Below are 56,629 nucleotides of genomic sequence, written 5' to 3' on the forward strand. Positions count from 1 at the left end.
TCCGGCGGCGGTCGAGGCGAAGATTAGGGCGCGTTTTGCCGACTGGCAGGGACGCGGCGCCGCGGGCGCCGACCCCGATATCGGCAATGTCGATTATGGGCGCGCCGCCGCAGCGGACGATTTCGTCGATCCGGCGATCCAGGATTCGGTGACGATTGCGGCCTTCAAGCCATGGGTGGACGAGCCCGACAGCAGGGCGAAGCGCGCGCGCAAGCTCGCTGAGGACGTCGGCGAGGCGATCGTCAGCCGCCGGCTCGCGAAGATCGCGCTCAAGGAAGATTCGCCGATCCTTACCGGCTATTTCAGCGATGCCGAGGGGTGGAAGAAATTCGACCAGGTGACGGTCGGCGCGGTCGCCAAGGAAGGTGCTTGGAAAGAGGCACTTGCGCTCGTCGAACAGGAGCAGCGCCGCGCGATCGAACATGGCTTTACCCAGGCCGAGGTCGACGAGCAGCTTGCGATCCGCCGCACCGCATTCCGAAACGCCGTCGCGGGCGTGACGACGCGGCGCAGCGATGCGCTTGCCGATGCGCTGGTCGCGGCGGCCGAGGGCGATTTCGTCTTCACGCGCCCCGAAACGTCGCAGGCGCTGTTCGAGGCCGCAGCGCCGTCGCTCGATGCCGCCGCGGTGACCGCTGCTTTTCGGGCGCGCATGGAGGGGCTGAGCCCGCCGCTCGCGCGCGTGACGACGAAGGCGCCGGTCGAGGGCGGCACCGCTGCGATCCTCGCGGACCTGCAGGCCTCGACCAAGGTCGCGGTCGCGGCGCCGAGTGAGGCCGCGAATGCCGCCTTCGCCTATGATAATTTCGGCACGCCGGGAAAAATCGTCAGCGACGAGCGTATCGAGGATCTCAATATCCGCCGCATCCGGTTCGCGAACAATGTGATGCTCAACATCAAGACGACCGATTTCCAGAAGGACAAGGTCATGCTGTCGCTGCGCGTCGACGGCGGCAATTTGCTCGCGACAAAGGAGGATCCGACGAGGGTGTCGCTCGCGGGATCGCTGATGCTTGGCGGGCTCGAAGCGCACAGCTATGACGAGCTGCGCTCGATTCTCGCCGGCAAGACGATCAGCCCGGTCTTCGGCAACGCCACCGACAGCTTCGGCGGCAGCGCGGTGACCTCGCCCGAGGATTTCGCGTTGCAGGCAAAGCTGATGGCGGCCTATCTAACCCACCCCGGCTATCGCGCCGACGGGCTCGCGCTGATCCGCCGCGTGCTGCCGCAGCAATATGCCGCGAACGATGCGACGCCGGCGGCCGTGATGGGGCGCGATGCGGGCGGCATTCTCGCAAACGACGATCCGCGATCGCAGACCCCGCCGCTGGGCAAGGTGATGGCGCTCGACTGGGCGCAGCTAAAATCAGCGGTCGCCGACAGCTTCGCGCATGGCGCGGTCGAGATTGGCGTCGTCGGCGACATCGGCGAACAGGCGGCGATCGACGCGATCGCGGCGACCTTCGGCGCCTTGCCCGAGCGGCGTGCCGCCTTCGACCCGCGCGCCGACGCGCGCGTGCGGCATTATGCTACCGACCGCAGCGAACGCACCTTGATTCACAAGGGCCCTGCGGAACAGGCAGAGCTGCGCGTCTATTGGCCCGCGCGCGACGATAGCGATCTGGGCGAAGCGATGCGGCTCAACCTGCTCGCGCGTGTGATGCAGCTGATGCTGACCGAGGAACTGCGCGAAAAGCTCGGCGAAAGCTATAGCCCCGCTGCGGCTGCGAGCCTTTCGGACGAGTTCCCAGGGTATGGCCATCTCCTCGCGGCGAGCAATGTCGATTACAAGGATCTCGCGACGACGCGCGCGGCGATCTTTGCGATTGCTAAGGAGTTGCGCGCCAAGCCGGTCGATGCCGACCTGCTCGATCGCGCGCGGCGTCCGCTGGTCGAGGCGATGGTCAAGTCGCGACGCGAAAACGCCTATTGGCTGAACTATGTCGGCCAAGCGGCGAGCCACCCCGACCGGCTCGACCGCAGCCGCAAGGGCATTGGCGAAGTCGAAGCGGCGACACCGGCCGAACTGCAGGCGCCCGCGAGACGCTATCTGATCGACGACAAGGCGCTGGTGATCAAGGCGGTTAGCGACAAGGCGGGAAAATAGGGTCGTCAGCCATTCACCGAAAGGAGCATTAGATCCTCCCTGTGGCGCAGTCATGGGGAGGTGGCAGCGCGAAGCGCTGACCGAGGGGCTGATCGCGCAAGATCGCGGCCCCTCCCTCACCGCTGCGCGGCGGTCCCCCTCTCCGTCGCTTCGCGACAGGGAAGACGTTTTATCCTCGTCATCCCGGACTTGATCCGGGGTCCATGACCGCCAGCCTTGTTGTGGATCCCGGATCAAGTCCGGGATGAGGAATGTCTGGAATCCCTCCCAAAGCGGACCCCATCTAAACCCGCCCCGGCGCCCGTGCCCGGATGAAATTTTCCAGCGCGGCGAACAACATCTGGCGCGCATCGCTGCCCAGCATTTCGGCGGTCAACCAATCGAAATGGACGCGGTCGCCACGCGACGACGCGCCGACCATCGCCGCCAGCAACGCTTCGTCGAAGCTCACGCGCGGGCAGCAGGGCGGGGCGACGGCAAAGGGTTCAGGCCAAATATGGGCGATTGCCTCGACGACAAGGCGATAGCGGCGCGCGGCGAGGATATTGCCCCAGCGCCGTTCGAGTTCGGGCATCGGGTCGCGCGCGGCGCGGCGGCAGAGGATGCAATAGCGCAGCGCCAGCACAGCCTGCGCGGCTTCGGCCGAGAGATCGCGCACCAGCGGCTGCTGCGTCAATTGGCGGATCAGCGTGCTGCTTTGCATGAGGTTTCTGTCTCCCGGCCCATTCAGTCCGTCGGTCCGTTTCGCCCCGGTAGGGAAAAAGATGCCGGCCGCTTGTCATGCAGCTTGAAGATGCAGCGGCCGGCAGGAGGGGACTGCCTCACCTTGCTATTGAGAATTATTCGCAAATACAAGCAAAAAAAGAGGCGCTCGAAAGCGCCTCCGAAAACTGCGGTTTTATGGCGTCTTCGTCCCCGCGAAGGCAGGACCCGCTATCGGTCTCTCCGGGAGCGGCCCCGCCCTTGTGGGGAACGACGATTCGGCTCAATCGTCGCCGGCGGGCTTCGACTGGAGTTGAATGTAATTTTCGATGCCCATACGTTCGATCATCTCGAACTGCTTCTCGAGCTCGTCGACATGATGCTCCTCGCTTTCTAGGATATCGGCGAACAGGTCGCGGCTGACATAGTCGCGCACGCTTTCACAGTGCGCAATCGCGTCCTTGAGCAGCGGGATCGCTTCTTCCTCGACCGCGAGGTCGGCCTTGAGGATTTCCTCGACCGTCTCGCCGACGCGCAGGCGCCCGAGCAACTGAAAATTGGGGAGGCCGCCCAAAAAGAGGATGCGGTCGGCGAGCTTGTCGGCATGCTTCATCTCGTCGATCGACTCTTCGCGTTCGAACGCGGCGAGGCGCGCGACGCCCCAATTGTCGAGCATGCGATAGTGCAGCCAATATTGGTTGATCGCGGTCAGCTCGTTCTTGAGCGCCTCGTTCAGGAAATCGATGACTTTTTCGTCGCCCTTCATGGTGTCTATCCTGTCATTTCTGTCTTGGAATGGAGTGGGCGCATTATAGGCGCCCCGACCCCATCAGGCCAAGGTCAAAAATGGCGGAAAACCATGAAAAATCAGGCGGTCGCGGCAGCGTCGCTGATGATATTGCGAGCGAATGACAGGCATTGTCCGCACTTGGGTTTGCGACCCAATTGCGCATAGGCCGCCTTCGCACACCGCAATTGGCCACTCCGCGCAACATCGCGCAGCTGGCTTTCCCTTATTGCGTTGCAGACACAGACGACCATGTGCGAATCCTTCTCAACAACTCCGATTTAGGGATAGTGCGAGAGATTCGCAACAGGAAAGATGCGACTGGTTCGCAATGTGAACAGCGCGTTTTTTCGCCTTTCCGGCCCTTGCCCGGAGCGTGATTCGCGGGCATAGGCGCGCCCATCTTCCCCGCCCGCACAGCAAAAGGTCCGCCCCCATGAAAGTGAATGTCTATGTGACGCTCAAGCCGGGCGTGCTCGACCCGCAGGGCAAGGCGATCCATCATGCGCTCGAGGGCCTTGGTTTCGGTGGCGTTTCCGACGTGCGCGCCGGGCGTTTCATCGAACTCGACGTCGCCGACGGCACGAGCGATGCCGATCTCGACGCAATGTGCGCGAAGCTGCTCGCGAACACGGTGATCGAAAACTACCGCATCGAACGCGCGTAAGAAGGAACGCCATCATGAAGACCGCCGTCATCGTCTTTCCCGGCTCCAACTGCGACCGCGACATGGCGGTCGCGCTCGAGCAGGTCACGGGCAAGGCCCCCGCGATGGTGTGGCACCGCGAAACCGCGCTGCCCGATGGCATCGACTTCATCGCGCTCCCTGGCGGTTTTTCCTATGGCGACTATCTCCGCTCGGGCGCGATGGCGGCGCGGTCGCCGATCCTGCGCGCGGTGTCGGATGCCGCTGGGCGCGGCGTGCCGTTGCTCGGCGTCTGCAACGGCTTCCAGGTGCTGACCGAGGCGCAGTTGCTGCCGGGCGCGCTGATGCGCAACGCCGGATTGAACTTCGTGTGCCGCACTGTGCCGCTGACGGTCGAGAACAGTCAGTCATTGTTCACCGCATGCTATCAGGCGGGCGAGGAAATCGATATTCCCGTCGCGCATCACGACGGCAATTATTTCGCCGACGCGGCGACGCTCGACCGGATCGAGGGCGAGGGGCGCGTCGCTTTTCGTTACGCCGCCGACGTCAACGGATCGGCCCGCAATATCGCGGGCGTACTCAACGATGCGGGCAATGTGCTCGGCATGATGCCGCACCCCGAACGCGCGATCGATCCCGCACACGGCGGCACCGACGGGCTACGCCTCTTCGAGGCCGCGCTCGGCGTCCTCGCCTGACGGCGGATTCTTCGCTTTCGCCGTTGGCTGCAACCATCGGCCGACGACCAGCAGAACGGTCGGCCAGAACATCGTGTTCCAGATGTCGTGCCAATGTGCGGCGTCGGGCTGGATCGTCGAGTGGCTATATTCGGCGGTCATATCGAGCCACTCGCCGCCGCACGCCATCGCCAACACCGCCAGCCATGCCGCCAGCCACCCACCGCGCCGGCGCCAGACTAGCCGCACGATCAGGAACAGGGTCAGCCCGAAATAGACGTGCAGCGTATCCTTGCTGAGATGCGCCGTGGTAACGAACCACAGCTTCTGTTCCTGGAACAGCGCGGCGAGATGGACAAGATTCATGTGAGTCGTGGGATCCTGATCAAACCTTGGCGGCGAACGGGTTAAAATCGGTGCCTTCGTCGAACACGTCGACACCTTCGCGCCGCTTCAACGCGCCAACCACGACATAGGTTACCGGCGTCAGCGCGGCTTCCCACGCGGTCTTGATCAACCATTGCGAGAGCACGACCTCGTAAAGCTGTTCGGGCGGCCAGCCGGCAAGGCCGTAAAAGGCGAGCGGGTAGAAAATCAGGCTGTCGAGACCCTGGCCGACGACTGTCGATCCGATTGTGCGCGCCCATAGTTTCTTGCCGCCGGTCCAAAGCTTCATGCGCGCCAGGACATAGCTGTTGGCGAATTCGCCCACGCAAAAGGCGGTCATCGACGCAATGACGATGCGCCAGCTGTTGCCGAAGACGAATTCGTAGCTTGTCTGCCCCGGCCATCCGTCGGCTGGCGGCAGCGCGACGACGATCCACGCCATGAACGCCATGAAGGCGAGCGCGGCAAAGCCCGTCCAGATGACGCGCCGGGCGCGGGCATAGCCATAGACCTCGGTCAGCACGTCGCCGATGATATAGCTGAGCGGGAAAAAGAGGACGCCGGCGCCGAACGCCCATTGGGTGCCGTCCGGCAGCACGACATAGCTCGGTTTGGAGGCGCCGATGATGTTCGACAGCAGCAGGATCGCGACGAAGGCCGCCATCAGCAGGTCGTAATAACGAAAATGCTGCACGCTGGCGGCGGCGACCTGAACCGGCCGGTTCGTCGGGGAAGGGGCGTCTGTCATCGAGGCGCTGCTTAACGCGCTTTGCAGCCCGCGCAAACCGCGCTATTCGCGGCGCCCGCAGCGTTGCGCACGCGCCCGTAGCTCAGCTGGATAGAGCACCCGCCTTCTAAGCGGGTGGCCGCAGGTTCGAATCCTGCCGGGCGCGCCAACATCTTCTCCCGGCGCAGAAATGCGTCAAGCTCGCAGAAGCATTGGGGTTTTGTTGAGATTTTGGTCCTAAATCTGGTCCTAATGGGGTACCGGAAATGAACCAAAATCCAGCCCGTTTAGAGGGTCATGATTATCTGTATCAACGTGGGCGGCGCTATGTCGTGCGCGTCCAAGTGCCCCACGGGTTACGACCTGTGATCGGTCAGAGTGAGTTTAAGAGATCGCTCGGCGGTGGCCCTCTGTTTTGCCGCGAGAATGGACTTGGGGCTGTCGTCCTTGGGGAGGTTTACCGCTCGATGACATCGTGCGACATCGGCGCCAGCTTGCTCAGAAAGCGGTTCTGCGTGGCAAAGCCGATGTTTTCCTCGCGCATCGCTGCTTGCAAATTTTCGACGAGCGCGTTCATGTCGCGCATCCGGACGCCCATATCCTTGTGCGCAGTAGCCATGTCGCGGCCGCTGTAGTCACACCCGGCGTTCAGGATATAACAGAATTGCTCGAACAAGGTGCGCTTCAGCCGGACCATGTCGTGCGACACAAAGATCGCCGCAATGCGCGGATCGGCCTCCGACAGTTCGACGGTGCGGTTGGCGATGCGGCGGATTCCGTCCTGTCCGCCAAAGGCTTCGGCCATCGCGGTGCCCGAAAAGGGCGAGGCACCCGCGTTGCGATTGTCCTGAACATAGGGATCGACGGGAAGCTCGCCCGTCACGGGATCGCGAGCCTTTTCCTCGACTCCGAATTCCTTGTCCCAATCGATCGGCGGTTCGGCGGCGGGTTGCAGGAGCAGGGCGGCGGCGATCAGGAACATGGCGGACCCCTTAAAAGGCGAGCTGCGCGGACACGAATCCGCCGCGCTGCTTGTCGAAGGTGGCGATCGAGCCGAGATCGACATAGGCGGCCGTCAGCGTCAGATTATCGGTCAGCGCATAGGCGGCAAACAGATCCAGCCAATCATCCTCGCGCGCGATCGCCAGATTGTCGGGCTTGGTGCGATATTCGGCGCCGATTACCGCGCGGCGCGACAGTTGATACGCGACCGACCCTTCGAACTGCAGCGAATGATCGTCGTTGCCCGCGGTTCCAAAGCCGAGCAGCCCGGCCTGGTTCGCCTTCGTCAGGCGTGCGGTCGCGTTGACCAGCACGCTGTGCGAAAGGAAAAGCTTGGTCGCGCTGAGCGTGACGTCGGTGCCCTTGCCATGCGCCGCGCCGACGGCGCGCGCCACCGGCGTGTCGCGATTGCGCTTATGCTCGACCCCGATGCTGATCTGCGGGAGCAGCGGGTCGCCATAGACCGTATCGCCGAGCAGGCGGACCTTGGCGCCGAAAACATCCTGGTTGAGCGTATAGCCCTGTCCAAGCCCGAGCGCTGTGCCGACGTCGCGGGTGTCGAAATTCTGCCGCGCGTAGCTCAACTCGATACGGTTCGCGATGCCCACGGCAACGCCGTGGCTCTGCCAGCCATAGTCGGGAAGCTCGATCAGCGTGACATGCCCCGAAAGGCCGATGCCGCGATCGGTTTCGCGCCCGGCGATCGTCGCCCAGGTCGCAACACCGCCGCCGCTGGTACCCTCGATGGTCGACACGCCATTTGTGAGCAGCAGCTTGCCGCCGTCGATCACCGGCGCGTCTTCGGCCCATGCGGGCGATGCCACGCAAGCAAGCGCAAGCGAAAGCGCGGCCAAAAGGCGAGGGAAGTGCTGGTCCATAACGGCTCAATCGCAGCAAAAAATGAGGATTGCGTTAACCATGCAATTGAAAATTTGAGAGAATATTAAGTTCTGTCCCGTAGCCGGACAGGATGAGGGGACCAATTCTCGTTATGACGGCGTTCGCGCTGGCCGTGCTGCTGCCCGCCTCCTGGGCGGCTGCACCCGCGGCCATGCAAGTGCAAATTGTCGACGATCGGGGCATGCCGGTGCGCGACGCAGTCGTCGAACTGACCCCCAATGCGGGCTGGCGCGGCGGTCCCATCCGCTTTGGCTGGAAACCCGCAATGGCGCAGAAAAATGTTGCGTTCGTTCCCGGGACGCTGGTGGTCGCTAGGGGCGCCGCGGTTGCCTTTCCCAATCTCGATAGCGTCCGGCACAGCGTCTACAGCTTTTCGAAAGCGGCGCGTTTCGAGATCGATCTCTATGGCCGGGACCAGACGCGATCGCAGAGCTTCCCCGTCGCGGGCACGGTGGCGCTTGGCTGCAACATTCACGACCAGATGCGCGGATATGTTCGCGTCGTCGACACGCCGTTCGCGGGCAAGACCGACCAGAATGGCATCGTTCGCCTGACGGGCATGGCGGCGGGCGGTTACCGGCTGACCGTCTGGCATCCGCGTGCACGGATGCCCGGTGGCGAGTTCAAGCGGCCCCTCGCCGTCGGCGCGGGTCAGGGCAGCCATAAGATCGCGTTGAAACTGCGATGACCCCGATCGCCGCGTTGCCCGCGAAAATCCGCTTCCGGTCGCTGAAGCTGCGGATCGCGGCGGTCTATGCGGCGCTGTTTGCCGCGATCCTTGCAGCGGTGCTTTTGCTGGCCGGGAACGGCATTGCGCGCTTCGGCGAGGACAGCGCCTCGCGCGACCTGGCTGCCAATGCGCGCGTGTTTGACGAGATCATCGAATTGCGCGCGCGTCAGATGCGCGGCTCGGCCGATGTGCTGTCGCGCGACTTCGGATTTCGCGAGGCCGTGGCGACCGACGACGAGCCGACGATCGAAAGCGCGCTGGTCAGCTTGCGCGAACGCTCGCGCAGCGAAGCGGCGTTTGTCGTTGGCTTCGATGGCGATGTGGTCGGCTCATCGGCGGCAGCGCTGCCGCCGGCCGTGGAATTGTGGGACGCGCTCGATGGCGGGCAGGATCATGGCATCATCCAGATCGGTGACAAGCTGGCGCTCGCGGCGGCGTCGCCGATCGAGGTGCCCGATACGATCGGCTGGCTCGTCCTCGCGCAGCCGCTGGATGCGGCCGAGATGCAGCGGCTAAGCAAGCTCGCGGCGGTCGATATCGATGCGCGCGTGCTGCGTGCATCGGGGCTTCCCGCCAAACTGACGCGTGCACCGTTGGGACAGGTTCTGGAAAGCGACGATGGCGAGCGCATCCTCCACCATGTCACCGCGCTGCCCGCGCTTCAGCAAGGCGTTCGTCCGCGGCTCGTCCTCGATCACTCGCTCAGCAAGGCGCTCGACGAATATTCGGGGCTGCAATTGCTGCTCGCGGCGCTTGCAGCGGCGGGCCTGTCGCTGGTTGTCATCCTCAGCTGGCGCGTCGCGCGGACGATCACCCGGCCGTTGAGCGCCCTCGACAACGCGACGCGCTTGCTAGGTGCAGGCAAGGACGCGAAGGTCGACGTGACGTCTGACGACGAGATCGGCCGCCTCGGCGCCAGCTTCAACGCGATGGTCGCCGCGATCGAAGAGCGCGAACGCCAGATTACGCATGTGGCGCTTCACGACGGCCTCACCAATCTGCCTAATCGCAAGCTGTTCGTCGAACAGCTCGACCAGGCGCTGGCGCGGCGGCGCGACGAAGCGCAGTTGATGATCGTCTACGTCGACCTCGACGATTTCAAGGTCGTCAACGACACGCTCGGCCATCCGGCGGGCGACGCGCTGCTCCGCAATGTCGCAGCCCATCTGCAAGACGTGCTGGGCGGGGCGATCGTCGCGCGGCTCGGCGGTGACGAATTTGCGATCCTGCTCGGCGATTTGCCCGCCAACGAAAATCTCGCCGCGCTCGCCGACAAGCTTCAAAGCTGTTTCGGCCGCACGATCATGATCGACGGGCAACAGGCGGACGCATCGGCCAGTATGGGCATCGCGGTTGCGCCGGGCGACGGCATCGATGGCACGACCTTGATGAAGAATGCAGACCTGGCGCTCTATCGCGCGAAACGCGACGGCAAGGCGACCTATCATTTCTTCGAACCATCGCTCGACGAGCAGGCGCGGCACCGGCGCCAGATGGAACTCGATTTGAGGCTCGCCATTCGCGATGGCGGGTTCGAGCTTTATTTCCAGCCGCTCTACAGCATGCACGAGGAGCGGCTGAAAGCTTTTGAGGCGCTCATCCGATGGCCGCATGCCGAGGGCATGATCAGTCCGGTCGACTTCATCCCGCTCGCCGAAGAGACCGGGCTGATCGTCCAGATCGGCGAATGGGTGATCCGCGAGGCGTGCCGCCAGGCCGCGTCGTGGCCCGACGACCTGTCGGTCGCGGTCAATATCTCGCCCAAACAATTCCAGAGCCCAAACCTCGCGACCATCGTGCTATCGGCGCTCGCTTCGTCGGGACTGCCCGCCAACCGGCTCGAGCTCGAAATTACGGAGAGCATCTTCATCGCGAACGTCGAAAAGACGCTCGAGGCGTTGCACAGCCTGCGCGCGCTCGGCGTCCGCATCGCCCTCGACGATTTCGGGACCGGCTATTCGTCGCTCAGCTATCTGCGTTCTTTCCCTTTCGACAAGCTCAAGATCGACCAGAGCTTCGTCCGCGACCTGACGCAGGGCGGCAATGCTAACGCGATGATCCGCGCCATTACGACGCTGGCCGATGCGCTAGGCATGGAAACACTGGCCGAAGGCGTCGAGGACGAAGCCCAAGCTGAAATCCTCCGACAGGAAGGATGCCACCAGATCCAGGGCTATCTGCTGAGCAAACCGATCGACGCCCATGCGGTGCATGCCTTTATCGCAACGATGGCGGCCGAGGGGGATGACCAGCGGCTAAGGGCATGAAGCAGCTCTGCGACGCCAAAGCGTCCCATCGTTTTGGAGCGTCAGTTATCGTGAATGGCGAGTTGAAAGCCGATCTTTCAACGGTCAAATCTAGTGGTTTATTGCCCGAACGAGTGGCGAAACGCCTTGATTGCGCGGTGCTATGTCGGTGACTTGACCGACGGACGGCGCGGATCAGCATGACAGGCGGATTGACCGTTGCTCGGAATTGCCTGTCGTCGGGCAGGTGAAGCGCTCGGTCACAGGATAGAACACGATCCAGCTCATCAATTCGTAGAGCAGTTCGTCGAGCGAGTTCAAAAGTTTAGAAAATGCAATTTCGATGTCTCTCAGACAGCTGGGGAGGCCCGGCGTTCATGGCGCAGGACAGCAACGATCGCGATGATGGCAAGGCCGTAGGTTCCGAACTGAAAGACCGGCGACAGGGGAGGATGCTGTCCGGATGCCTGGGCGCTGAACGATGTGAAGTCCCAAGCGCCGTGCAGAAGCATCGGCAGCCAGATGCCGCCGCTGATCCGACGGAGAACGTAAAAGGCACCGCCCATCAGCGAAGCGAACAGGCATTGAAGCAGGCTCGCGAATAGCGGTATTCCGAACAGGGCGTTGGGAATATGCATCGCGCCGAACAACAGCGAAGACCATAAGCAGACCCAAAGCTCGTTCGAGGTCGAGCCCCGAACGCCGGTGACAAGGATGCCGCGTGCTAGCATTTCCTCGTTGAACCCGACGAGGACGCCGGCGGCGACGAGCATAATGAGATGGCTCGCCGAAAAGGCCGACCAATTGGCCGCAGCGCCGTTGACGACGATCATGCCGACCATCCCGATCAGCACCAACCCCAGCGCCCATTGGGGCCCACCGCGTTTGTTTTCTACCAGCGCCGGGCGCCACCAGCCCAGCCACGTTACCGCGGCGGCGGCGAACAAGGCTCCGAGACCCAAGGGGATGATAAGGCTTTTGAAGGCAACGCCTTCGGACACCATGTCGGTGTAACGGGCGCCGCCGAGCCCCCACGTCGTGAAGATGATGGCGTTGTAGACGAGATAGATGCAAAGAGCTGCGCGCCAGTTCGGTCGCACCCTCATGGGACTATTTCGCCCAGATCAGATTCGCCGCCTTTCCGCTGGCGCGCTCCTGCGTTGCGGCCTCGCAAAAGGCCGAATGATCGTTCGCCGAAATGGCGACCTGTGCTCCGAACGCCATGCCGAGAGCGAGCGTGGCCTTGCGCTCGACCTCGGCCCGCTGGCCTGCGTCAAGCGCGCGCGGTTTGCCGCTCTGATCGTCATAGATCAGATCGAATTCCTTCGCGAACGCCTTGGGGTCGATCTCGAAACCCGAGCAGGTCGCGGCGACCGCTTGTTGATGGCCGAGTGCCTGGAGCATCGCGACATGGCCTTCGTCGAACGCGCCGTCGAGCATCGAGCGGATCGCATCGGTGGCCGCCAAGTCCATTTTGACGATGTTGGGCGCCGACGGGGCCTTGGGTTGAGCGACGGCTGAAGGCGCGACTATGAGCGCGGCGAGAAGCAATAAAGGACGAATGGTCATGGTCAATATCCCCGCCGATGAGGGTCATAGGCGAATTGGCTATCGGTCCAGCCGTGCGAGAATTGCCCGCGCACAAAGCAGCGCCGCTCGCCGCGATAACAACTCACGTCCGGCGCGGGCGAGAAATAGTCGCCGCCATAGCTATCGCCATATCCGTACCGATAGGCATCGCGTCGCTCTTCTTCTTTCCGCTTCTTCTTGGCGGAGATCGCAGCCGCAATCCCCACCAGACCTATGGCGAGTGCTGCGCCGGCGGCCGCGTCGCCGTCATGATCGCGGTGGTGGTGGTGATCGTCGTGCCAATCATCGTGCCGCCTCGCAAAAGCGGGTGCGGGAAGGAGGAGGGCGGCAACGACCGCCATACCAATAAGCCGGGTACGAAGCATGATCTCAACCCCTGCTGTTGAGGGTCGAATAGACCATAAATCGCGATTCTCTCAAAGGAGAGATTGATCCTTGGCGAAACAAGCGACGCCCGGGATGCCTGACTAACAATCGCTATGGTCGCCCTTCTTGTCTTTCGTCACGAACCCAAGCTGTTACCATTAATCGTTCGGGCTATCCGGCAAATCTCGCTGCGATCTCCAGCGCGGCGCGAATGGCCGGGTGCCGCCGCCGCTCGGTGCGGCAGGCGATATAGCCGGCGATGCGCGTCGCCGGATCGTCGGAATCGATCGGCAGGACCTTGAGCCGCGCATCGGGCGGGCATTCGCGTTCGAACATGAAGCTCATGCCAAGATCGCGCGCGACCGCCTCGCGGATCATCTCGCGCGTATGGAATTCCATGATGCGGGCGGGGGCGATGCCGCAGGCGTCGAACAATCGCTCGGTCGCGGCGCGCGTCCGCGACGTGGGTTCGCGAAGCAGGAAACGCTGGTCGGCGAGCGCGGCGAGATCGAAGATTTCGGCGCTTGCGAGCGTCGACGTCTCCGGCAGGACCGCGACGAGTCGGTCCTCGTAGAATGGTCGGTAGGTATAGTCGTTATGCCCGATCGGCTCGCAGACGATCGCCAGGTCGACGCTGGCGTTCATCAGCATCTGGTTGGTCTCGCGCGCATTGGCGGTCGTGACCTTGAAGTCGAGTTTGGGCGCGGCCTTGGCAAAGGCGGCGATCAGGTCGGCGGCATAGGGCGGCGAATCGGTACCGATGCGCAGCAGGCCGCCTTCCTCGGGCGGCGTTTGCCCCAGCAGTCCCTCGATCTCCTCCGAGATGTCGAACAGCGCGCGCGTCTTCACGAACAGCGCCTCGCCCTCCGGCGTCAGCGTCAGCGGCGGCCGGTTTCCAGTGAAGAGCTGCACCTGATAGCGGTCCTGCAACTCCTTCAATTGCTTCGACAGCGTCGGCTGCGAAATCGCGAGCCGGTTTGCGGCGCGCGTGATGGAGCGGTCGCTTGCGACCGCATGGAAGGTACGGAGTTGCTGATAATTGACGGCCATGGGACACCTGCGCGTCGGCTATACCTCAATTGCGACACTTCGCTGACACGTCATGTGTCTATGGTGGGCATTCCTGAAATGAAGTCGTGTTGTCACACGCGTCGGGCCAATGGGCATCCTCTACCAAGAGGATCGTCATGCCTGAAACCTATGATGTAGCTATCGTCGGACGCGGAATCGTCGGTCTGGCGCATGCGCTCGCCGCGGCGCGGACCGGCGCGCGCGTCGTTGTTATCGACCGCGAACCCGCCGCACGCGGTGCCTCCATCCGCAACTTCGGTTTTGTCACCGTGTCGGGGCAGGCGCGCGGCGAGATGTGGAATTTCGCGCGCCGCTCGCGCGACATCTGGGCCGAAATCGCCCCGGCCGCCGGAATTGCGGTCGACCAGCGCGGGCTGCTCCAGCTCGCGCAGCGGGGGGAAGGCACCGCGATCCTCGAAGCCTTCCTCGCGACCGAAATGGGCGAGGGGTGTGAATTGCTCGATCCGGCGTCGGCGCGGACGCGCTTCGGGCTGAGCGGCTTTGCGGATTTTTCGGCGGCAATGTTCAGCCCGCACGAGTTGCGCGTCGAACCGCGGCTTGCCTTGCCCGCGCTCGCCGAATGGCTGGCGACACGATACGGCGTCGAGTTTCAGCGCGCGGCGGCGATCGAATGCGCGCCGGGCGTCGTCTGCACCGCGGTCGGCGATGTGCGCGCGCGGCGCATCTTCATCTGCCCGGGCGACGATGTCACCGGCCTGTTCCCCGAGGTGATGGCGCGCCGCCGCGTCACCCGCTGCAAGCTTCAGATGCTGCGCATCGCGCCGTCGGGGCGCACGCTGCCGACGCCGATCATGTCCGATCTCAGCCTGATCCGCTACGAAGGCTTCGCCGCGCTCGACGCCGCTGCGCCGCTGCGCGAGCGGCTGCTGGCCGAGCATGGCGCACTCATTGATGCCGGTGTCCATTTAATCGCGGTGCAGTCCGCTGACGGCTCGCTCGTCGTCGGCGACAGCCACGAATATGACGCGGCGCCCGATCCGTATCAGCGAAAAGCGATCGACGACCTGATCCTGACCGCTTTCCGCGAAACGCTGCCCGGTTTCGATGGTCCGGTCGTCGAGCATTGGACCGGCACCTACGCCTGGTCGCCCGATCACAACTGGTTTTCCGAAGAGGTCGCGCCCGGCGTGCACCTGACGCTCGTGACCTCGGGCGCGGGCATGTCGACCGGGTTCGCGATCGGCGAGCAGGTGGTCGCCGCGGCAATGGCGAGCAAAACGAAGGAGATGGCGCAATGACGATCGCGGCGGTGCTGTTCGACTGGGCGGGAACGATGGTCGATTTCGGATCGCGCGCGCCGGTCGCGGCGATGCAGCGCGTGTTCACGGCGGCGGGCGTGCCGGTGAGCGACGCAGTGGTGCGGCGCTATATGGGGCAGGCGAAGCGCGAGCATGTCGAGGCAATGCTCGCCGAAGAGGATGTCGCGGCGCGCTGGCAACAGGCGCATGGCTCCGAATGGACCAGTGCTGACGTCGACCGGCTGATGGACGAACTCGAACCCGCGATGGCGGCCGAGGCGGTCGCGACCGCGGCGCTGATCCCCGGCGCCCTCGACACCCTTGCGGCGTTGCGTGCGCGCGGCATCCGCGTCGGGTCGACGACCGGCTACACGCGCACGATGATGGCGGGCATCGTCCCGCGCGCGGCCGAGCAGGGCTATGCGCCCGAGGTCATCGTCTGCGCGGGAGAGACCGCGGCGGGGCGCCCCGCGCCGCTGATGCTGTGGAAGGCGCTGGTCGAGATGGGTGTGTGGCCGGCTTGCCGCGCGGTGGCCATCGATGACGCCAATGTCGGTATCGAAGCGGGACGTCACGCCGGCTGCTGGACCGTCGGCGTTGCGGCCTCGGGCAATGGCATGGGACTGTCGCTCGCCGATTACGCCGCGCTCAGCGATGACGAGCGGATGGCGCGCCTGCGCGGCGTGGCGGAGGGCTTCGCCGCCGCGGGCGCCGATGTTGTCGTACCGAGTGTCGCCGACTTGTCACAGGCGCTTGACATAATCGAGGCGCGCATCGCCACCGGGCTGCGCCCCGGTGACGAAGAATGCGCTTTCCTGCTCGACTGACGATGGCCGCCGGCTCCCCGATCGCCGACAGCATGGCGCCTCCGCCTGCGCGCCCGCGCATCGATCCGGCGCTGCTGCTCGGCGCCGCCGCCGCTTTTGCGGTGTATCTGTCGATGTACGCCTTTCGCCGGCCCTTCGCCGCGGCATCCTATGACGATGTCACCGGCTGGAGCGCACTGCTCGATTTCAAGGTCGTGCTCGTGATCGCGCAGGTCGCGGGCTATGCGCTGTCCAAATTCGCCGGGATCAAGCTGATCGCCGAACTCGACGGACGGCGGCGAACCGCGGCGATCCTCGGGCTCATCGCCGTGTCGTGGGCCGCGCTCTTCCTGTTCGCGGTCGCGCCTTTGTGGCTCAAGATCGTCGCGCTCTTTTTGAATGGCCTGCCGCTCGGGCTGATCTGGGGGCTGGTGTTCAGTTACATCGAGGGGCGCCGCGCCTCCGAACTGCTCGGCGCGATCCTCTGCGCAAGCTTCATCGTCTCGTCGGGGCTGGTGAAGTCGGTCGCGGCGTGGCTGATGACCGGCTGGGGCGTCAGCGAATGGTGGATGCCCGCCGCAACCGGCGCGCTGTTTGCGCCGCTGCTGCTCGCCGCAACGCTTGGACTCGCGCGCATGCCGCCGCCCGACGCGCGCGACATCGCCGAACGGACCGAGCGCGCGCCGATGTTCCGCGACGAGCGGCGCGCCTTCCTGTCGCATTACGGGCTCGGAATCCTGCTTCTCGTCGGGTCTTATGTGTTGCTGACCGCGCTCCGCGACTTCCGCGACAATTTCGCCGCCGAACTCTGGGTCGAACTCGGCTATGCTGGGGTGTCGTCGGTCTTCACCCAAAGCGAGCTGCCGATCGCGGTGATCACGCTCGCCGCGCTCGCCAGCCTGATGCGCATCCGCGACAACCGCCGGGCCCTGGCCGCGATGCACGCGATCACCGCGCTCGGTTTCGTGCTGATCGGGGTTGCGACCTTGCTGTTCCTCGCCGGGCTGATGACGCCGCTCGGCTGGATGATCGCCTCGGGGGCGGGGCTCTATCTAGCCTATACGCCTTTTAACGCGATGCTGTTCGACCGGCTCATCGCCGCCGCGCGCCAGCCGGGCCGCGCGGGCTTCCTCATCTATGTTGCCGACGCCGCGGGCTATGCCGGAAGCGTCATCCTGTTGCTGTTCCGCAACCTGTTCAGCGGCGATTTGCCTTGGCTCGACTTTTTCACGCGCGGCGCGCTTGTGACCTCGCTGGCCGGAACGGCGATGGTCACGGTCAGCGCACTATATTTCGCAAGAAAAATAAGGATCTGATCGCCCGGAATATTATGTCATTTTTATTACTATATTGCAGATAAGCCGTTCTTCAATTCATTATATTGCGTTGTGTCTATCGATGACATGCAGTCAATGAAGTAGAGGTTGAGCGCGGTCCATGGTCAAGGATGCGCGCTGCCAATGGGGCGGCGACCGATTCACGAGGCTCTCATGCACCGCTCCTTCCTCGCCGCACTCGCTTGCGGTACCATGCTCACCACTCCCGCCTTCGCCGAAGAGGCCGCGCTCGACGCGGCAGCGCCCGCCGATGAGATCGTCGTTACCGGCACGATCGTGGGCGCCGAGGCGCGCAGCCTCGATGCGCAGCGCCGCGCCGACAGCATCGTCAATGTCGTGTCGTCGGACGGCATCGGCCGCTTGCCCGATCGTAACGCCGCCGAAGCGGTGCAGCGTGTTCCCGGCGTCGCGATCGAGCGCGACCAGGGCGAGGGGCGCTTCGTCGCGGTGCGTGGGCTGCCGTCGCAGTGGAATTCGACGCTGATCAACGGCAACCGTCTGCCGACCGCCGAGGAGGAAACGACGAGCCGTGCGACCGCATTCGACTTCTTCCCGTCCGAACTGATCGAGCAGGTCGTCGTCGCCAAGGCGATCACCCCCGACATGGAGGGCGACGCGATCGGCGGCGCGGTCAATTTCATCACCCGCACCGCGCCCGAGGACCGGACGATCCAGCTCAACGCCGCGGGCGTCTACAGCGAAAAGGCTGGCAAGTTCGGCGGGATGTTCAGCGCGATGGTTGGCGACCGTTTCGGCGCCGACGACAAGTTCGGTTTCATGCTCGCGGGCACTTATTATGCGCGCCACTGGGCGACCGACAATTTCGAACCGCGCCGCGGCGGCGACGCGATCGGCATCACCCGCCTCGAACTGCGCGACTATACGGGCCTGCGCGAAACGATCGGGCTCAACGGCGCGGCCGAATATCGTTTCGACGACGGCGGCAAAATCTATGCGCGCGGCATCTACGGCAGCCTGACCGACGACGAGACGCACTACAAGCATCGCATGAACTTCGCCTCGAACCGCGTCGAGGTGCAGCATATCTTCAACACGCTGATCACCCAGCTGAAGGGGGGCGAGATCGGCGGCGTGCATATGCTCGGCGGCGGCGAGGGTGGCGGCCAGTTCGACTGGAAGGTCGCGCACTACGACAATCTCTTCCGCTATGGCGATACGCCCGACGGCCGCGACAACAGCTATTTCGTCGTGCGGTTCGACCAGCGCAACGTCGGTTACACCGGGCTCGAGAACCGCGGTTCGGGCAATTATGCCTATAATGAGGTCGACGGCGGCAGCGATCCGGCAAATGCCATCAGCGACCATCTGCCGGACGGCTTCCGCATGGACCCGGCGCTGACGCGGCTATCGAACGTTGAACTCTACAAGATCCGTGTGAAAGAGAATGACCGCATCGTCGCCGAGGCGAACCTTAAGCTCCCCGCGAGCGACACGCTCGAACTCAAATTCGGCGCCAAATATCGCGACAAGGTCCGCGACGCCTTTTTCGAGGATCTTTTCTACACGTGGAACCCGGCCGCCGGCCCCGTCCCGACGCTCGCCGACTTCGCGCTGATGAATCAGCCCGGACGGAACCAGTTCCTCGACGAACTCAAGATCGGGTCGACCTACACGCCGCACTTTTCGCAGGTCGTGTCCGAACGCGACATCGTCGATTGGTATCTCGCCAACCGTGACAATTTGATCCTCGATACCGCGGGCTCGGCGACCGCCGAGAACGGCGGCGCACTCGGCCGCACCTTCCAGCTCAAGGAACGCACCGCCGCGGGCTATGCGATGGCGACGTGGAAGCCGACCGACCAGTGGACGCTGCTCGGCGGCCTGCGGCTCGAAAATACCGATACCAAGGTTCGGGGGCGCGTCCTCGTCGACGGCGTTCTCGAACCCGAAGTGCAGTCGAACACTTATCTCGCGTGGCTGCCGTCGCTGCACCTCACCTTCCGCCCCGACCGCGACACTGCGGTGCGCTTCGCCGCGACGCGCAGCTTCGCGCGCCCCGACTTCGGCGATCTCGCGCCGGGCGGCGCTTTCGTCGAAGCCGATCTTGAATTCAGCGGCGGCAATCCGCAGCTCAAGCCCACCTACTCGGCCAATTTCGACCTGTCGTTCGAACATTATTTCGGCAAGGCCGGGCTGATTTCGGCGGGCGCCTTCTATAAGCGGATCACCGATCCCATCTTCGATTCGCGCCGGATCGGCACGTTCCGCGGTATCGACGGCGTCGCCTTCCTGACCCCCGCGAACGGTCCTTCCGGGTCGCTCTACGGGTTCGAGATCACCGCGCAGGGCCAGTTCGACTTCCTGCCGGGCGCGCTCGCCAACTTCGGGGTCAATGCCAACTACACGCTGATGCGGTCGGACTTCACGCTGCCCGACGGACGCGATGTGCGACTGCCGCGCCAGGCGAACAATCTCGCTAATGTCGCGCTCTATTATGACGACGGTCGCTTCTCGTCGCGCATCGCGTGGAACTACAAGGGCGCGTTTATTGAGGAGTTCGGCGCGACCGCCGATCTCGACAGCTATTACGGCGACTATGCGAGCCTCGACCTGACGGTGAATTACGATGTGACGCCGAATTTCACCCTGTTCGGCGAGGCGAGCAATCTCACCAATTCGAAGCTGCACTATTATCTTGGCAAGAAGGATCGCCCGCTGCAGGTCGAATATTATGGCCCGCGCTTCATGCTCGGTGTGAAGGCGAAGCTCTGATCCCCGATTGGCGCTGCGCCAGCAGCGTGGCACGCAGGCCCGCCGATCATTTGGCGGGCCTGCGAAGACCTGTAACATCCATGCTAGGGCTGCCGAGCGGTGGCTTTGAGCGTCTTTGTCCGACGGGGCCGCGGTGCGCCGACGGGCGCTGCGAGGCCCCGCCAGATGATCATGCGGGAAGCAGAACGCCATCGATGACGTGTATCACCCCGTTCGACTGGAGAACATCGGCGGGACCGATCTTGGCCATGCCGCCCTTGGCGTCGCCGACATACCAGCTGCCGTCCTTCTCCCAGACAGTGAGCTTGGCGCCTTGCACCGTCGTGAGCATCGCCTTGCCGCCATTGGCCTTGGCCTGTGCGGCGATATCGGTCGCGGTCAGGCGGCCCGGCACGACATGATAGGTCAGGATACCCGTCAGCATCGCCTTGTTCTCGGGCTTGAGCAGAGTGTCGACGGTGCCGTCCGGAAGCTTGTTAAAGGCGGCGTTGGTCGGCGCAAAGACCGTGAACGGGCCAGCTCCCGAAAGCGTTTCGGCAAGGCCGGCGGCCTTGACCGCCGCGACGAGCGTCGTGTGATCCTTCGAATTGGCGGCATTTTCGACGATGGTCTTGGTCTCGTACATCGCGGCACCGCCGACCATCGGGTTCTTTGCAGTCGCAACCCCGCCGGCAAGCGCGAGCGCTGCGGCGGCGAGCGAAAGGGAGATACGGGAAACAGCCATTGCTCATTCCTTTTCGAATATTCGTCCCGGGGGGATGGGACAGGGTGAAATTAGGCGTTCGGGCCCGGCGGGGCGACCTGTCCTTTGGGGCGGGTGATACGCACCGGATCGGGCGGCCCTGCATAGCCAGGCGGGACCCGCCGCCTCGCTCTTGTTGACCGTCTTTCGGGAAGCCGGAGGGCGGCGGACCGGCCACTGACACTTCCCAACGAAAAGATTGGGCGGTGCGATTTGTCGTCACATCGCCCGGCGACGAGATATCACCGCCCCCGCCACGGCCAGACGTGGGTCGCAAGGCGCTGGCCGCCTGCAGAACCAGAGTGTGCGGATGCTTCGATCATCAGGTCATGGATCCCCCGCATCGTCCTGCGGCCCTGAAAATGTTTCGCGGGCGCATCGGCGTCTCAGGGTGTGCCGGTGCGGACGCCCAAATCGTCCAATATGAGGCTTGCCGTCGCTTTTGCGCTCGCCACGACGCCCGGAATACCCGCGCCAGGATGCGTGCCCGCTCCGGTGAAGTAGAGATTTGCGATGCGTGCGTCGCGGTTGTGGCCGCGAAAATAGGCGCTCTGCAGCAGCGACGGCGTCAAGCTGAAGGCACTTCCAAGATGCGCGGCGAGGTCCTGTTCGAAATCGGGGGGCGCATAATGGAATTGCGTCACAATCCTTTCGCCCAAATCGGGAATCAGGCGTCGCTCGATCTCAGCGACAATGCGCTTTGCCAGTTTCGGCCCTTCGACCTCCCAGTCGAGCGGCGCGTGACCGAGATGGGGAACGGGCGCAAGCGCATAGAAGCTGCTGTGGCCTGCGGGCGCGACGCCCGGATCGGTTGCACTTGGATGATGGAGGTAGAGCGAGAAATCGTCTGCGAGGGTGCCGTGAGTGTAGATATCGTCGAGGAGCCCGCGATAGCGCGGGCCGAACAGGATCATATGGTGGGGTATGTCGGGAAAGCGGCCGCGCACACCGAAATGGAGGACGAAGAGACTTGGCGACCAACTCTTGCGTGCGAGGCGCTTTGCTTCGCTTTCCCCGCGCGGGTGCGCGAGAAGATCGCGGTAGCTGTGCATGAGATCGGCGTTCGAGGCGAGAAGATCGGCGCGCGCCGTAAAGCCGCTCTGCGTCGATATCCCCGCCACCCGGTCGCCTTCGGTTTCGATGCGGGCGACCGGATCGCCAAGCCTCAGCGTGCCGCCGAGACGCTCGAACAACGCGGCCATGCCGGCGACGAGCTGGTTGGTGCCGCCGCGTGCGTACCACACGCCGCCATCCTGCTCGAGCTTGTGGATGAGCGCATAGATGCTGCTCGTTGCCATCGGATTGCCGCCGACGAACAGGGTGTGGAAGGAGAGCGCCTCGCGCAGCTTCTCGCTCCGCACATGGCTGGCGACGGTTTTATAGACCGAGCGCCAGGCACGATGGCGCAGGAGCGCGGGCGTCGCCTTCAGCATCGAGCGAAAGTCGAGAAAGGGCACCGCCCCGAGCTTCACATAGCCTTCCTCGTAGACCGAGGCGGAATAGCCGAGAAAGCGCTCATATCCCGCCACATCGGCGGGATCGAGCGCGGCGATCTGACGGGCGAGCGCCGCCTTGTCGTTGCTATAATCGAAGGTCGATCCATCGGGCCAGCTCAACCGGTAAAAGGGGGAGATCGGAACGAGGTCGACATCGCGGTCGAGCCGCTGGCCGCTCAATTCCCAGAGCTGGGAAAGACAGGCCGGGTCGGTAATCACCGTGGGCCCGGCATCGAAGGTGAAGCCGTCCTTCTCGAAGACATAGGCGCGGCCGCCTGGTCTGTCGCGTGCTTCGACGAGGAGCGTGTCAAGGCCCGCCGACCGGAGACGGATGGCGAGGGCAAGGCCGCCGATACCGGCCCCGATAACGATCGCGCGCGTCATTGCGCTGCCCCGGCAGCTATCGCCGCGCCGAGGACGTGGCCGGACAGCCACGCATATTCGGCAAAGCCATGGTGGAGCCAGTCACCGCATGCTCCGAGACTGAGGGCAGGGTTCCAGAGCAGCTTCTGATCCTGTCCCGAGGGCTGCGCGAAGAGCCAGCGATGCGCTGAAATATGGCTTGGAGCGGGCATTTCGCGGCCAGCTGCCTTGCCGAGCTCGGCGAGGAGCGATGGCGCCACGCTCGCGCTGTCGCAGGAAAGATGCGCTTCGGACCAGGCCCAGTCGGCTTGCACGACCCACCGCTCGCCCGGCGCCCGCCCGGGCTTCGCGCTGTCTCGCGCGGCGGTCGCGAGGAAACCGGCGCCGCGGAGGAAATCGGGGAGCTCGTCGATTTGCTGGTCGAAAGCGAGCATCCCGGTCCAGCAGGGATTATAGCGAACCGACATGGCCGCGCGCGCCATTTCGAAATCATGGAGTGAAAGAAGCGGCGCTGCCTGCTCGGCGGGAATAGCGATCACCGCCGCATCATATGTCCCGAGACGTTTGGCCTCGCTCTGGAGCGTCCAGCCAGCGCGAGATTTGGTCAGGGCGGTGACAGGGCGCGACAGACGGACGTCGAGATCGTCGGCGAGTGCCTTCAGCGGTGCGGTCATAGTCGGTGTGCCGACCCAGCTGTCTGCGCCCGCCGCCGGCCAACGCGCGGCAAGCCCCGCCGTTTCCCAGGCGGCAACGAGCCTCGTAAAGCCTTCGGAGCGCGCGGTGAAATGCGTTGCGCCATGATCGAAGGTGACCTCGGGGCGGGCCGGATCCGCGCGGCGGGTCGCGAGGCGGCCGCCGACGCCGCGGGATTTGTCAAAGAGGGTCGCTTCCAGTCCGGCATCGCGCAGTCGTCTGGCGCAGGCGAGCCCGGCGATGCCGGCTCCGATGATCGCAACTCGCATCAGGCTGCCGGCCCGCGGCCACGAGCGTCGCGCCGGCGATGGCCGGACTCGGCCCCAACGACGACAAGCCCGTTCCATGCGCGAGGCGCCAGGGGTATTATTTTCCGGTTCGTCGCAATTGTCATCGACGCAGGCTTGCATGAGCGAGGGGAAGTGTCGCAACATGTCCCTTGGGGCACCCGGGAGAGCAGGCGGTACATTATGTCATTGAAGACAATGATCGCGGCTAGCCCGATCGCCGCGGTGATCAGCGATCCCCGCCTGCCTGATAATCCGATCGTCGAATGCAATTCTGCCTTCTCGGCGCTCACCGGCTATGCCGCTGACGAAATCCTTGGACGAAACTGCCGCTTTCTTGCCGGTCCTGGCACCGAACCGGAACTGACCGAGACCTTGCGTGCCTCCATCCGCGAGGAAAGGCCGGCGCTGGTCGAAATCCTCAACTACCGCAAGGACGGAACGCCCTTTCGCAATGCCGTGTTGGTGGCGCCAATCTTTGGCCCCGGCGGGACCCTTGAATATTTTCTCGGCTCGCAAATCGAGGTCGACGAAGCCGGCGAAGCGGTCGGGGGGCGGAGCGCGCGGGCGCGCGCCCAGATCGAGGCGCTCTCGCCGCGGCAGCGCGAGGTGCTGAAGCTGATGGCGAACGGACAGCTCAACAAACAGATCGCGTTCACGCTTTCCCTGTCGGAACGGACCATCAAGATGCACCGCGCTGCGCTGCTGCGCGCGCTTGGCGTCGAAACGACAGCCGATGCGATCCGGCTTGCGGTCGAGGCGGGCTTCTAGGCACGCTCCACTTCCCTTTGAGGCATATGGGATATCGAGCCGCCGCAGATTAGGCGTTGGGAGGCCGAAGCGACTTCTTGGCCGGGAGAGGCAGCATTTGAGCGGCAGGCGTGCATTGGTGATCGGAAGCGGCGGCGGTATCGGCGCCGCGCTTGTCGAGCGACTTGTCGCATCGGGTCGATTTGACCGTATCTATGCCGGGAACAGGCGCCCCCATTCGTCGCGCCACCCCAGTGTGACAAGGCTGACGATAGATATATTGGACGACGACACGCTTGCCGAGGCAGGTCGTCAAATTGCCCCGGACGGCGCTCTCGACCTGTTGATCGTGGCAACGGGGCTCCTGCATCGCGGACCGGACATTCGTCCCGAAAAAAGCCTTAAGCAGCTCGACGCATCGACGATGTCCGAGGTCTTTGCGGTCAACAGCATCGGGCCAGCGCTCGCCGCAAAACATTTTCTTCCTCTGCTTGCCCGGAGGCAGCGGGCGGTCGCCATATTTCTATCCGCGCGCGTTGGTTCGATAGCAGACAACCGGCTTGGCGGTTGGCATAGCTATCGTGCCTCGAAGGCGGCGCTCAATGCCCTGGTGCGATGCTTCGCGATAGAGTTTGGCCGCAGCAATCCGGACGCGATCGTTGCGGCATTGCACCCCGGAACTGTAGATACGCCGCTCTCTGAGCCCTTTCAGGCGCGACTAGCTGGATCATCGCTTTCTAGCGCGGATCTCAGTGCGTCACGCATCCTCACTGTCGCTGACCAACTATCGCCGACGGATAGCGGCGGGTTCTTTGGCTGGGATGGAAGGCCTATCCCGTATTGATGGCTACGGACTGTCCATAGTTTGCCGACGGAATTGCGGCCTGTCGCCGCGATGGCTGCTTTCTCTGCTGATTGTTTCACGACCGACATTGCCGTTGTGGCCGGGGCGCGCCTAAGCGGCCTATGGGAAATTGCCGATCCATTCCTATCTGATCGGCGGTATGAAAAGCTGCGCGGCGGGGAAATGCTCGGTCGCCGGCATCGGGAAAGATTGGCTCCTTGTCGAAAATCGTTAATGGCGCGAGCCTGCAGCCGCGCTCAGGCTCCGCGCCGGAAAAGATCGTGCTGCTGCTGCACGGGTTCGGCTCGAGCGGTTCGGACATGATCTCGCTAGCGCCGCAATGGCAGGATGCGCTTCCGAACGCGCTGTTCCTTGCGCCGCACGCCCCGCAACGCTGCGCGATGATGGGGGCCGGCTACCAATGGTGGGGATTATCTGGTTTCGCGCCCTCGGCCCTTGCTGCCGGATCGGCGTCGGCAGCGCCCGCAATCGATGCCTTCATCGACCGGAAGCTTGCACAATATGGCCTGACAGAGTCCGATCTCGCGCTCGTAGGCTTCAGCCAGGGCACGATGATGGCGCTCCAGGTCGGGCTCCGCCGACCGCGGCGCGTCGCGGCGATCGTCGGCTATTCCGGTATGGTCACGGGGACGGCCGATTTGGGGCATGAGGTCGCGGTAAAGCCGCCGGTGCTGCTCGTTCATGGCACCGCCGATCCCGTGGTGCCGGTCGCAGCGCTTCACATGACCGCGGCTCAGCTCAAGCGGATCGGGCTCGATGTGACGACCCATGTCTCCTACGGCGTGGCGCACAGCGTCGATCCCGTCGGCCTTAAGCTGGGACGCGATTTCATCGCGGGCGCATTCGCCGGCAAGGAATGAGGCGCTTCCTGACGGGAGCGCCGTCAGTCAGCTATTGGCTTCGACCGGCTCCAGGGCGGCGATGATGGCGTCGCAAAACGCCGGCAAATCGTCGGGACAGCGGCTCGTGATGACGTTGCCGTCGATCACCACCTTTTCGTCGACCACCTCGGCTCCGGCATTGGCGACATCGGTGCGAATCGACTTGTAGCTGGTCAGCCGCTTGCCCTTCGCCAGTCCGGCCTCGACGAGCAGCCAGGGAGCGTGACAGATTGCCGCAATAGGCTTTCCGGCGTCGGCGAAGTCGCGGATGAGTGCAACCGCCTGGTGCTCGACCCGCAGTAGGTCCGGGTTGATCTGGCCGCCGGGGAGCACGAGCGCATCATAGTCGCCGGCGCGCACGTCGCCGACGAGGATGTCGACTTCGACCTCGTCGCCCCAATCGTTTTCGTCCCAGCCCTTGATCTTCCCGGTTTCGATCGATGCGATATCGACATCGGCGCCGGCCTCCCGGAGCGTGTCGCGGGGAACTTCGAGCTCCGACTGCTCAAAACCGTTCGTCGCCATGATCAGGATGCGGCGTTTGGTCAGGGGGGTGCTCATAGATTGTCTCCTTCTGTCCTTGGACAATGCACGGGACGGGGAGATGTTGCGGCCCCGTCCTTGTATTTGGCGGTCGCTGCAAACTGAGCGCCGCGCGAAGGCGAAAAACGCAAATGCCGCGGCGCTTGTGTTAAGCTGATACAGCAAATTTCATCGCTATTCTAAACGGATCAGCGCTCGTGACGCTTCCGTCCAGTCAGACTCGCTGCCGCCTTGCCATTGGTGAAGTAGGACGGGCGAGGCCCATATGAAGAGCATCTTCGCGAAGCTCGGTGCGGCCGATCGAACGCATGCCGTGGCGATCGCCGCGAAGCGCGGCATAATCACAATCTAGCAACCGTTTTTGCGCTAATCTCTCTGAAAGCGACCGCCCGCAACCGGCTAGTGCAGTGCGTTTAGCGGCACAGTGCGGTGCCAATATCCCGGGACGGTCGTGCTGTGGCATGGCGATGCGCGTCGTGTGTGCTGGCGCATTGCCATTGCGCTGTCACATGCGCCGAATAGCCCCACCTCATTTGCGACCGATTCCATTCGCCTGAATGAGAGTCGAGGCCGCTTTTGCAAGGGGAACAGCCGTGGCGACCGCCGTTTTTATCAATGAAGTCCACTACGATAATGCCGGTGCGGACACCGGCGAAGCGATCGAGATCGCGGCGCCCGCCGGAACCGACCTGACCGGCTGGCGGGTCATTCTCTATAACGGCGCCAACGGGCAGGCCTATGCGGCGACGGGAGGCTCGGTCAACGGCATCGCTCTTTCGGGGATCGTTCCCGACCTCCAGAATGGCTTCGGGACCTTGTCCTTCGCGGCGCTCGGGCTCCAAAATGGCGCGCCCGACGGTTTCGCGCTGGTCGATCCGATGGGCAACGTCGTGCAATTCCTGTCGTATGAAGGAAGCTTCACCGCGACCAACGGCCCCGCCGCCGGGCTCACCAGCACCGACATCGACGTGTCGCAGTCGGGCAACGACGCGGCGGGTCTGACGCTGCAGCTGACGGGCACCGGCACGACCTATGAGGATTTCACCTGGTCGGCGCCGTCGGCAGGCACGGTCGGTGCCGTCAACGGCGGGCAGAGCTTCGGCGGCACGCCCGGGCCGCAGCCTGGCAGCCTGTCGATTGCCAATGCGTCGACCGGCGAAGGGAACAGCGGGACGCAGGACCTCGTCTTCACTGTCACCCGCAGCGGCGGCAGCGATGGCGCGGTTTCGGCAGACTGGACGATCAGCCTGGGCAGCGCCGATGGTGCCGACCTTGGCGCGGGTCAGCCGCTGAGCGGAACGGTCAGTTTCGCCGACGGCGCGACCACCGCGGAAATCCGCATCGCGGTGAGCGGTGACACGGATTTCGAACCCGACGAGACCTTCGCCATCGCGCTCACGAATCCGCAGGGCGGAGCGACGATCGGCACCGGCACCGCGACGGGTACCATCCTCAACGACGACGCCGCGCCGCCGACGCCGGCCGCCAATGTGTACATCAACGAAATCCATTATGACAACGCCGGCACCGACACGGGCGAGGCGATCGAGATCGCCGGTGTCGCGGGAACCGATCTCAGCGGCTATACGCTCGTCCTCTACAATGGGTCGAACACGCCGGGCGCGGCGCCGACCTACAGCACGGTAAACCTCAGCGGCGTGATCGACGACGAGGGGCAGGGCTATGGCGCCGTCGCGTTCAACTTTCCGGCAAATGGGTTACAGAATGGCGCATCCGACGGCGTCGCGCTGATCGCACCCGACGGCACCGTCATCCAGCTGCTTTCCTACGAAGGCACCTTCACCGCCGCAGCGGGCACGCCGGCGGCGGGCATGACCAGCACCGACATCGGGGTGCTCGAAGGCGGCAGCGATCCGATCGGTCAATCACTGCAACTGATCGGCAACGGCGCGTCGGCCGCCGATTTCGACTGGCAGGCGCCCGCGACGAGCAGCTTCGGCTCGCTCAACGCCGGGCAGGCGATCATCCCCGACGACGGTACCGGGCTGATCAGCGTCGGCGACGCCAGCGTCGTCGAGGGCAATGCGGGGACGAGCAACCTCATCTTCACCGTCACGCGCGCCGGCGGCCTCGGACAGGCCGCGAGCGTCGATTTCAGCATCAACCTTGACGGCAGTGCCGATGCCGCCGACTTCGGTCCCGACGCGGTCTTTTCGGGCACCCTGACGTTCGCGGTCGGCCAGAATTCGGCGACGGTGACGCTGCCGGTCCAGGGCGATATCGTCGGAGAGGTCAACGAGACGTTGTCGCTCGCGCTGAGCAACCCGGTGGGCAATATCGCCATTGCCGATGGCAGTGCCACGGGAACGATCTTGAACGACGATCCGATCACCTTGTCGATCGGGCAGATCCAGGGCGCCGGTCATCGGTCGGATTATGTCGGCCAGCCTGTCGCCACCACTGGCATCGTCACCGCCGTCGATACGAGCGGCTTCTACGTCCAGGATCCCACCGGCGACGGCGACAGCCGCACCTCGGACGCCATTTTCGTCTTCACCGGCGGCGCCCCCGCCGTCGCCGTCGGCGATGCGATCAATGTGTCGGGCACGGTGACGGAATATGTCGGCGGCGCCGGGGCGCTGTCGCTGACCGAAATCGTCAACCCGACCGTGACCGTGACGAGCAGCGGCAATGCACTGCCCGCCGCGCTGCTGATCGGCGCCGGCGGCATCCTGCCGCCGAGCCAAGCGATCGACGACGACGGCTTCGCGGTCTTCGACCCCGAAAACGACGGCATCGATTTCTGGGAATCGCTCGAAGGCATGCGCGTGACGATCGACAACCCGCTCGTGGTGTCGAATACCAGCGAATTCGGCGAGACCGACGTCGTCGCGTCGCTGGGACAAGGCGCGACCGGGGTCAACGACCGCGGCGGCATCACTATCTCGGCGGGCGACTTCAATCCCGAAAAGATCCAGATCGACGATGACAGCGGGGTCTTTGCGGGCTTCAATCCGGCTTACAGCATCGGCGACCAGCTGAGCAGTGTGACCGGCGTGGTCAACTATGCCTTCAACAACTACGAAGTCATCGTCACCGAAGCGGTTTCGGTGACGCAGGACGTGACGCTCGAGCGCGAGGTGACGGAACTCGCCGGCGATGCCAATTATCTGTCGATCGCGACCTATAACCTCGAAAATCTCGACGCGTCGGACATGAAGTTCGACATCCTCGCAAGTGACATCGTCTATAATCTCCGCGCGCCGGACATTATCGCGGTCCAGGAAATCCAGGATGCGGATGGGGCGGGGTCGGGCGGAGACCTGTCGGGCGCGGCGACCGCGCAGGGGCTGATCGACGCGATCTTCGCGGCGTCGGGCAAACAATATGTTTACGTCGAGGTCGCGCCCGATACGGCGGGTTCGACCGGCGGCGAGCCCGGCGGAAACATCCGCAACGGCTATCTCTACAATGTCGACCGCGTCTCCTATGTCGAGGGCAGCGCCGAGCTCATCACCGGCGCGGCCTTCAACGGCAGTCGCAAGCCGCTCGTCGCGCAATTCGCCTTTGCGGGCGAGATCGTCACCGCGATCAATGTCCACTTTACCTCGCGCGGCGGCAGCGACCCGCTGTGGGGTGATACGCAGCCGCCGGCCAACGCCGGCGAAGGCGCGCGCGAGGCGCAGGCGGCCGCGGTCAAGGCATGGGCCAATGACCATCTCGCCGACGACCCCGATCTCAATATCGCGGTGCTCGGCGACTGGAACGGCTTCTATTTCGAGGACGAGCAGACCCAGCTCACCGATCCGCTGCAGGGCGGGGTGTTCACCAACTTGAATTCGCTGCTGAACCCCGAGGAACGCTATTCCTATATGTTCGACGGCAATGCCCAGCAGCTCGACAATATCCTCGTCACCGGCGGACTGACGCTCGGCGCGAAATATGACGCCGTGCATATCAACGCGCAGTTCGGTGAAGCCGGCCGCGCGACCGATCATGACCCGCAGGTCGCGCTTCTGCTGCTCGGCCAGGCGCCGAGCGAACTCGTGCTCGACGATGCGACGATCGATGAAAATCTGGCGGCGGGCACAATCGTCGGCACGCTGAGCGCCGATGACAGTCCGAACGACACGCTGACCTTTTCGCTGGTCGACGATGCTGGCGGGCTGTTCGTGGTCGATCCCGCGACGGGGGCGATCCGCACGACCCAGCCGCTCGATTTCGAAGCGGCGGCGAGCTACGCGATCATCGCGCGCGCGACCGACACCGCCGGCCAGACGGTCGAGCGGAGCTTCGTCATCGGCGTGAACGACATTTTCGAGAATGGCGCCCCCACCGCGGCCAACGATGCCGTTGCCGTCAACGAAGACGCGACCAGCCCCAATTTGTGGACGCAGCTTCTCGCCAATGACAGCGATCCCGACGCCGGCCAGATCTTGTCGATCCAGTCGGTCGACACGACCGGCACGCTCGGCAGCCTGATCTTCGACGCGGACACGCAGACGTTGAAATATGTCGCCGACAATGATGCGTTCGATGCCCTCGCGCCCGGCGCGACCGCGACCGACAGCTTTACCTACACGGTGACCGACGGCAATGGCGCGACGAGCACCGCGACCGTCACGGTGACGGTGACCGGGACCGCCGATGGCGTCACGCGCTATGGCGGCCTGTTCGGCGACACGCTGAACGGTACGGGCGGCGAGGACAAGCTTTACGGGCTGACCGGAAACGACAAATTGTTCGGCCTGGGCGGTCACGACGTGCTCGGCGGCGGGTTCGGTCACGACCTGCTCGACGGCGGCGAAGGCAAGGATGCGCTGTTCGGCGGGCTCGGCAACGACAAGCTCTACGGCGGCGCCGGCGACGACGAACTGTTCGGCGGCCTTGGTAACGACGATCTCTATGGGGGCGCCGGGCGCGACCTGTTCCACTTCGGCCGCGCCGAGGGCCGCGACACGATCCACGACTTCGACCGCAACGAAGATTATATCGTGCTCGACGATGGCGTTCGCATCACCAAGAGCCAGACGAAGGACGTCAATCGCGACGGCGTTCAGGACCTCGTTCTCTCGCTTTCGCTCGGCACATCGGTCACCTTGCTCGGCGTACAGAGCGTCAACCAGGTCAATTTCGCGGCGCCGACCCATTATTCGGATCATCAGCCCGGCCTCGATGGCGTGCTCGACGGGTTTGGCGATTTCCTGTTCGGACTGGGCCTGTCCCGTTCGGAATCATCGTTCCTGCTTTGATGCCATTCGCTGATCCATTCCTGACCAGCCATCCGCGCCGTCCGGTCATCATGACCGGGCGGCAAGGCCGTTTCGGGGCAGCGGCATGAGCGCGGGCGCCGCGATACCGCAGAACGCGCTCGGCACCGCACTCGCCGCTTGCCGGCGCCATGTGGTCGCGGCCGCCGGGTTCAGCGCGCTCGTCAACATCCTCTACATCGTGCCGACGCTCTACATGCTCCAGGTCTATGACCGGGTGGTGCCGACGCGCGGTTTGCAGACGCTGTTTTTTCTGACGATCGTTTTACTACTCGCGCTTGCGACGCTGTCTTTGCTCGACCGGCTGCGCGCGCGGTTGCTGGTCCGCATGGGGGTACAGCTCGACCTGTCGCTTGCACCCGCAATCCTCGATGCCGCCATCGGCCGACCCGATCTGCCTGCCGCCCATCAGGCGCCGCGTGATTTCGACAGCCTGCGCGGTGCGTTGACCGGCGCGGCGATCCTCGCGTTGTTCGACGCTCCCTGGGTGCCGATCTACATCATCGTCTGCGCGCTCGTCCATCCGTACATCGGGCTGGTCGCTCTGCTCGGTTGCCTCGCGCTCCCGGCCATCGCCTGGGCGAACGAGCGCGCGACCCGTGACCGGCTGGACGAGGCGCACATCATTGCGAGCCAGTCATACGCGCATCAGGATGCGACGCTACACGCCGCGGAGGCGGTCCGCGCGCTCGGCATGCGCCGGGCGCTCGTCGCACGCCAACTTCGCCAGCGCCGCGCGATGCTCTCCGCGCAGACCGAAGCAAGCTTCGCCGCCGGCGGCTATCTGACCGCGACGAAGTTCGTCCGCCTCGCGCTGCAGTCGCTTGCCCTCGGGCTCGGCGCCTTGCTTGCGGCGGACAACATGATCTCGGTCGGGGCAATTTTTGCCGCTTCCTTTCTCATCGCGCGGGCGCTCGCGCCGATCGAGCAGCTGATCGGCAGCTGGAAGACCATCGGTCAGGCCCGGCAAAGCTACAGGAATCTAAATACGCTGCTGGCCGCACAGCCCATCGCGCACGACACGACCGAACTGCCCGCACCGAAAGGTGCACTGGCCATCGAAAACGCCACCATCCTCAACGAGGCGCGCGACGGGGCGATCGTCCAGGCGGTGAGCTTCGAGGCAGCAGCGGGCGAGGCGCTCGCGATTATCGGCCCGAGCGGTGCGGGCAAGTCGACGCTGGTTCGGCTGATCGCCGGCGCGATCCTCGCCGACCGTGGCACGGTGCGCATCGATCGCGCCGACATGGCCGACTGGAACCCCGAACGCCTCGCGCGCCATATCGGCTATCTGCCGCAGGAGGCGTCGCTTTTCGCAGGCACGATTGCGGAGAATATCGCGCGTTTCGAGCTCGAACTCGGGGTCGAACGCAGCGCCGTCGATGCCGCGGTGGTTGCGGCGGCGCAAAAGGTCGGGGCGCATGACCTGATCCTGTCGCTACCCGGCGGCTATGATCATGTCCTCAAGCTCGGTGGACGCGGGCTGTCGGCGGGCCAGGCGCAGCGGATCGCGCTGGCGCGTGCGGTCTATGGCGATCCTGCCGTGCTGATCCTCGACGAACCCAATGCGCATCTCGACGCCGAGGGCGATGCGTTTCTCGCCGTGGCGCTCGGACGGCTCAAGGCGGAAGGCAAGACAATCCTGATCGTTTCGCACAAGACCAGCATAATGCCTATCGTCGACCGCGTTCTGCTGATGCGCGCGGGCCGCCTTGAAATGATCGGGCCGCGCGACGCAGTGCTGGCGAAGCTCGCGCCGCCGCCGCAACCCCGGCGCGGGCAGGGCGGAAAAGTGGTGAGCCTGTCATGACCACGGCCGCCGTTCTCACCCACCCCCCCGTTTCGGCATCGACCGATTTGGCCCAAATTGCCGATCCCGGCCGGGAAATCCGGCGCGGCGGCATCATTGCCGGCATATTCTTCATTCTCTTCCTCGGCTGGGCCGCCTTCTTCCGGCTCGACGCCGCGGCCTATGCGCAGGGAGCGCTCGCCGTTTACGGACAGCGCCAGTCGGTTCAGCACCGCGACGGCGGCATCGTGTCGGCAATCCATGTTCGCGAAGGGGACCGTGTCCGCGCCGGGCAGATCCTCGTCGAGCTCGCGTCGCCCGAGGTGAAGGCGCAGGAGCGCGCGATGCAGGCGCAGGCCATTCGCCTGCTCGCCCAGCATGCGCGCCTTCAGGCCGAGCAGGATGGGCTGCGCCGCGTCGCGCCACCGCCCGAATTCGCCGACCTGGAGGATGAGGCAGATCGCGAGGCCGCCGGGCAGGCGCTGCGCCAGCAGCAGCGCGAGCTGACCGAACGGCTTGCCGTGCTCGCGGCCCAGCGCGGTTCGCTGGGCGAACGCGCGGTCCAGTCGGGAGCGCAGGGGCGGGGTTATGGCGAGCAGACGCGATCGGCCCGCGAGCAGATTCGGCTGGTCGACGAACAGATCGCCGCACTTGCACCGCTTGCCGAAAAGGGTTTCGTCTCGAAGACCCGGCTGCGCGATCTCGAACGCCAGCGCGCTGCGCTCGAGGGGGATCGTGGCCGCTCGGACGCGGGCATCGCGCAATCGGCGAGCGCGGCGAGCGAAAGCCGCATCCAGATACTGGAGGCCGAACGCAGCTTCCATGAACGCACCGCGGCCGATCTGCGCGACGTCGAGACGCGGCTCGGCGAGTTGATGCCGCAACTGCGCGCGGCGCGTGAGCAACTGGCGCGAACCCAGATCCGCTCGCCGGCTACCGGTACCGTGGTGGGGCTCACCGTCTTTACGCCGGGCGGAGTGATTGCGCCGGGTCAGAAATTGCTCGACATCGTGCCGCAGCGCGAGCCGCTGATCATCCAGGCGCGCATCGCGCCCGAGGACGCCGATGACCTCGTGACCGGCCAGCGCGCGATGATCAAATTCCCCGGTCTTCACGAACGGTCACTTCCCAATCTGGAAGGCGAGTTGACCCGCCTATCGGCCGACAGTTTTACCGACGAGAAATCGGGCCTGACCTATTTCACTGGCGACATTCGCGTCCCGCGCGACCAGATCGACAAAATCGCCAAGGTGCGTGGTCGAAACTTCGAGCTGCGTGCGGGAATGCCGGTCGAGATACTGATCCCGCTGCGAAAACGGACCGCGCTCGACTATGCGCTTGAACCCCTCGTCGGCAGCTTCTGGTCGTCGTTCCGAGAACACTGAGGGGATGGTATTCACATTTGCAACTCTCGCCGTGACGGCGGGGTCTGACCGTGCGGCGCGAGGGGCAAAGGTTGCCTCACGCGTGTTGCGCCGATAACCGCCTCGTCGTTGCATTCTTTGCCGAAAGCGTAGCGAACCTCGGCAGCCCGTAGTGCATCTCGACTACACCGAGAGGGTCGACAGTCGAACGGCGGCTTTGCCAGGCGCGCGCCGAAAAAGCTGCCAGTCCGCAATCGGCCACTAGGGTTTCGCGCGAAAGAGTTCGGCGGGTCGAAAAGCGCCGCCTTCCTCGCGCACGCCGGTACCTTCTATCCAGCCCCTGTCGAGCATCCGGCGACGAAATGCGGGCTTGTTGAGCTTTGTCCCGAGGATCGCTTCATGGACATCCTGCAAGGCTCGCAATGTGAACAAGGGCGAGAGGAGTGCAAGTGCGACCGGCGCGTAATCAAGCTTGCCGCGGAGGCGCGTCGCTGCGTGGTTGACGATCGCGGGGTGGTCGAATGCGAGATCGGGAAGCGCGTCGAACGGTGCCAGCATGAGGTCGTCGTGCCCCGCCAATGCCGGCGCCAGACTTTCGACCGGGACAAGCGCAAAATAGGCGATAGTTACGACGCGCATCCGGGGGTCTCGGTTCGGGTCCCCAAAGCTGTATAATTGTTCGAGCCAGCCGCCCGTCATCCTCGCCTTGTCGGCGAGGATGCGGTGCGCAGCCTCGTCAAGGCTTTCGGTCACGCCGACGAAACCGCCAGGTAGCGCCCATTTTCCCTTGTGCGGCTCCTCACTGCGGCGCTGCAGCAGGACCGACAGACGGCCACCCTGCACAGTCATCAACACAAGATCGACCGTCACCGCGAGGGGCGGGAAGGCCGCGGGGTCATAGGGTTCGGACATGTCATCAACTTATATATTGACTAGATATATGTCAAGTGCATATAAATATCTCAACGTCGCCGAATCGGCAGGCGGATCGCGCCGGGGAGCCCGGAGCGAAAGAGGATCGAGGGAGTCTCGAGCGATGAACAAGGCAGATTTCGGCGTCTTTATCGGACGCTTCCAGCCGCTGCATATTGGGCACGAGCATGTCATCCGGCAGGCCCTGGACCAGGTTGGACGGCTGATCGTCCTCGTGGGGTCGGCAAATGTCGCGCGCGATCCGCGCAACCCCTTCACCTTTGACGAACGTGCCGCGATGTTGCGCGCCGCGTTTCGCCACGAGATCGCCGAGGAGCGGCTGATCGTCGAACCGCTCGACGATCATCTCTATTCGGACACCGCCTGGGTGACCGAGGTGCAGCGGCGCGTGAATCGCATCATCCTCGACGTCGGCAACGGGCACGGCTTTGGCAGCCATGGGCTTGCCGACTTCCGGGTCGCGCTGACGGGTTATGGCAAGGATGCCTCTTCCTATTATCTCCGCCTGTTTCCCGAATGGGACAATATCCAGATCGACAGCCAGTACGGGACCTTCAGCTCGACTGACGTCCGGCGACGCTATTTTCAGCGCATCCCGGAAGTGCCCGCATCGATCCTGACGGCCGATGTCGCAGCGTGGCTTGAGTCTTTCAAGCTGGGTGAGAGGTTCCGCACGCTGCTAGAGGAAAGCGAATATCTCGCCGACTATCCGAAACAGTGGGGCAAGGGGCCGTTCGTCACCGCCGACGCAGTGGTGGTGCAGTCCGGCCACATCCTGCTCGTCGAGCGCGGGCGCCTTCCCGGCAAGGGGCTGCTGGCGCTGCCCGGCGGTTTCGTCGATTCGGGCGAGCGGATCCGCGACGCCGCAATCCGCGAACTCCGCGAGGAGACGGGGATCAGCGACGGCAAAGGACAGATACCGCCCGCAATGCTCGGCAGCTTTATAGAGGACCATCGCACGCGCGTGTTCGATGCGCCGAACCGCAGCTTGCGGGGACGGGTGATTACCCACGCCTATCTGTTCAGGCTGCCTGAACGGCGCAAGCTGTTCGTCGTCAAGGGCGGTGACGATGCCGCGCATGCGCGCTGGTATCGCCTTGGCGATCTGAGCCCCGAGATGTTCTTCGAAGACCATTGGTCGATCATCGAAGAGATGGCCGACCTGTAATCCCTAGGCGGGGGAGTCCCGCCGAAACGACCGAATGTGAGGAGTTCACATCATGAAAAACCTGATCCTGGCGACCGACAGCTACAAGCAGAGCCACTTTCTGCAATATCCGCCCGAGGCGCGCATAATCAGCGCCTATGTCGAGGCGCGGCCAAATCCCTTTTCTGACGACATCGTCTTCCTCGGACTGCAGCCGTTGCTGGTCGACTATTTCAGCCAGCCGATTACAGCGGCGGATATCGACGAGGCCGAGGCGATCTGCCTTGCGCATGGCGTGCCGTTCAACCGCACGGGGTGGGAGGCGATCGTCGCCGACCATGGCGGCTATCTGCCGCTCGAGATCAAGGCGCTGCCCGAAGGAACGATCGTTCCTGCCGGGGTGCCGATGGTCCAGCTCGAAAACACCGATCCGCGCATGCCGTGGCTCACGACCTTCATCGAAACCGCGATGCTGCGCGCGATTTGGTATCCGACGACGGTCGCGACGCTGAGCTGGAAGTGCAAGCAGGTGATCCGTGCCGGTCTGGAAAAGACGTCCGACGATGTGGCGGGGCAATTGCCCTTCAAGCTGCACGACTTCGGCGCGCGTGGTGTGTCTTCCGCCGAGAGCGCAGGGCTGGGCGGGCTCGCGCACCTGGTCAATTTCCAGGGCACCGATACGATGGAGGCGCTGGTCGCAGCGCGGCGTTATTATGGCGCTGACATGGCGGGCTTTTCCATCCCCGCCGCCGAACATAGCACGATGACGAGCTGGGGCCGCGAGCGCGAGGAAGACGCCTATCGCAACATGCTCGACCGTTTCGAGGGCGAAGGGCGGGTCGTCGCGGTCGTCTCTGACAGCTACGACCTCGACGCCGCGGTCGCCGACATCTGGGGCGGCAGCCTGCGTGAAAAAGTGCTGGGGCGGCAGGGCACGCTCGTCGTGCGCCCCGACAGCGGCGATCCGATCGAAACCCCGTTACGCACGGTGAAGACGCTATGGGAGAAGTTGGGCGGAGCCGTGAATAGCAAGGGCTACCGCGTGCTCGACCCGCATATCCGCGTCATACAGGGCGACGGGATGACGGTCGACAGCATCGGCCGGCTGGTGGCGCGGATGATCGAAGAGGGCTTCGCGATCGACAATATCGCCTTCGGCATGGGCGGCGGAATGCTGCAGCACGTCAATCGCGACACGCTTCGCTTCGCTATGAAGGCAAATGCGATGCTGGGTAGCGAGGGCGTATGGCATGATGTGTTCAAAATGCCGAGCACCGATCCGGGCAAGGCGAGCAAGGCCGGACGGCAGGCGGTCGTGATGAAGGGCGGCCGGATGGCGGCGGCAAGGCTCGACAGTATCGCGCCGGGCGCGGACCTGCTGGTGCCGGTGTGGCGCAACGGCGAACTGCTCGTACGTCACGACTTCGACACGGTGCGGGCGCGGTCCGAGGGTCGATAACGGCGCGGCGAACGTTTATTGAATGTCGGCTTTCAGAATCTTGGTCCTGGAAGCTGACTATCCGCAATCAGCCAGCGGCCGTCGGTGTACAGAAGGACCTAAGGTGAAGAAACCAAATCTGTTCTTCGACCGTGCTGTCCGAACGGTCGCCCAATCGTTCGTCTGTTGGGTCATAACACGAGCGGCACCGCGACAGACTGTGACGATATAGGGCCGTTCACAATCTGCGGCTTCGAAGCGCGCACGGGGCATTGAGGTCCGTGCCCTGATCCGCAACCCGCGCTGATTGGATGCATAAAGGGCCCCCCGAAGCGGGCCCTCGTTCACCGCTAGTCGCGGCCCGCCCTTACCGGGCTCAGTTTTCGGTGCCGGGCTTGCTCGTCTTCGGCGCCTTGCCGTCTTCGATGCGCCCTTCGTTGCGAAGGTCGCGGCCTTCCTGCGCCTTGCGCTGGCTTTCTGCCGACTTGCCATTCTCGAAGGCTTCTTCCTTCACATAACCGGCGGCTTCCTTGATCTTGCCTTCGACGCTCATCATGACCTCCATCTTTGACATTGGTACCGAATCTACGTCCGAACCTCGAAGAAGTTGCGACAATTTAAACAATAATAGCTATTTTTCAATGGCTTAAATAAGGATAATGCAGACGGGCCGCGCCTCTGGCGCAGCCCGTCCAGCGAAACCCGCTGGGGACGCAAGTCCTTAGTTCTGCTGGTTCACGTCGCCCTGGTCGGCGCGATCTTGGCGGTCTTGGCCGAGCTCACGGTCCTTGTCGCTCTGCTGCTGCTGCTGGCCTTGGTTGTCCTGATTGTTCTGAGCCATGGGAAATATCCTTTCGAATATATGCCCCGGGGGGCATGGAAAAGACGGCCGGCCACGTCGCTTGTTCCGGTTCGATGCGACGGACGGAGGGCGTGGGCGAAGAAATGCGACGAGCAGAAGATGTTTCTAAACATAGGTTTAGATGGCGCGCCGGTCTTCAGAATTTGCGATGGAAACTGACGAGGGCGGCATCGGCGTCGCCGGTGCCCATGATCGCCCCGCGCAGCATTTGCGCCGCCATCATCGCGAAGGTAATGCCATTGCCGCCATAGCCCATCGCGGCGTAACAGTTCGGCATTCGCGGGATGCGGCCTACCGTCGGGCTGCCGACCTGGCTCGTGCCGAAGCTCCCCGCCCAGGCAAAGGCGGGCTCGGCGTCGATATCGGGAAGAAGCGCGGCGAGCTTGCGCGAGAGGGCTTCGGTTTTCGCGGCAAGCTTTGCATCGCGCTTCGCGGCATCGGCGATCGCCTCATCCTCGCCGCCGCAGATGATCTCGCCCTTTGGAGTCGTGCGAATATAAAGGTAGGGATCGGCCGCTTCCCAGATCATGGCCGCGGTCGGCCAGATCGCGCGCGGTTGCGGACGTGTCGCGATCGACCAGCTGGAAGTAATCCTGTTGCCTTTCCGCGGGATGCCTTTCAATATCTCGTAGCCGGTCGCGAAAACGATATGACGGGCGCGCAGGATGGGGCCGGTTTCCGATCGCAGCGTCACGCCGCGTTCGTGCGGTTCGACGCCGACGATTTCGACTGGGGTGAACAGCTTCGCCCCGCGGGCGATGGCAGCGTTTAGATAGCCTGCCGCCATTCGGCGCGGGTCGGCGCTGTAATTGCCGAAGCCGATGATCGCATGGCGCCGCCTGATCCCATAGCGCGCCTCGACCTCCGCCGGTCCGATCAGTTCGACCTCGAACCCGGCACGGCGCCGCGCATCGGCCTCGCGCGCAAGGCCTTCGGCATCGAGAATATTGCCGTCGAGATAGATCGAGCCGCGCGTGGCGGCATCCGCATCAATGTCGAGCCGCTCGGTCCGCTCGCGCAGCGCGTCGACGGCTTGGCGCGAGCGCCGCCAGATGCGCTCGGCCTTTTCGCGCCCGATGCGTTTCGCCATCAGGTGCAGCGGCGTGTCGAGCTCATATTGCAGCATCGCCGTTGACGCCGCAGTCGAGCCTTCGATAGCGCCCCGGCGATCGACGATCGCGACGTCGAGACCAGCGTCCGTCAGCGTTTCGGCGATCAGCGCGCCGCTGATCCCGGCGCCGATCACGACGACATCGGTTTTGACGTCGCGCACGAGCGCGTGGGTCGCGATCGGCGGGCGCCGGTGCGCCGACCAGATCGGCTTGCCCGTCCGGAGGTCGCGTTTCCGGGTGAGCGAGCTCATGGCTGATTGGCGGTCATGCGCGAGCGATCATGCGAGGTCGCGAACCTTCGGCTCGCGGTCCCAATGGCGCTGCGTACCGACTTTCGCGAAATCGGCGAGCGTGACGACACCATCGTCGGGCTCGACGCCGGCCTTGTCGAGCAGCGGCTGGCTTCCCGCGTCATGCGCGATCGTCTTGCAATGACCGAAAGCGTCCATGAACCATTGCACCGCGGCGCCCTCGCGGCAGAGCTTGGTGGCTGCGGCTTCGGTGAGTATTGAGGCGATCGCGTCGAACAGCACCGACGGCGATCCGGCGAGCTGTCCGTCCGCCTTCAGCGTGCCGTCGCTGACCGGGATGCCGCCGACCTTCGGCGCGACGAGGAAGGCGCTGCCGCCGGCCTTCTCGATCTGCTTCTTGAGCTTGTCGATCGCGGCCTTGTCGGATCCTTCGGCGAAGAGGATCGCGACGGTGCGGCCCTTGATGTCGGGGCGCGCGCCTTTCTGGATCGAGAGCGCATCGGATGGCGCCATATCGACGGGCACCTTCGCCGGCTTGATTTTGGCGGGTAGGTCGATCGCAAGGCCCTTGGCGACGCGCTTCGCGAGATCCTCGTCGACATTGCGAAGCTGGCCGACGACGCGGGCGCGGACATGGTCAAGGGTGACCTTCGACAGCTCGAACACCAGCGCCGAGGCGATATGCGCCTGCTCGTTCGCGGTCTGCGATCGGAAGAAAAGCCGGGCCTGGCTGAAATGATCGGCGAAGAGCTCGGCGCGGATGCGGAGTTTCTGGCCGCCATCATTGCGCTCGTCGTTGGCCGGAAAGCTGGTGAAGCCGGTGTCGGGGCAGGAGCGCGGACCCGCATCCTCGCCGACCTCGGCAAGGCTGTTCGGTTCGTAATTGGCGCGGCCCTTCGGAACGAGTGTCTGCATCAGCCCGTCGCGCTGGAAATTGTGGAACGGGCATTTGGGCGCGTTGATCGGAATCTGGTGGAAGTTGGTCGTACCGAGCCGCGACTTCTGGGTGTCGAGATAGGAAAAGAGCCGCCCCTGCAGCAGCGGGTCGTTGCTGAAGTCGATGCCCGGGATGACGTTCGAGGGCAGGAAGGCGACCTGCTCGGTTTCGGCGAAGAAATTGTCGGGATTGCGGTTGAGCGTCATCCGGCCAACGATCTCGACCGGCACATCCTCCTCGGGAATCAGCTTGGTCGCGTCGAGCACATCATAGGGCTGCTTCGCGGCGAAGGCCTCGTCGAAGACCTGCACCCCGAGATCCCATTGCGGGAAGTCGCCGGCGTCGATCGCCTCGAAGAGGTCGCGGCGCTGATAATCGGGATCGGCGCCTGCGATCTTGACCGCTTCGTCCCACACCGTCGATTGCAGTCCGAGCACCGGCTTCCAGTGGAACTTCACGAACTTCGATTTGCCCTTCGCATTGACGAAGCGGAAGGTGTGAACTCCGAAGCCCTCGATCGTGCGGAAGCTGCGCGGGATCGCGCGGTCGGACATGGCCCACATGATCATGTGGAAGCTCTCGGGCATCAGTCCGATGAAATCCCAGAAAGTGTCGTGCGCGCTCGCCGCCTGCGGATAGCCGCGGTCGGCCTCCATCTTCACGCTATGGACGAGGTCGGGGAATTTCATCGCGTCCTGAATGAAGAACACCGGGATATTGTTGCCGACAAGATCCCAGTTTCCCGCCTCGGTATAGAGCTTGACCGCGAAGCCGCGAACATCGCGCGGTGTGTCGACCGAACCCGCGCCCCCGGCGACGGTCGAGAAGCGGACGAACACCGGGCAGGTCTTGCCGACCTCTTGAAAAATGTCGGCCTTGGTGAGGTCTGGAATGGCGCGGGTGCATTCGAAGACACCGTGCGCGCCAGAGCCGCGGGCGTGGACGATGCGCTCGGGGATGCGCTCATGGTCGAAATGGAAGATTTTTTCGCGGAGGACGAAATCCTCAAGCAAGGTCGGGCCGCGCTCGCCCGCTTTGAGGCTATTCTGGTTGTCGGCGATGCGGTGACCGAAATTGTCGGTAAGATGCGCGCGGCCGTTTCGTTCGTCGTCGTCGGCGATGTGCTGATGAAGCTCGCCGGCATTGCCCTTGTCGGCGGCAAGGGGAGTCTGGCCGCTTCCGGGCTGGTGGGCTTCGAGGCTGTTATCGGTTGCGGGCGAAGGCAGCGGCTTTTTCGGCATGGGGTCGGCTCCTTGGCTGATTGCTTGCCAAGCCAACGCGGGCCGTGCCGTCGAGTTTCATCCCGCAACAAATACGCAATTTCCTCGCTAACTTAAATTAAGTCCGGCCGTTGTTCTTCGTCCATTCGGGCCATTTCCGAACCTTAGCTATCTCAAATTGACCTTTAGGAGCGGCCGACCTGCAATCGGCCATTTCGGCGAATGATTTCCATAAGCCATTCGCGCGCCCGCGCGAGGCAAGGCACGGTACGAACCGCAGCGGGCGCACGCCCTGGAAAAGGACCGATCATGCTTTGACGGGCCGAGGGTCGAGGGCGTCGTCGATCCCCGGAAAACATGATCTCTGCGTTGGGACCTTGGTCGGCGACGGTCGAGAGGAGGCGGCTCACCGCATAATGTTCTGACACGCCCCGACGGCCGCTTTCGGGCAGCTCTTCCGCTAAGGGCAATGACGTAAAGGAGACGCAATTCGGACATTAGCGATCCAGAGAGACCGAATTTTCCGAATGATTTGAGTGCCCGTCATATTATACCGCGCGCGCCAACTCCAAAGAGCGATGGATATGCCGGGGCGGCTATGCTTTATTCAGCCCGCGATGGCTGAGCAGACTCCCCGGTACAAGACCTATGACAGCCCGGCCGGTGGTTGGGGCGCGGCGGCTGCGACCGCAAAGGTGCTGATCGAGCAGAGCGTCGTCGGTAAGGGCTCGCGCGCGCTCCTGTCGATGAACCAGCCCGGCGGCTTCAAATGCCCGAGCTGCGCCTTTCCAGACGCGGCCTGCACCAAAAAGCTCGAATTCTGCGAAAATGGCGCGAAGGCGCTCGCGCACGAAGCGACAAAATTCCGCGTGACGCGCGATTTTTTTGCGGCGCATAGCGTCACCGAGTTGATGGAGCAGTCGGATTACTGGCTCGAAATGCAGGGCCGGCTGACCGAGCCAATGCGCTACGACGCCGCGACCGATCATTATGTGTCGGTGAGTTGGGACGACGCGTTCGCGCTGATCGGCCGGCACCTTCGCGCGCTCGAAAGCCCGGACCAGGCCGAATTCTACACCTCGGGACGCACCGCCAACGAGACGGCGTTCCTCTATTCGATCTTCGTCCGCGAGTTCGGCACCAACAATTTCCCCGACTGTTCGAACATGTGCCACGAACCGACGAGCCGTGGACTGCCGCACTCGATCGGCGTCGGCAAGGGCACGGTGATCCTCGAGGATTTCGACCATGCCGAGGCAATCTTCCTGATCGGCCATAACGCCGGAACCAACGCGCCGCGCATGATGACCCCGCTCGTCGAGGCGCGGAAGCGCGGCATCCCGATCGTCGCGGTCAACCCGATGCCCGAACGCGCGCTGATCAAATTCACCGAGCCGCAGGACATCGTCCAGATGGCGACCTTCGGGTCGAGCGCGATCACGAGCGAGTTTGTGCACATCCGGATCGGCGGTGACCTCGCGCTTTTGAAGGGCATGATGAAGGTGCTGTTCGAGCGCGAGGCCGCGGGCGAGACCGTGCTCGACCATGGCTTCATCGCCGAACATACGTCGGGTTTCGACGCTTTGCGCGCCGATATCGAGGCACAGGCGTGGCCCGACCTCGTCGAGGCGGCGGGAATCGACGAGGCGCAGATCCGACGCTGCGCCGAAATCTACATCCGCTCGAACGCGACGCTCATCTGTTACGGCATGGGCGTGACGCAGCATCAGCGGGGGTCAGAGCTCGTCCAGCAGATCGCGAACCTGCTGCTGCTCAAGGGCAATTTCGGCAAGCCCGGCGCGGGCATTTCGCCGATCCGCGGCCATTCGAACGTGCAGGGCGACCGCACCGTCGGCATCGATGAAAAGCCCAGCCAGGCCTATCTCGACCGGGTGCGCGACGTCTTCGGTTTCGAACCGCCGCGCGCACACGGCCATCATGCCGTCGAGTCGGTCGAGGCGATGCTGGCGGGCACGGCCAAGGTCTTCATCGGGCTAGGCGGCAATTTCGTCCGCGCGGTGCCCGACACCGAGCGTTCGTATGACGCGATGCGCAAGCTCGACCTGACCGTCGGCATTGCGACCAAGCTCAACCGCGGGCACCTCGTCCACGGCAGGGACGCGCTGATCCTGCCCGTTGTTGCGCGCTCCGAACGCATCGAAACCGCGAAGGGCGAGCAATTCGTGACGATCGAGGATTCGATGTCGAACGTCACCGCCTCGCGCGGCGTGCTCGACCCCGCGAGCGAGCATCTGCTGACCGAGACCGAGATCGTCTGCCGCATCGCGATGGCGACACTGCCGGAGAGCAAGGTCGATTGGGCGAGCTATATCGACGATTATGACTTGATCCGCGACAAGATCGCGCAAGTTTATCCGGCGCTCTACGAAGGCTTTGCTGCGCGCATCCAGGCGCCGATGGGTTTCCATCTCGACATCCCGCCGCGCCGCCGCGTCTGGGCGACGCCGAACGGCAAGGCCAATTTCCTCGTCCTGCCGGGGCTCGCGGTCAATGCGCCGGTCTACGATCCCGCGATGCTGCGCCTCGCCACGGTGCGATCGCACGACCAGTTCAACACGACGATCTACAGCTATAACGACCGCTATCGCGGCGTGTATAACGACCGGATGATCCTGTTCATGAACGCCGACGATATCGCGGCGCGCGGGCTGGAGGCGGGCGCGAAGGTCGCGCTCGAAACGATCGGCACCGATGGCGTCGCGCGCCGCGTCGACGGGCTCACGATCATCGACTATCCGATGTCGCGCGGCTCGGTTGCGGGCTATTATCCCGAACTCAATCCGCTGATGCCCTTGGGTTTTTACGACAAGACCAGCGGCTGCCCGGCGGCGAAGTCGATCCCGGTGCGCATCGTCGGGGCGGCGGACTGACGCCGCCGATGGCCGTCGGCAGGCATATCGCGCCCGTCCGTTTCCTGATCTTTCCCGTCGTGCACGTCGTCGCGCTGTCGGCGGCGCTCGCGGCGGGGATCGATACACGCGCGGCCTTCCTGCTCGGATTCGATGCCGCCGCGCTTGTCTTCCTCTGCACAGCGATGCCGTTGTTCCGGGCCGATGCCGATCAAATGCGCCGCCGCGCTGCGGATAATGACGCGAACCGCATCGGCCTGCTCGCGATCACCGTGCTGCTCTCGCTCGTCATCCTGTTCGCGGTGGGGACGCTGATCGCGAGCCCCGGCGATCTCAATCGCGCCGACCTGGTCTTGATCGTCGCGACGCTCGCGTTCGCGTGGCTGTTCGCGAACATGGTGTTCACGCTCCATTACGCGCATCTCTATTACTTGCAGAAGGACGGCCGCGACCAGCGCGGCATCGAGGTGCCAGGGGTGCACGAGCCCGGATATTGGGATTTCCTCTATTTCGCCTTTACGCTCGGCATGACCTTCCAGACCTCCGACGTCACAATATCGGGCGCGCATATGCGCCGCGTCGTGCTCGGCCACTGTATGGCGGCGTTCGTCTTCAACATGGGCATATTGGCGTTCACCGTGAACGCCATCGGCGGATCATGACGCCGCAAGGCGCGCGAGGTCGTCTGGGCTGTTGATGTTCGGCGGCACGAAGTCGCTCGCCACGCCGCGCGCCCCGATCCGCCGCGCAAAGGCGTTTACGGCCAGGTCGCGTTCTTCTTCCACCAACGCCTTCAGCGCGTACAAGACCGTGGCCGGCCACAGCCCGATCACGGGCTGCGTTTCGAGAAAGGCGGGGGCGGGTTCCAGAAGCGTGCGCAGATCAGGAGGCAGACGCACGCAATCGACCGGCGCGGTCAGCAGCTGATCGAAGCCTCCGGACGCCGCATGGATCAATGCCCCGGTGATGCCGCCGAGCGGCCCCATGTCGCCGCGCGGCCAGTCGGCGACCTCGTCGCGGCCGACGACAACCAGCGCATCGCAGTGCGGCGCAAGCGCGGCCCGTGCGTGGTCGAGCAGTGTCCGCCCGCCCAGCGTCGCAAGCGCCTTGTCCGACCCGAAGCGGCGCGATCGCCCGCCCGCAAGCACAGCACCGAGCGTCCTCATGCGATCATACCGTGCAGGTCGCTCACGACCAGCGCCGAATCGGTCCGCGCCAGCGCGACGAGAGTCAGCCCCGCCGCTGCGGCGCGCTCCGCCGCAAGGCTCGTCGGCGCCGAGATGGTGACGAGCATCGGGCAGCCCGCGTGCACCGTCTTTTCGACGAGTTCGTAACTGCAGCGCGCCGACAGCAGAATGAAGCCCGTCCCCGGATCGACGCCCGCGCGCGCCAGCGCGCCGACCAGTTTGTCGAGCGCATTGTGCCGCCCGACATCCTCGCGCACGAGCCGGATGTCGCCGTCGGGAGTACAGAAGGCCGCGGCATGGACCGCGCCCGTCGCGCGCCCGAGCGGCTGATGGGCGTCAAGCGCCGCAAGCGCCGCCGCAATGGCGCGGCGGTCGGTGCTGATCCGCGCGGCGACCGGGGGCAGCGGGCGCAGCACCTCCTCGATATTCTCGATCCCGCAGAGGCCGCAGCTGCTTTCGCTCACCCGTTTGCGGGCGCGCTCGAGCGCGATCGCGTTGCGTTCGGGCGGCAACCATATACGCAGCGCCCAGCCGCCCTCGATCGGATGGACATCGACGCGGCCGATCTGGCCCGGCGCCTCGATCAGGCCCTCCCCTAGAGCAAAGCCGACCGCATAATCCTCGAGGTCGGCGGGAGTCGCCATCATTACGGCATAGGCGATGCCGCCGACCTCGACCGACAGCGGCGCCTCGACGGCAATGCTGCGCGTCAGGTCCGCATCGCCGGGCTCGCCAAGGCCGAGGCGGCGGACGGGGAGGTCGATCTTCTCGCTGGTCATGCTCGCACGATAGCCCATCGGTATGGGCTTGTCTCAATCAGAGGTAGGCGTGGGCGCCTATCGGTGCCTTGTCAGCAACGGATTGCGTCGGCGGCGACGACTATGGCGAAATGGCGATTACCACGTCCGGCCGAAAGCTCAGGGCCGCCCTATTCCTCGGTTCGGATCAGGATCATTTCGCCGATCAGCGCGAACAAAATGAACGGTCCCCATGCCGCGAGGAAGGGCGAGTAGGCGCCGAGGTCGCCCATCGCGAGCGCGAAATTGTCGGCGACGAAATAGGCAAAGCCCAGGGCCATGCCGATGATCGCGCGAACGAACAGCTTGCCCGATCGCGCAAGTCCGAACGCCGCGACCGCGCCCAACAGCGGCATCAAAATCGCCGACAATGGCCCCGAAATCTTGTGCCACAACACGCCCTTTAACGCGTCGACCGGCCGGCCCGCGGCCTCAAGATCGTCGATCGCGGCCTTGAGTTTCAGGAAGGGCAGTTCGTCGCCGTCGACCTGCGCCAGCGTGAATTGGTCGGGCCGCACATTTTTCATCGCGACGACATTGCCGAGCGGTTCGAGCGTGCCCGAACGGCGCATGAAGCGCCGCGCATTGGTCAGTTCCCAGCCGCCGCCCGCGACCGCGCGCGCGCTGTCGGCCGACAGCATCGACGACAATACGCCCTGCGTGCGTTCATAGATGGTCACATAGCCAAGGGTGATCGCCGGGCCGCTGGTATCGACCGTCGTCGCATTGATCAGGTCGTCGCCGTCGCGGACCCAGATGTTGGTGCGTATGCCGCTGTCCTTCGGCACCTTTTTATACTCGACCTTTTGCCATGCGCTGAGCGCCGCGGTCGATCGCGTGACGATGCGTTCGTTGAATGCAAAGCTGATCCCGGCGACGAGCAGCGCGGCGAGGAACAGCGGCGCCAGCACCTGATGCGCCGACATGCCTGACGCCTTCATCGCGATGACCTCGCTGTTCTGGTTGAGCGTCACCATCGTCAATATAGTGCCGAGCAGCACCGAAAAGGGCAGGAAGGTCTCGATGATCTGCGGCAGCCGCATGCCGACATAACGCCAGACGTCGGCATCGCTGTTGCCGGCAACGCCCAGGATCTTTCCGCTTTCCCCCAGCAGGTCGAGCGTCTGGAGGATCAGCACCAGCGCGAAGAGGATCGAGAAGGAGCGGACGAGGAAAAGGCGCCCGACATAGAGCGCCATCGTGCGCGACGGGAAAAAGTGAAGCTGGTGCATTTAGGTCACATGCTCCGCCGCCGGAGGTTTGCGCTGAAACATCGTGAGCACCCCGCGGATTTTTTGCGCCGCCTTGGCCGCGACCCGTTCGAGCGCGCCGATCGGCTGGCCGCCAGGGACATGCGCGACGGTATAATACATCCAGATCGCCAGCGCGGCGAAAAGTAGGAAGGGAACCCAGAGCGCGATTAACGGGTCGATGGTGCCGCGTGCGCCCAAATCCTCGGCATATTGGTTGATCTTGTGCTGCGTTACCAGAAGCACGATCGACAGGAAAACGCCGAGCGACGACGTCGATCTTTTGGGCGGGATGGCGAGCGCGATCGCCATCAGCGGGATCAGGAACATCGACATCACTTCGACGATGCGGAAATGGAAATTGGCGCGCGATTCGAGCCGCGTCTGTTCGGGCTGGCTCTGGTCCTTGCCCGCGACGAACAGCTCAGGAATCGTCATTTCGCGATCGGCGCCGCCGCGGGTACGAAACGCCTCGATCTTGGGGAGCGGGATCGGCAGGTCGTGATTGTCGAAGGTCAGGACGCGCGGCACCGCGAATTTCGGCGATTCATGGATCAGAACGCCCTGCGATAAGCGCAGGATGATCGTGTTCGGATCGTCGGTCGCGAGGAACTGGCCGCGCGCTGCCGTCGCCGACACGCGCTGGCCGTCCCTCTGTTCGCCGCGCACGAAAATGCCGCGCAAGCTGCGCCCGTCGTTGTAGCTTTCCTCGATTCTCAGCGTCATGCGGTCACCCAATTTGGTGAACTCGCCGACCTTGATCGAAGCGCCGAGCGCGCCCGACCGCAGCTCGAACTGCAAGCCTTCATAGGCATAGCGCGCGACCGGCTGGATGAAGCCGACAATCGCCAAGTTAAGCGCCGCGAGCGCGATGGCATAGGCATAGGGCACGCGCATCAGCCGCCCGAAACTCATCCCCACGCCCTTGAGCACGTCGAGCTCGCTCGATGTCGCAAGCCTGCGGAAAGCAAGGAGAATTCCCAGCATCAGGCCGATCGGGATTCCCAGCGAGAGATATTCGGGGATGAGGTTGGCGAGCATGCGCCAGACGACGCTGACCGGGCCGCCTTCGGTGGCGACGAAGTCGAACAGGCGGAGCATCTTTTCCAGCACCAGCAGCATCGCCGACAGGACCAGCGTACCGAGCATGGGAAAAAAAATGAGCCGCGCGATATAGCGGTCGATGGCAGGCAGCTTATTCAATCTTTCGTCGCCCCATCACCATGTTTTGGCCGCAGTTGTTTCCGATATGCCGATTCAAGGGCGACAGGGACCCGTGTCGGCACGCGCTTCAGCGAATGCTGGCACGGCTATAGCCTCTGGAGGTTTTTAGGTCATGTCGAAATTTGTATCCGCGCTGCTTGGCGTTTCCGTGCTGGCTTTTGCCGCATCGGCGCAGGCGGAAGGCCGGGTCATCTCGAACGATCTGTCGAAGTGCAGAAGCGGTCCGTCGACGCTGGTCGAAATCAGCGGCGTCAAGGCGTCGTCCGGCAAGATTCGCGTGCAAAGCTATCGCGGCACGTCGGCCGACTGGCTTGAAAAGGGCCGCTGGCTCGCTCGTGTCGAAGTGCCGGCGCGCGCCGGAAGGATGACGGTCTGCGTGCCGCTGCCCGAAGCGGGCGTCTATGGCATCGCCGTGCGTCACGACGTCAACGGCAATGGCAAGACCGACCTTTCGCGCGACGGCGGCGGGATGTCGAACAATCCGAGCATCAACATCTTCAACCTCGGCAAGCCGAGTTACAAGAAGACGGCCTTTTCGGTCGGGGATGCGCCCAAGACGATCTCCATCACGATGAAATATATGTAAAGATATGGCCAGCGTTGCGCTCCTCTCGAATCCTCGATCGACGGGCAACCGTGCCCTGTTGCCGCAGGTTCGCGAATATTGCGCGGCGCACCCCGATATTTTTCATTACGAGGTCGAGGATGTCGACCAGATCGAAAAGGCCATTCGCACCATGGCGATGGTCGCGCCGCGCGTCGTCGTCATCAATGGCGGCGACGGGACAGTGCAGGCCGCGCTGACCGAAATTTACTCGGGCGGCCATTTTGGCGGTTCGCCGCCGCCGGTCGCGGTGCTTCCCAATGGCAAGACCAATTTGATCGCGCTCGACCTCGGTGCCGAAGGCGATCCGATCAAGGCGTTGCAGCGCGTCGTCGATCTGGTCGAAAGCGGTCACTTGGAAGATCATGTGATCGAACGGCAGCTAATCTCGCTCGACAGCGGCGGCGAGGAACGTCCGGTGTTGGGCATGTTCCTCGGCGGCGCCTATCTCGCGGACGTGATGCTCTATTGCCGCAATCGTATCTATCCGCTGGGCCTGCCCAATGGGCTGTCGCACTTCCTCGCCGCGATCCTCGGCCTGTTCGCGATCATTTTCGGCATCGGCGGCGGACGCCTGCCGCCCAAGCCCGAGCCGATGACGGTGTCGCTGATCCGCCAAGGCGAGTTCAAGGGCAAATTTTCCCTGTTGATCGTCACGACGCTCGAGAAATTGCTGCTGAGCATCCGCACCAGCGAAGCCTATGGAACGAACGGCAATATGAAGCTGCTTGCGACCGACAGCAGCGTCGGCGCTCTCTTCCGAATGCTGGGCGCGACTTGGCGCGGGACGCTGGGGCAGAAGCAGCTCAACGGCGTCCATTTCCAGCAAGGCGACGAAATCCGTATCGAAGGCGAACGGTCGAACGTGATCCTCGACGGCGAAATCTTCCAGGCGAAGAATGGTGCGCCGATCATCCTCACCTCGACGCAGCCGGTTCCCTTCCTGCGCCTCGCCGCCTGAACCGGCCGTGACGCCATTGATCGACCTCGTCCGCGACGAACTCGGGGTTCCCGTCGATCCGCGGGTCAACGCGATGGCGCAGGCCGTCGCGGCACAATATCCGGGTAGCGCGCGCGCGGTGCTCTTCTATGGAAGCTGCCTCCGCGAACGTGAACTCGACGGGTTGATGCTCGATTTCTACCTGATCGTGTCCGATTATGGCGATGCCTATCCCAAACGCTGGATGGCGCTTGCCAACCGGCTGATCCCGCCGAACGTCTTTCCGTTCCAGCATGACGGGCTGATCGCCAAATATGCGGTGCTCAGCGAGTCCGACTTCGACCGGCTCAACGGCACCGAGACGCGCAACGTATCGGTGTGGGCGCGCTTCGCCCAGCCTTCGCGGTTGGTCTGGGCGGTCGACGATACCGCGCGCGACCGGGCAATTATGGCGGTTTCGCGCGCCGCGCCGACCTTGCTCGCGGCGGCGGGGGCGGTTGCCGGCGAGGCGCCGCTCGACTGGTGGCGCCGCGCCTTTTCGCTTACCTATTCGGTCGAACTGCGCGCCGAACGGACCAATCGCGCGCAGTCGGTCGTCGATGCCGACGCCGCGCGCTACGAACGGTTCAGCGCGCCGGGATCGCGGCGATCGCCGGCGGCTCGAGGGCAAATTGCTCAGCATCGCGCGACTTGCGAAGGCCAGCCTGACTTATGCGGGCGGGATCGACTATCTCGCGTGGAAGATCAACCGGCACGCCGGCACGCGGATCGAGATCAAGCCCTGGCAGCGCCGCTGGCCGCTTGTCGCGGCGATCACGCTGGTGCCGCGGCTGATGAAGAGCGGTGCGATCCGTTAGCAATGTTCCGGCGGAAAAAGGGTGGAGGGTTCAACTCGCCAGCCGCTGTCCGTCGGGACGATGCTCACCGCTGCGCCGGATTGCCTGGTCGAGCGCGGTCAGCGTGAAAGGCTTGCGCAGCACGTCATGGTCGCCAAAGGCCGCATCCTCGCTGGCATCACCGGCATAGCCCGTCACGAACAGGACTGACAATTCGGGCCAGCGCTGCTTCAACTGTGCGACCATTTCAGGCCCGGTAAGCTCGGGCATCAGCACGTCGGACAGGACCAGATCGAAACCGCCCTGGCCCTTGGCAAGCCGGCCTTCGACCAGCGATTCTGCCTCGAGCGGATTGCCGCAGGCGACCGCCACATGTCCCAGTTCGCTGACCGCGTCGACCGTCGCGGCGAGCACGCGCGCATCGTCCTCGACGACAAGGATGTTCAGTGCGTCGGCGGGGGCGGCGGGCCGGGCAACGTCGCCCGCCGACGGCTCGACCGCGGCGGCGGGCCGCGCCGTCGAAATCGGTAGCAGCATCGCGACGCTGGTGCCCTCGCCCTCGGTCGATGAAATCTGCACCTCGCCGCCCGACTGCCGGCAAAAGGCGAAGACCTGGCTCATGCCAAGGCCGGTGCCCTGGCCTGCGGGTTTGGTGGTGTAAAAAGGATCGAAGACGCGTTCGAGGACTTCGGGCGACATGCCGCAGCCCGTGTCGATCACCTGCACCGCAAGCGCCTTGTCCTCGCCGTCGTCGATCGTCCGAATCGTCAGCGAACCATGTCCGTTCATCGCATCGCGGGCATTGACGGCCAGGTTCAGCAGCGCATTTTCGAACTGTTGCCGATCGACCCAGCACGCAAGGCCTGCCGCCTGAAGGTCGAGCGTCAGCGCGATCCGGTCGCCGATCGTCCGCTCGATCAGTTCGCCGAAGCTTGCGATACATTCGTCGACCATCGTCATTTCGGGCCGCGCGGGCTCGGAGCGGGCGAAGGTCAGCAGTCGCCGCGTCAGGTCTGCGGCGCGATTGGCCCCGTCGAGCGCGTTGGCGAGGTGGCGCTGCGCCTTTTCAGGCTTACCGGGGAGCCAGCGCTGCGCAAGCTCCAGCCCGCCGACGACGACCGCCAGCATATTGTTGAAATCGTGCGCGATGCCGCCGGTCAACTGGCCGACGGCCTCCATCTTCTGCGCCTGGCGCAGTTGAGCTTCGGCCGCTTCGCGCTCGATCATTTCGCTGCGCAGCGCGTGGTTCGCATGCGCAAGCTCGGCGGTGCGCTCCTCGACCGCCGCAGCCAATTGCATCGCCCGGTCGCTTTCGAGCAGCTGTTCGTTGCGCGCCAGGCGGCGTTCGCCTTCGGCGCGGATCAGCGAAAAGGTTGCCCCGATCGCAATGACCGCCGCGGTTGCGCCGAGCAGCGAAAAAAGCAGGATCGCCTGATTGAGACTGGCGCGATCGGCGGCCGTCAGCCGGTTGCGCTCGCGCAGCAGCGCGCGCTCGTTGGCGATGATCTCGCTCAATATCTTGTCGATCCGGCCGAGCCCTTCGCCCTTGCCGGCGGCGTAAAATTTGGAAATGGCGGCGACCGTCTGGTTGTAGTTGGCGCTGAGCGCGGCATCGCCGAGTTGGGCGCCGCGACTGTCCATCTCGCGCGTCAGCTGTTTGACCAGCGCCATCTGTTTGGGATTGTCGCGGACGTTGCGCTGCAACTGGCCGAGGAATTGCCGCGCGCGCGCCCATTGATATTCATAGATGCGCCCGTCCTCTTTCTGCAGGCCTACCGCAAAACGGCCGAGCGCGGCCTCGGCGCGCGCGATGGCGGCATCGACCGAGCGGGTCTGCGAAATGACCTCCATGCTCTGTGTCTGCCAGCCGAGCGAGCGGTCGTAATTGTCGTTGGCGCGCGACAGCAGCACGACGAGCGCCCCGACGACACCGGTCAGGATCGCGCCGAGGACGATCGTCGACCAGAAGCGGATACGCTCCCGTCGGCTGTCGTTTTCGATGTCGATATCCCGCTCGAACACGCCCAACCCTTTACCGGACAAGCTTTGCGCAGCAAAGCGCCGAAGCGCGACTCGCTTCAACTCGGCGCGAAAAGGAATCCGCTGGTCGGCGCGCGGGCCCGGTTCAGCCGATAATCCCGGTGCGTTTGCCCGCGCGCTCGAAACGGCCGAGGATTTCGCCGACCTGCTCGATCGTATGTTCGGCGCACAGCGAACAGCGCAGCAAGGTCATGCCCGCGGGCGTCGCCGGCGGGCGGGCGAGGTTGACGTAGAGCCCTTCTTCCAAAAGCGCTTCCCACATCATCGCGCCGCGTTCGAGGTCGGGCATGATCACCGCGATGATCGCCGACTGCGGCTCTTCGGTCCCGAGCTGGAAGCCAAGATCGCGCAGCCCCTTGTGCAGCGTCTTCGAATTTTCCCACAGATGCGCGCGCTTGTTCGACCCGTGCATCAGTTTGCGGATGCTCGTCGCAGCGGTCGCGACGACGCTCGGCGGCAGCGAGGCGGTGAAAACATACGGGCGGCAGACCAGCCGCATGATTTCGAACTTCGGATGGTTCGACACGCAGAAACCACCGACCGTACCGACACTCTTGCTGAACGTGCCGATGATGAAGTCGACGTCGTCGATCACGCCCTGCGCCTCGGCGACGCCGCGGCCATTCTCGCCGATGAAGCCCATCGAATGCGCCTCGTCGACCAGCACCATCGCACCATTTTCCTTGGCGATGCGGACCATCTCCTTGAGCGGCGCGATATCGCCGAGCATCGAATAGACACCCTCGAGCACGACGAGCTTGCCCGCATCGGCGGGCAGGCGCTTCAGCCGCTTTTCGAGCGCCTCGATGTCGTTGTGGCGGAAAGCGACGATCTCGGCGTCGCCCATCTTGCACCCGTCATAGATCGACGCGTGGCTGTCGATGTCGAGGATGACATAATCGCCCTTCCCGGCGATCGTCGAAATAATGCCGAGGTTCGCCTGATATCCGGTCGAGAACACCATGGCATGATCCATGGCGTAAAATTCCTTGAGGGCGTCCTCGCACTCCTTGTGGCCCTGATAGGTACCGTTGAGGACGCGGCTGCCGGTGGTGCCGCTGCCGAATTTGTCGAGCGCATCCTTGCCCGCGGCGATGACATCCTCGTCGAAGGTCATGCCCATATAATTATAGGTGCCAAGAAGGATCGTCTCGCGCCCGTTGCAGATCGCGACGGTCGGCGAGACGACGCGCTCCATCACCAGGCTAAACGGATCGGTGACGCCCGTTGCGAGCAGCGCTTCGCGCTGCTGGATCAGCGGGTCGAATTTCGAAAACAGGTCGGTCATCGCAGCGTCAGCCCTGCAGCTTCTCGACCGCGGCGATGAGCTGGCCGACATTCTCGATCTCGGCCTGCATGTTCATGCTGATGATGATGTCGAACGTGTCTTCGACCTCGGCGACGAAGTCCATGACCGTCAGGCTGTCCCATTCAAGGTCGCCGGCAAAAGTGGTTGCGTCGGTCAGTTCGACGCCTTTCTTGTTGAAAGGTTCGATCAGGCCGAAAATCTGGTGGCGAAGGGCGGTGCTCATGTGGTGCGTCCCATAGAGGAATGAAGTTGCGCGCGGGCATGCCGCGAAGGCTCCCGATTGGCAAGCGAATGCGGCGGGAACAGGGCAGCATCTTGCCGCTAGCGGGACTTCGTGCCATCCCTATACCGGGTCGCTGGCAGGGCATCGGGGCAGGGGCAGCTTGGCATGGACAGCGCGGAAAAGTCGACACCAGCCGAGCGGGCGGCAACGGGTTTCCCGCCGAATGCGGTCCATCTCGTCCGCACGACGCAGCAGATCACGATGCAATTGTCGCAGATGGCGGACCAGAAAGCGTCGATCCTGATGGGCGCGACCTTCGTCGTGTTCACGCTCGCGGTCGGGCAGGCGCGCTCGGGCGGCGGCGCGCTT

The 56,629-nt window shown here is 64.1% G+C and carries 49 protein-coding genes, 1 tRNA gene and 2 pseudogenes (2 of these 52 cut by a window edge); 25 read left to right on the top strand and 27 right to left on the bottom strand.

Going from position 1 to position 56,629, the window contains the following annotated elements; all coding sequences use genetic code 11:
• Positions 1–2,107, top strand: partial view of a M16 family metallopeptidase gene (locus ATE71_RS09130; RefSeq protein ID WP_058803195.1) — the 3' portion only. It extends 788 nt beyond the left edge of the window; the window shows 2,107 of its 2,895 coding nt (coding positions 789–2,895); its start codon lies beyond the left edge, outside the window; its stop codon occupies positions 2,105–2,107.
• A gap of 283 nt (positions 2,108–2,390) precedes the next feature.
• Here ATE71_RS09130 and ATE71_RS09135 read toward each other — a convergent pair whose 3' ends face one another.
• The 3 genes from ATE71_RS09135 to ATE71_RS21670 all read right to left on the bottom strand — a co-directional run bounded on the left by ATE71_RS09135 (position 2,391) and on the right by ATE71_RS21670 (position 3,850).
• On the bottom strand, positions 2,391–2,810 hold the full coding sequence (locus ATE71_RS09135; protein ID WP_058803196.1) for a hypothetical protein: 420 nt from the start codon (positions 2,808–2,810) through the stop codon (positions 2,391–2,393).
• A gap of 282 nt (positions 2,811–3,092) precedes the next feature.
• Positions 3,093–3,575: a bacterioferritin gene (bfr, locus tag ATE71_RS09140; RefSeq protein ID WP_037555365.1), complete on the bottom strand. Its 483-nt coding sequence runs from the start codon at positions 3,573–3,575 to the stop codon at positions 3,093–3,095.
• A gap of 101 nt (positions 3,576–3,676) precedes the next feature.
• The gene (locus ATE71_RS21670) at positions 3,677–3,850 is read right to left on the bottom strand and encodes a bacterioferritin-associated ferredoxin (RefSeq protein ID WP_081933078.1); all 174 of its coding nucleotides are present in this window, start codon (positions 3,848–3,850) and stop codon (positions 3,677–3,679) included.
• 182 nt (positions 3,851–4,032) lie between these two features.
• On the opposite strand from ATE71_RS21670, the gene purS reads away from it, so the two are divergent.
• Together purS and purQ are read left to right on the top strand one after the other, a co-directional pair.
• Positions 4,033–4,263 (top strand): phosphoribosylformylglycinamidine synthase subunit PurS, encoded by a 231-nt coding sequence (gene purS / locus ATE71_RS09145; protein ID WP_058803197.1) that lies wholly within the window; start codon positions 4,033–4,035, stop codon positions 4,261–4,263.
• A 14-nt stretch (positions 4,264–4,277) separates the two neighbouring features.
• A complete protein-coding gene (gene purQ / locus ATE71_RS09150) occupies positions 4,278–4,943 on the top strand; it encodes a phosphoribosylformylglycinamidine synthase subunit PurQ (RefSeq protein WP_058803198.1) in 666 nt (221 codons plus the stop codon).
• Here purQ and ATE71_RS09155 read toward each other — a convergent pair.
• Complete coding sequence (locus ATE71_RS09155) at positions 4,905–5,288, bottom strand: hypothetical protein (protein ID WP_058803199.1); 384 nt, start codon at positions 5,286–5,288, stop codon at positions 4,905–4,907. The genes purQ and ATE71_RS09155 overlap by 39 nt on opposite strands.
• 19 nt (positions 5,289–5,307) lie before the next feature.
• Positions 5,308–6,057, bottom strand: coding sequence for a queuosine precursor transporter (locus ATE71_RS09160; RefSeq protein WP_058803200.1), 750 nt, complete (start codon positions 6,055–6,057; stop codon positions 5,308–5,310).
• Between the two features lie 71 nt (positions 6,058–6,128).
• On the opposite strand from ATE71_RS09160, the gene ATE71_RS09165 reads away from it, so the two are divergent.
• Both ATE71_RS09165 and ATE71_RS23160 read left to right on the top strand, forming a co-directional pair.
• Positions 6,129–6,205, top strand: a tRNA-Arg gene (locus tag ATE71_RS09165).
• A 97-nt stretch (positions 6,206–6,302) separates the two neighbouring features.
• A pseudogene (locus ATE71_RS23160) lies at positions 6,303–6,425 on the top strand (hypothetical protein); the annotation flags it as partial.
• Between the two features lie 68 nt (positions 6,426–6,493).
• Here ATE71_RS23160 and ATE71_RS09170 read toward each other — a convergent pair.
• Both ATE71_RS09170 and ATE71_RS09175 read right to left on the bottom strand, forming a co-directional pair.
• The gene (locus ATE71_RS09170; RefSeq protein WP_082665156.1) at positions 6,494–7,018 is read right to left on the bottom strand and encodes a group I truncated hemoglobin; all 525 of its coding nucleotides are present in this window, start codon (positions 7,016–7,018) and stop codon (positions 6,494–6,496) included.
• A gap of 10 nt (positions 7,019–7,028) precedes the next feature.
• Entirely contained in the window at positions 7,029–7,862 is an 834-nt protein-coding gene (locus ATE71_RS09175; protein ID WP_235587975.1) for a DUF3034 family protein, read from the bottom strand.
• A gap of 146 nt (positions 7,863–8,008) precedes the next feature.
• Between ATE71_RS09175 and ATE71_RS09180 the strand changes: the two genes are divergently transcribed.
• The gene (locus ATE71_RS09180; protein WP_058803202.1) at positions 8,009–8,626 is read left to right on the top strand and encodes a hypothetical protein; all 618 of its coding nucleotides are present in this window, start codon (positions 8,009–8,011) and stop codon (positions 8,624–8,626) included.
• A complete protein-coding gene (locus ATE71_RS09185) occupies positions 8,623–10,935 on the top strand; it encodes a putative bifunctional diguanylate cyclase/phosphodiesterase (protein WP_058803203.1) in 2,313 nt (770 codons plus the stop codon). Before ATE71_RS09180 ends, ATE71_RS09185 begins: the two co-directional genes overlap by 4 nt.
• Positions 10,936–11,109: 174 nt before the next feature.
• Here the strand turns inward: ATE71_RS09185 and ATE71_RS23040 are convergent, their stop codons facing one another.
• The 5 genes from ATE71_RS23040 to ATE71_RS09205 all read right to left on the bottom strand — a co-directional run bounded on the left by ATE71_RS23040 (position 11,110) and on the right by ATE71_RS09205 (position 13,920).
• The gene (locus tag ATE71_RS23040) at positions 11,110–11,235 is read right to left on the bottom strand and encodes a hypothetical protein (RefSeq protein ID WP_268801418.1); all 126 of its coding nucleotides are present in this window, start codon (positions 11,233–11,235) and stop codon (positions 11,110–11,112) included.
• Between the two features lie 29 nt (positions 11,236–11,264).
• Positions 11,265–12,020, bottom strand: a complete 756-nt coding sequence (locus tag ATE71_RS09190; protein WP_058803204.1) for a CPBP family intramembrane glutamic endopeptidase — start codon at positions 12,018–12,020, stop codon at positions 11,265–11,267.
• Between the two features lie 4 nt (positions 12,021–12,024).
• Entirely contained in the window at positions 12,025–12,483 is a 459-nt protein-coding gene (locus ATE71_RS09195) for a hypothetical protein (protein WP_058803205.1), read from the bottom strand.
• Positions 12,484–12,485: 2 nt separating this feature from the next.
• A complete protein-coding gene (locus tag ATE71_RS09200; RefSeq protein ID WP_152998716.1) occupies positions 12,486–12,869 on the bottom strand; it encodes a hypothetical protein in 384 nt (127 codons plus the stop codon).
• 172 nt (positions 12,870–13,041) lie between these two features.
• On the bottom strand, positions 13,042–13,920 hold the full coding sequence (locus ATE71_RS09205; RefSeq protein WP_058803207.1) for a LysR substrate-binding domain-containing protein: 879 nt from the start codon (positions 13,918–13,920) through the stop codon (positions 13,042–13,044).
• A gap of 137 nt (positions 13,921–14,057) precedes the next feature.
• On the opposite strand from ATE71_RS09205, the gene ATE71_RS09210 reads away from it, so the two are divergent.
• The 4 genes from ATE71_RS09210 to ATE71_RS09225 all read left to right on the top strand — a co-directional run bounded on the left by ATE71_RS09210 (position 14,058) and on the right by ATE71_RS09225 (position 20,076).
• Positions 14,058–15,200, top strand: coding sequence for a TIGR03364 family FAD-dependent oxidoreductase (locus ATE71_RS09210; RefSeq protein WP_058803208.1), 1,143 nt, complete (start codon positions 14,058–14,060; stop codon positions 15,198–15,200).
• A complete protein-coding gene (gene phnX / locus ATE71_RS09215; protein WP_058803209.1) occupies positions 15,197–16,027 on the top strand; it encodes a phosphonoacetaldehyde hydrolase in 831 nt (276 codons plus the stop codon). The genes ATE71_RS09210 and phnX overlap by 4 nt, the downstream gene beginning before the upstream one ends.
• 2 nt (positions 16,028–16,029) lie before the next feature.
• A complete protein-coding gene (locus ATE71_RS09220; protein ID WP_235587976.1) occupies positions 16,030–17,322 on the top strand; it encodes a DUF5690 family protein in 1,293 nt (430 codons plus the stop codon).
• 174 nt (positions 17,323–17,496) lie between these two features.
• On the top strand, positions 17,497–20,076 hold the full coding sequence (locus tag ATE71_RS09225) for a TonB-dependent receptor (RefSeq protein ID WP_058803210.1): 2,580 nt from the start codon (positions 17,497–17,499) through the stop codon (positions 20,074–20,076).
• A 169-nt stretch (positions 20,077–20,245) separates the two neighbouring features.
• On the opposite strand, the gene ATE71_RS09230 is transcribed toward ATE71_RS09225, so the two are convergent.
• From ATE71_RS09230 to ATE71_RS09240, 3 genes are all read right to left on the bottom strand, one after another.
• Positions 20,246–20,800 (bottom strand): fasciclin domain-containing protein, encoded by a 555-nt coding sequence (locus ATE71_RS09230; protein WP_201022938.1) that lies wholly within the window; start codon positions 20,798–20,800, stop codon positions 20,246–20,248.
• 404 nt (positions 20,801–21,204) lie between these two features.
• A complete protein-coding gene (locus tag ATE71_RS09235) occupies positions 21,205–22,698 on the bottom strand; it encodes a phytoene desaturase (RefSeq protein ID WP_058803211.1) in 1,494 nt (497 codons plus the stop codon).
• Entirely contained in the window at positions 22,695–23,804 is a 1,110-nt protein-coding gene (locus ATE71_RS09240; RefSeq protein ID WP_321164271.1) for an NAD(P)/FAD-dependent oxidoreductase, read from the bottom strand. The genes ATE71_RS09235 and ATE71_RS09240 overlap by 4 nt, the downstream gene beginning before the upstream one ends.
• Positions 23,805–23,840: 36 nt before the next feature.
• Here ATE71_RS09240 and ATE71_RS09245 point away from each other — a divergent pair, with 36 nt between their 5' ends.
• The 3 genes from ATE71_RS09245 to ATE71_RS09255 all read left to right on the top strand — a co-directional run bounded on the left by ATE71_RS09245 (position 23,841) and on the right by ATE71_RS09255 (position 26,132).
• Positions 23,841–24,428, top strand: a complete 588-nt coding sequence (locus tag ATE71_RS09245) for a LuxR C-terminal-related transcriptional regulator (protein WP_058803213.1) — start codon at positions 23,841–23,843, stop codon at positions 24,426–24,428.
• Positions 24,394–25,251 carry an SDR family NAD(P)-dependent oxidoreductase gene (locus ATE71_RS09250; protein WP_082665158.1) on the top strand — a complete coding sequence of 286 codons (858 nt, stop codon included), beginning with the start codon at positions 24,394–24,396 and terminating at the stop codon, positions 25,249–25,251. The genes ATE71_RS09245 and ATE71_RS09250 overlap by 35 nt, the downstream gene beginning before the upstream one ends.
• A 218-nt stretch (positions 25,252–25,469) precedes the next feature.
• Entirely contained in the window at positions 25,470–26,132 is a 663-nt protein-coding gene (locus tag ATE71_RS09255; RefSeq protein ID WP_201022939.1) for an alpha/beta hydrolase, read from the top strand.
• Between the two features lie 27 nt (positions 26,133–26,159).
• Here the strand turns inward: ATE71_RS09255 and ATE71_RS09260 are convergent, their stop codons facing one another.
• The gene (locus ATE71_RS09260) at positions 26,160–26,714 is read right to left on the bottom strand and encodes a type 1 glutamine amidotransferase domain-containing protein (protein WP_058803216.1); all 555 of its coding nucleotides are present in this window, start codon (positions 26,712–26,714) and stop codon (positions 26,160–26,162) included.
• Positions 26,715–27,289: 575 nt separating this feature from the next.
• Here ATE71_RS09260 and ATE71_RS09265 point away from each other — a divergent pair.
• The 3 genes from ATE71_RS09265 to ATE71_RS09275 all read left to right on the top strand — a co-directional run bounded on the left by ATE71_RS09265 (position 27,290) and on the right by ATE71_RS09275 (position 35,101).
• On the top strand, positions 27,290–31,909 hold the full coding sequence (locus ATE71_RS09265; protein ID WP_058803217.1) for an Ig-like domain-containing protein: 4,620 nt from the start codon (positions 27,290–27,292) through the stop codon (positions 31,907–31,909).
• An 85-nt stretch (positions 31,910–31,994) separates the two neighbouring features.
• Positions 31,995–33,737 (top strand): type I secretion system permease/ATPase, encoded by a 1,743-nt coding sequence (locus tag ATE71_RS09270; protein WP_058803218.1) that lies wholly within the window; start codon positions 31,995–31,997, stop codon positions 33,735–33,737.
• On the top strand, positions 33,734–35,101 hold the full coding sequence (locus ATE71_RS09275; protein ID WP_058803219.1) for an HlyD family type I secretion periplasmic adaptor subunit: 1,368 nt from the start codon (positions 33,734–33,736) through the stop codon (positions 35,099–35,101). Before ATE71_RS09270 ends, ATE71_RS09275 begins: the two co-directional genes overlap by 4 nt.
• Before the next feature lie 240 nt (positions 35,102–35,341).
• On the opposite strand, the gene ATE71_RS09280 is transcribed toward ATE71_RS09275, so the two are convergent.
• Positions 35,342–35,992, bottom strand: coding sequence for an NUDIX hydrolase (locus ATE71_RS09280; protein WP_058803220.1), 651 nt, complete (start codon positions 35,990–35,992; stop codon positions 35,342–35,344).
• 124 nt (positions 35,993–36,116) lie between these two features.
• Between ATE71_RS09280 and ATE71_RS09285 the strand changes: the two genes are divergently transcribed.
• Together ATE71_RS09285 and ATE71_RS09290 are read left to right on the top strand one after the other, a co-directional pair.
• On the top strand, positions 36,117–37,181 hold the full coding sequence (locus tag ATE71_RS09285; RefSeq protein WP_058803221.1) for a bifunctional nicotinamide-nucleotide adenylyltransferase/Nudix hydroxylase: 1,065 nt from the start codon (positions 36,117–36,119) through the stop codon (positions 37,179–37,181).
• Positions 37,182–37,233: 52 nt separating this feature from the next.
• The gene (locus tag ATE71_RS09290) at positions 37,234–38,619 is read left to right on the top strand and encodes a nicotinate phosphoribosyltransferase (RefSeq protein WP_058803222.1); all 1,386 of its coding nucleotides are present in this window, start codon (positions 37,234–37,236) and stop codon (positions 38,617–38,619) included.
• Positions 38,620–38,974: 355 nt separating this feature from the next.
• On the opposite strand, the gene ATE71_RS09295 is transcribed toward ATE71_RS09290, so the two are convergent.
• The 3 genes from ATE71_RS09295 to ATE71_RS09305 all read right to left on the bottom strand — a co-directional run bounded on the left by ATE71_RS09295 (position 38,975) and on the right by ATE71_RS09305 (position 43,001).
• Positions 38,975–39,154: a hypothetical protein gene (locus ATE71_RS09295; protein WP_152998718.1), complete on the bottom strand. Its 180-nt coding sequence runs from the start codon at positions 39,152–39,154 to the stop codon at positions 38,975–38,977.
• A 442-nt stretch (positions 39,155–39,596) separates the two neighbouring features.
• Positions 39,597–40,823 carry an NAD(P)/FAD-dependent oxidoreductase gene (locus tag ATE71_RS09300; protein ID WP_058803224.1) on the bottom strand — a complete coding sequence of 409 codons (1,227 nt, stop codon included), beginning with the start codon at positions 40,821–40,823 and terminating at the stop codon, positions 39,597–39,599.
• A gap of 27 nt (positions 40,824–40,850) precedes the next feature.
• Positions 40,851–43,001, bottom strand: a complete 2,151-nt coding sequence (locus tag ATE71_RS09305) for a catalase (RefSeq protein ID WP_058803225.1) — start codon at positions 42,999–43,001, stop codon at positions 40,851–40,853.
• Positions 43,002–43,597: 596 nt separating this feature from the next.
• Here ATE71_RS09305 and ATE71_RS09310 point away from each other — a divergent pair.
• Both ATE71_RS09310 and ATE71_RS09315 read left to right on the top strand, forming a co-directional pair.
• Entirely contained in the window at positions 43,598–45,871 is a 2,274-nt protein-coding gene (locus ATE71_RS09310) for an FdhF/YdeP family oxidoreductase (RefSeq protein ID WP_058803265.1), read from the top strand.
• An 8-nt stretch (positions 45,872–45,879) separates the two neighbouring features.
• Entirely contained in the window at positions 45,880–46,512 is a 633-nt protein-coding gene (locus ATE71_RS09315) for a DUF1345 domain-containing protein (protein ID WP_058803226.1), read from the top strand.
• Here the strand turns inward: ATE71_RS09315 and ATE71_RS09320 are convergent.
• From ATE71_RS09320 to lptF, 4 genes are all read right to left on the bottom strand, one after another.
• Positions 46,507–47,016: a molybdenum cofactor guanylyltransferase gene (locus ATE71_RS09320; protein WP_058803227.1), complete on the bottom strand. Its 510-nt coding sequence runs from the start codon at positions 47,014–47,016 to the stop codon at positions 46,507–46,509. The genes ATE71_RS09315 and ATE71_RS09320 overlap by 6 nt on opposite strands.
• Positions 47,013–47,816 (bottom strand): formate dehydrogenase accessory sulfurtransferase FdhD, encoded by an 804-nt coding sequence (gene fdhD, locus ATE71_RS09325; RefSeq protein ID WP_058803266.1) that lies wholly within the window; start codon positions 47,814–47,816, stop codon positions 47,013–47,015. The genes ATE71_RS09320 and fdhD overlap by 4 nt, the downstream gene beginning before the upstream one ends.
• A 149-nt stretch (positions 47,817–47,965) precedes the next feature.
• On the bottom strand, positions 47,966–49,066 hold the full coding sequence (gene lptG, locus ATE71_RS09330) for an LPS export ABC transporter permease LptG (protein WP_058803228.1): 1,101 nt from the start codon (positions 49,064–49,066) through the stop codon (positions 47,966–47,968).
• A complete protein-coding gene (gene lptF / locus ATE71_RS09335; RefSeq protein WP_082665159.1) occupies positions 49,067–50,287 on the bottom strand; it encodes an LPS export ABC transporter permease LptF in 1,221 nt (406 codons plus the stop codon).
• Positions 50,288–50,420: 133 nt separating this feature from the next.
• Between lptF and ATE71_RS09340 the strand changes: the two genes are divergently transcribed.
• The 3 genes and pseudogenes from ATE71_RS09340 to ATE71_RS09350 all read left to right on the top strand — a co-directional run bounded on the left by ATE71_RS09340 (position 50,421) and on the right by ATE71_RS09350 (position 52,709).
• On the top strand, positions 50,421–50,894 hold the full coding sequence (locus ATE71_RS09340; RefSeq protein ID WP_058803229.1) for a DUF2141 domain-containing protein: 474 nt from the start codon (positions 50,421–50,423) through the stop codon (positions 50,892–50,894).
• 4 nt (positions 50,895–50,898) lie between these two features.
• On the top strand, positions 50,899–51,873 hold the full coding sequence (locus ATE71_RS09345) for a diacylglycerol/lipid kinase family protein (RefSeq protein WP_058803230.1): 975 nt from the start codon (positions 50,899–50,901) through the stop codon (positions 51,871–51,873).
• A 7-nt stretch (positions 51,874–51,880) separates the two neighbouring features.
• Positions 51,881–52,709: pseudogene (locus ATE71_RS09350) on the top strand (hypothetical protein).
• Between the two features lie 30 nt (positions 52,710–52,739).
• Here ATE71_RS09350 and ATE71_RS09355 read toward each other — a convergent pair.
• From ATE71_RS09355 to ATE71_RS09365, 3 genes are all read right to left on the bottom strand, one after another.
• Positions 52,740–54,710 (bottom strand): ATP-binding protein, encoded by a 1,971-nt coding sequence (locus ATE71_RS09355; protein ID WP_058803268.1) that lies wholly within the window; start codon positions 54,708–54,710, stop codon positions 52,740–52,742.
• Positions 54,711–54,813: 103 nt separating this feature from the next.
• Entirely contained in the window at positions 54,814–56,016 is a 1,203-nt protein-coding gene (gene spt, locus ATE71_RS09360) for a serine palmitoyltransferase (RefSeq protein ID WP_058803231.1), read from the bottom strand.
• Positions 56,017–56,023: 7 nt separating this feature from the next.
• Positions 56,024–56,260 (bottom strand): acyl carrier protein, encoded by a 237-nt coding sequence (locus ATE71_RS09365; protein WP_058803232.1) that lies wholly within the window; start codon positions 56,258–56,260, stop codon positions 56,024–56,026.
• 165 nt (positions 56,261–56,425) lie between these two features.
• On the opposite strand from ATE71_RS09365, the gene ATE71_RS09370 reads away from it, so the two are divergent.
• Positions 56,426–56,629: the 5' end (the start) of a Pycsar system effector family protein gene (locus ATE71_RS09370; protein WP_058803233.1), read on the top strand. The gene runs 369 nt beyond the window's last position; 204 of the gene's 573 nt are visible here — the first part of the coding sequence; it begins with the start codon at positions 56,426–56,428; its stop codon lies off the right edge, out of view.

The organism is Sphingopyxis sp. H115, assembly GCF_001468465.1.
Taxonomy (GTDB): Bacteria; Pseudomonadota; Alphaproteobacteria; order Sphingomonadales; family Sphingomonadaceae; genus Sphingopyxis.

Bases quoted from the DNA above. Each gene is read 5' to 3' on its own strand.
- ATE71_RS09135 (WP_058803196.1), bottom strand. From the start codon at position 2,810: ATGCAAAGCAGCACGCTGATCCGCCAATTGACGCAGCAGCCGCTGGTG.
- bfr (WP_037555365.1), bottom strand. From the start codon at position 3,575: ATGAAGGGCGACGAAAAAGTCATCGATTTCCTGAACGAGGCGCTCAAG.
- ATE71_RS21670 (WP_081933078.1), bottom strand. From the start codon at position 3,850: ATGGTCGTCTGTGTCTGCAACGCAATAAGGGAAAGCCAGCTGCGCGAT.
- purS (WP_058803197.1), top strand. From the start codon at position 4,033: ATGAAAGTGAATGTCTATGTGACGCTCAAGCCGGGCGTGCTCGACCCG.
- purQ (WP_058803198.1), top strand. From the start codon at position 4,278: ATGAAGACCGCCGTCATCGTCTTTCCCGGCTCCAACTGCGACCGCGAC.
- ATE71_RS09155 (WP_058803199.1), bottom strand. From the start codon at position 5,288: ATGAATCTTGTCCATCTCGCCGCGCTGTTCCAGGAACAGAAGCTGTGG.
- ATE71_RS09160 (WP_058803200.1), bottom strand. From the start codon at position 6,057: ATGACAGACGCCCCTTCCCCGACGAACCGGCCGGTTCAGGTCGCCGCC.
- ATE71_RS09170 (WP_082665156.1), bottom strand. From the start codon at position 7,018: ATGTTCCTGATCGCCGCCGCCCTGCTCCTGCAACCCGCCGCCGAACCG.
- ATE71_RS09180 (WP_058803202.1), top strand. From the start codon at position 8,009: ATGAGGGGACCAATTCTCGTTATGACGGCGTTCGCGCTGGCCGTGCTG.
- ATE71_RS09185 (WP_058803203.1), top strand. From the start codon at position 8,623: ATGACCCCGATCGCCGCGTTGCCCGCGAAAATCCGCTTCCGGTCGCTG.
- ATE71_RS09190 (WP_058803204.1), bottom strand. From the start codon at position 12,020: ATGAGGGTGCGACCGAACTGGCGCGCAGCTCTTTGCATCTATCTCGTC.
- ATE71_RS09195 (WP_058803205.1), bottom strand. From the start codon at position 12,483: ATGACCATTCGTCCTTTATTGCTTCTCGCCGCGCTCATAGTCGCGCCT.
- ATE71_RS09200 (WP_152998716.1), bottom strand. From the start codon at position 12,869: ATGCTTCGTACCCGGCTTATTGGTATGGCGGTCGTTGCCGCCCTCCTC.
- ATE71_RS09205 (WP_058803207.1), bottom strand. From the start codon at position 13,920: ATGGCCGTCAATTATCAGCAACTCCGTACCTTCCATGCGGTCGCAAGC.
- ATE71_RS09210 (WP_058803208.1), top strand. From the start codon at position 14,058: ATGCCTGAAACCTATGATGTAGCTATCGTCGGACGCGGAATCGTCGGT.
- phnX (WP_058803209.1), top strand. From the start codon at position 15,197: ATGACGATCGCGGCGGTGCTGTTCGACTGGGCGGGAACGATGGTCGAT.
- ATE71_RS09220 (WP_235587976.1), top strand. From the start codon at position 16,030: ATGGCCGCCGGCTCCCCGATCGCCGACAGCATGGCGCCTCCGCCTGCG.
- ATE71_RS09225 (WP_058803210.1), top strand. From the start codon at position 17,497: ATGCACCGCTCCTTCCTCGCCGCACTCGCTTGCGGTACCATGCTCACC.
- ATE71_RS09230 (WP_201022938.1), bottom strand. From the start codon at position 20,800: ATGGCTGTTTCCCGTATCTCCCTTTCGCTCGCCGCCGCAGCGCTCGCG.
- ATE71_RS09235 (WP_058803211.1), bottom strand. From the start codon at position 22,698: ATGACGCGCGCGATCGTTATCGGGGCCGGTATCGGCGGCCTTGCCCTC.
- ATE71_RS09240 (WP_321164271.1), bottom strand. From the start codon at position 23,804: ATGTTGCGACACTTCCCCTCGCTCATGCAAGCCTGCGTCGATGACAAT.
- ATE71_RS09245 (WP_058803213.1), top strand. From the start codon at position 23,841: ATGTCATTGAAGACAATGATCGCGGCTAGCCCGATCGCCGCGGTGATC.
- ATE71_RS09250 (WP_082665158.1), top strand. From the start codon at position 24,394: ATGCGATCCGGCTTGCGGTCGAGGCGGGCTTCTAGGCACGCTCCACTT.
- ATE71_RS09260 (WP_058803216.1), bottom strand. From the start codon at position 26,714: ATGAGCACCCCCCTGACCAAACGCCGCATCCTGATCATGGCGACGAAC.
- ATE71_RS09270 (WP_058803218.1), top strand. From the start codon at position 31,995: ATGAGCGCGGGCGCCGCGATACCGCAGAACGCGCTCGGCACCGCACTC.
- ATE71_RS09275 (WP_058803219.1), top strand. From the start codon at position 33,734: ATGACCACGGCCGCCGTTCTCACCCACCCCCCCGTTTCGGCATCGACC.
- ATE71_RS09280 (WP_058803220.1), bottom strand. From the start codon at position 35,992: ATGTCCGAACCCTATGACCCCGCGGCCTTCCCGCCCCTCGCGGTGACG.
- ATE71_RS09285 (WP_058803221.1), top strand. From the start codon at position 36,117: ATGAACAAGGCAGATTTCGGCGTCTTTATCGGACGCTTCCAGCCGCTG.
- ATE71_RS09290 (WP_058803222.1), top strand. From the start codon at position 37,234: ATGAAAAACCTGATCCTGGCGACCGACAGCTACAAGCAGAGCCACTTT.
- ATE71_RS09295 (WP_152998718.1), bottom strand. From the start codon at position 39,154: ATGATGAGCGTCGAAGGCAAGATCAAGGAAGCCGCCGGTTATGTGAAG.
- ATE71_RS09300 (WP_058803224.1), bottom strand. From the start codon at position 40,823: ATGAGCTCGCTCACCCGGAAACGCGACCTCCGGACGGGCAAGCCGATC.
- ATE71_RS09305 (WP_058803225.1), bottom strand. From the start codon at position 43,001: ATGCCGAAAAAGCCGCTGCCTTCGCCCGCAACCGATAACAGCCTCGAA.
- ATE71_RS09310 (WP_058803265.1), top strand. From the start codon at position 43,598: ATGGCTGAGCAGACTCCCCGGTACAAGACCTATGACAGCCCGGCCGGT.
- ATE71_RS09315 (WP_058803226.1), top strand. From the start codon at position 45,880: ATGGCCGTCGGCAGGCATATCGCGCCCGTCCGTTTCCTGATCTTTCCC.
- ATE71_RS09320 (WP_058803227.1), bottom strand. From the start codon at position 47,016: ATGAGGACGCTCGGTGCTGTGCTTGCGGGCGGGCGATCGCGCCGCTTC.
- fdhD (WP_058803266.1), bottom strand. From the start codon at position 47,816: ATGACCAGCGAGAAGATCGACCTCCCCGTCCGCCGCCTCGGCCTTGGC.
- lptG (WP_058803228.1), bottom strand. From the start codon at position 49,066: ATGCACCAGCTTCACTTTTTCCCGTCGCGCACGATGGCGCTCTATGTC.
- ATE71_RS09340 (WP_058803229.1), top strand. From the start codon at position 50,421: ATGTCGAAATTTGTATCCGCGCTGCTTGGCGTTTCCGTGCTGGCTTTT.
- ATE71_RS09345 (WP_058803230.1), top strand. From the start codon at position 50,899: ATGGCCAGCGTTGCGCTCCTCTCGAATCCTCGATCGACGGGCAACCGT.
- spt (WP_058803231.1), bottom strand. From the start codon at position 56,016: ATGACCGACCTGTTTTCGAAATTCGACCCGCTGATCCAGCAGCGCGAA.
- ATE71_RS09365 (WP_058803232.1), bottom strand. From the start codon at position 56,260: ATGAGCACCGCCCTTCGCCACCAGATTTTCGGCCTGATCGAACCTTTC.